Source organism: Anaerobacillus sp. QJM3NY_17 (assembly GCF_056173665.1).
In genome coordinates, this window is record NZ_CM149685.1 from 1,668,719 (window position 1) to 1,725,193 (window position 56,475).

Here is a 56,475-nt window from a genome sequence, read left to right on the forward strand (position 1 = left end):
GTGTAAAAGAGAGCGTTTCATATCCGGTTGCCAGTTCTTCCAAAGGTGACCGCCTTCGAATTCATCATAGAAATAATCAAAATCTTTTTCCTTTATAATTTTATTTAATTTACGGTTCGGATTAATGAAATTTTTTGTTTTCCCATCTGTTGTAGGTACTTCTGTTTCTTCTGTTCCGATAATATGGTATAGAGATAGCAACTCAGGCTCGGCAAAGTCCTCTACCTTATTCATGATTGCCTCATCTACATATGGTGAATGAAGGATAGCCCTACCAAACGTTCTTGGATAGTCAAGAGAAGCGCGCAAAGCGACTGTAGCTGCTAAAGAGTCCCCAATTAATCCTCTTCCATAACCAAGATGGTAGGTAGCATACTGTTCATCTAAATAAGGAACAAGTTCATTCGCAAGAAAACGAAGATAATCATCTGACTGCTCTCCGTCTGGGTGATATTTTCTCCAGCGATCTTCCACACTTTTATAGGGAATCCCTACAATAATGAGCTCTTCAATTTCGTCATCTTCAATTAGTTCATCGGCTGTGCGGCCAAGTCTTCCTAATTTAAAGTAATCGCTCCCATCATTAGCGATAAGAAAAGAGTATTTGTATAGTGGTGAATAATTATATGGTAAATAAACTTGGAAAGGAATTTCTTCATTTAAATAGTGACTGTAGATGCTTTCATCTTTGTATGTACCTCGATTCATTGCAGTGCCTCCCGTAAAATTGTTGAAATAGTTTGATTGTTTGACAATGTAAAAAACATTAGTGATATAATGATTCTAACACATAATTATTTATCGTTTACAGAGAGGGGTCTTATTATGAAGAAGCGCATCCATAGTAGAGAAACAGAAGCAGCAGCAAAAGCCCTAATAAAAGAACGTGGCGTTACAATCGAGGATATTGCAGAAATTGTTTACGAAATGCAATCCCCATATGTAGATGACCTTTCCATGGAGGACTGTGTCGAAAGTGTTGAGGCTGTTCTCACAAAACGAGAAATCCAGCATGCGGTTCTTGTTGGAATTGAACTAGATAAGCTAGCGGAACAAGGGAAGCTTTCTGAACCACTTCAATCCATTGTGGAGACGGATGAAGGGTTATTTGGTGTTGATGAAACAATCGCACTTGGCGCCGTATTCGGCTACGGTAGTATTGCGGTTACGACATTCGGTCACCTTGATAAACAAAAATTTGGTATCATCGAAAAGCTTGATACAAAAGTAGGGGAAAGTGTTCACACCTTCCTTGATGATCTCATCGCCAGCATTGCGGCAAATGCATCTAGTCGCCTTGCGCATCGTCTGCGTGATCGAGAAGAATCCCTTGATAAAGAAGAGCGTGAAAAGCGAGATAAAGAAGAACGAATCGGATAAATGAAAGGGCATCGTTTCGGTGCCCTTTTTTCTAATATTTTCCCATGAAAGGATTGACAGTTCTTTAGAACTTCATGTATATTTATAAATGTCTTAATTGATCCGTTAGCTCAGTTGGGAGAGCGCTACCTTGACAGGGTAGAGGTCGTTGGTTCGAGCCCAATACGGATCACCATACATAATACATTCCAAGCGGCACCTCAACTTCATTGAGGTGCCACTTTTTTTGCATTGGATCAAGAAGTAAACGGAGGAGTGAGATCGGACATCCTTAAAATTCTGGTAAATGATCGAAATTATTTTCTTTCGTACCATCAGGCTCACTTCGAATAATTTCTCTACCATACTTTTGAAATACATCTACCCCCGAAAGTTGACCATTCTTTGCAGCGTCTAAAGCCTGGACATAATCTAGCTCTTCTCCCGTGTTTGTTTTAAAAGCAATTAAATCTCCATCCTCATTTTTGCGGACAGCCGTAATATGGGTGGAATTTGCCTCTGGTGGAGTATGATATGCCTCACTATTTTTAACATACTCTTCATAAGCTTGTTCAAAACGATCCATTTATGTCACTCCTTGTTAGTCTTTTGAAATTTCGAGTAATTTTGGTATTTCGAGTTGCCATTTGTTTGTGATCGGATCTTGTCGTGCAGCGAAATCAATCGTTGTTGTAATAACACCAGCATCTTTTATATAAATTTCGACTCTGGTTTTGACTTGTTGTTCAGCTTGATCTGTTTTGATCACTTTCCATTTTGTAAACGACAAGCGAGAGAGGTCGATTAATTCGTTCTCAGATAAAGGTGTAGAAACAATTCTTCTTAATAAAGAAGCATCTGTGTTATTGATCGCCAGCATGAGAACATCAACGAGCTGTTCAGGGGTCCGCTTCATTAAATAGCGATCTAACTGTCCTCCTGCTTTTAGAATCATTAAGTGATGCGCGGGATCTGGTGTAGGGGTGCGATGAGTCGTGCTATTTAAGAAGTGAAGGCAAAAGTGTCCGTTAAATCCATTATCTAATGCGCCAGCTCCATGAGGCATTCCATTCATGGAAGCAGCAATCATTTTCCCTTCGTATAGCACAATGACAGCCCTTCGTTTCCAACTCCATTCTTGATAAATCGCTTTTAAAACCTTTGTGTCCTTACTCGTTAACGGTTGTATATCTGCGTGCTTACTACCAGCTCTCCGTTGAACTTGAAATGAATTCCCGCTTTCAATATCAATCATTGTAAAAATCGATTTCCGAGGGAGGAGCTCATTTGCTTTTTCCCATGGCAGAAGTTTGATTTCACTATCGATAGGGAGAAGGTGATCAAAAGGTTCGGCAGCTATAGCGCGTGTAGGAATGACTAGCGTACATAATAAAATTAAATAAGTGAATAAACGCTTCATTAGCTCCCCCCCTTGTGTATAGTCATCATAGTTATTTTGCTCAAGCGATTCTGATGTATGCTATTTTATTAATCCCTAAAATGAAGCATACTACGATCGAGTTCAGAAGGGGGAATGGTAAAGGTGCACTTATTTCTAACTTTGGCCATAGCGTTTTCATCGATTTCAAACCATCACATAACGATTCACCAAAAAGGAGCACAGACTTATCAGATTAAGAAAGAAGAGTTATTTTCAAAAGACCTTGGTTATCCTTTTTATGAAGCAGATCGGGTGGAGGAATTAATGGATGAAGTAGATGTAGCTATCTCAAAGTCTCCAGTAAATGCCTACATTGATAACCAAGGAGCTATTGTCGATGGAGTCAATGGATACAAGTTACATCGAGGCGCTTTTCGAGAGAATTTGCTTCATAGTCTATACCTCAATAGTTCAACTTGGATTCAACCAGATCTCACCATTCTTTACCCAAAAGTAAACGCAGAGCTTTTATCATCCATTAGAAAAAAACAAGTGGGAGGGTTTGTTACTTATTTTAGGAAAGGGAATCTGGAGCGAACGAAGAATATTATGTTAGCGGCTGAGGCGATTAACAATGCTGTAATATTCCCAGGAGAAACGTTTTCTTTCAATCGAACAGTTGGAAAAAGAACAAAAGAGAAGGGCTATTTACCAGCTCCAGTCATTGTAAAAGGAGAGTTATCTGAAGGAATTGGTGGGGGGATATGTCAAGTGTCATCTACTCTTTTTAATGCAGTAGATCAAGCGGGCGTCCATATTTTAGAACGCTATTCCCATAGTAGAAGTGTTCCATATGTGAGACCTGGTAGAGATGCTACCGTGAGCTGGTACGGACCAGACTTTTCCTTTCGAAATGAATTTAATCAGCCGATCCTAATAAGGGCAAAAGTGATTGAAGGTTCAGTGGTCATTCATGTCTATTCATCTGAAGATATGTGAGTGGCTGAGTTTTACACGATAAAGGAAAAGGTTATTTAAATCATCCAGTAAAATGATGAGTCTAGGAGTTAAATACTATGCTCAATGCCCCGAGATGGTATAATGAGACTATTACACATAAAAGGAGACCGCGTATGGAATATAAAAAAACGAATCAGCAAACATTTTCCATGCTTGAAGTCGGCTCTGAACTGGAAAAGAATGATCTTCACCTCGAATTGATTGAAAAAAGTCGAAAGCTTGATCACATTTTTAATCATTCTAGAGATGGCATGACGCTTTCAGATCAAGAGGGAAACTTGATTGAACTCAACCAAGCATGCTGTGATATTTTTGAAATTGATATGGAATCGATTCAATCTATGAAGCTTGGACATCATGTTGCACCTCAGGGGCTTGAAACTTTGGAAGAAATGAGAAAGAATTTGATTGAAAAGGGATATGTAGTGGAGAAGCTTCCTGTTCTCCTTGAGAATGGCAAACGGAAATCCGTTGAATTATCGATAACGTATAAAGCTTATCGAGATTACAATTTATCAATTATTCGCGATGTTACCGAAGAGCAGGTATTGTTTGACCAGTTGATGGAAAGCAAAGATAAATTTACGAACATTTTTGAAAATGCGCTAGATGGTATTTTAATTTGGGACAAAGATCGGATGATTGTAGACGCGAATCCTGCTGCTTGTCAAATCTTTAAGGTCAGTTTAAATGAAATGAAAACGTATAATTTATTTGATTTTCTTGAAGGCGTCGATATTAAGATGGGGAAATCGTTTCAAAAAACGTTAGAAGAACAAGGTGAAATTAGAGGCGATCTTCAATTCACAATGCTCGGCGGAGAAAAGAAACAGCTTGAGTTTACAACGAAGAAAAGCGGATATGGAGATTTGTATTTAACCATATACCGTGATATTACAGAGAGAAAACAAATGTTCTCAGAACTAAAGCGAAGTGAAGAGCGGTTTCGTCAATTGTTTGAAAGAGCTCTAGATGGTATGGGTATCCTAAATGATAAAGGGATTATTGTAAAAGTTAATGGGGCATTTTGCGACCTATTTCAATTACAAGAGAACGAGGTCGTTGATAAGCATTATTCTTCATTAGAAAAAGAATGTGATATTGTGTGGGATCATCCTGCTGAATTAGGGAGAAGCGGCGAAGGAAAAATAATGAACGATCAAACAGGTGTCGTTCAAACATTTAGTTTTACATTAAGCTACCACATCTATCCTCAGCATCATCTTGTCATTATTCGAGATGTGACTCAGATTAAGAATGCGGAAGAACATCTACGTAAGACGGAAACAAGCCACGTTCTTGGTGATCTTGCGGCAGGGGTAGCACATGAAATTAGAAACCCGCTATCAACAGTGAAAGGTTTTCTTCAAATGCTTGATGGAAATGAAGCGGTTAATCAAGAACTTCTTAAAGTAGTTGGGGTTGAAATGGAACAGCTAGAGGAGACGATAAATGAATTTCTTCTTCTATCAAAAAGAGAGTTTGTTTCGTACGAAACGGTTCACATGAATCATCTAATGAGAGATTTAATTGAGCGCCTATCTAAAAAGGCTGCTGAGTATAGTATTGATATAATTGAAGTTTATAGTCATACGGATATTCAGTGCGTTTGTATCAGCTCACACATTAAGCAGGTCATTACGAACATTATGAATAATGCCATTGAAGCCATGCCACATGGCGGTCAACTTAGAATCAGTCTTTTGGAAAATAGAGAAAAAGAAGTAATTGTGGAAGTGGAAGATCAAGGCGTGGGAATACCCAAGCATCTGATTAATCGACTGGGTGAACCTTACTATCAAACTTCAGAAAAAGGAACTGGGCTAGGATTAATGGTAAGCTATAAAGTGATTAAGGAACACGGCGGTTGCATTGATGTTACTAGCCAAGAGGGCAAAGGAACTGTTTTTCGAATTAGTTTACCTTCAAGTCAAAAGTTAGGTAGTAATCAAGAGAATCAAGAAGTAAAGAGCGGGAGGGACAAAATTGATTGAAGTGCAGCAAATTCATCATGTTAGTTTGGCGGTAACAGACCTTGAACGGGCAAAAAAGTTTTATAAAGATATATTATGCTTGAAAGAAATGAAGCGCCCCAATTTTGATTTTCCAGGCGCCTGGTTTCAAATCGGTCAACAACAGCTTCATTTAATTGTGTATCCTGATGCTAATACGCTTCGCGGTTCAACCTCATTATCATCCAGGGAAGGGCATTTCGCTTTTCGTGTTACTAGTTATGATAATACGTTGAAGTGGCTGCGTGAAAAAAAGATAGAGGTTTATGAGAATCCAACGAGTAAAAGTGGTTTTGCCCAAATTTTTGTTTCTGATCCTGATGGCAATCTGATTGAATTGAATACAGAACAATAACAAAAGGACGCCTTCCAATTAGAAGGCGTCCTTTTGTTATTGTTTCGATGAGAATTCGTTGTGTTCTCTTTGTGGATTGGCGCTTTTTTGTGCTTCTTTCACAACTTTTTTGGCTTTCTCGGCACGGCGCTGATCTTCTTTAGCCTTTTCTTCAATTTGTTTAATATCTTTTCGAGAGTGATCCATGATAATGCTCCTCCTTATACTCTGCTTTTTGATAATAAGTGCTTGTTTGATGAAAAAGATGTTTTTCGTAACATAACCTAGTTAGAATAAAGAATCAAGTATTATCTGTTTATTCTAACATTTTAGTGCATTTACCATCATAAAATGGAAAGAACCGTTTAGGGGGGATTTGATGGTAGCTGTACTATTATCATTAGCCGCTTTATTTCTTGGACTTGCTTTATTTATGATAGTTGTGTGGAATGCTATTAAGACAGATTCTTCTAAGTCTGATCTTGAAATGTTCTGGAAAAAGTATGAAGAGATCATTCGTAAAGAAGATGTGCTTTAGCCCTTTTTAATGGGCTTTTTTTTATGCTGAATTATTGTTGGACATGCGTCTTAACAGGAAAATTGAAAAGATTTTCGTGTTTTCAATACATTAATTTAGGGTATTTTAGAAGAGAATTGAGGTGGAATCAAATGGGGATTCGTACAAAACTTAGAAGAAATCGAACTCAAAAAAAAGGAATGCCCCCAGGCTCGCTTGTTTATATAGGAGATGAGCAAACGGAGGAAGTCACTGTTTCAGCTATCGCATTTGACTCTCATGGAATGGAAGAGTTTGAAGATGTTTCGATAGATAAAATAAAGACATTGATTGACTCTGATCAAGTAGCTTGGATTAATGTAAATGGAGTACATAATGTTCAGTTGGTAGATCAGATTAGTAAAAAATTAGGACTTCATCCTTTAACGACAGAGGATATTTTAAATACGGATCATCGACCGAAAATAGACTTTTTTGAAGATCACTTACTTTCGATTGTAAAGATGCTTGATTTATCACCTGAAAGTACTGATCTTGACATCGAACAGGTGAGTTTTATATTAATGGAGAACACAGTCGTCACTTTTCAGGAAAAGCGCGGTGACTTATTTGATCCAGTTCGTTTACAACTTCAGGAAAGCAAAGGGAGAATTCGAAAGAGTGGGGCGGATTTTCTTTACTATTCCCTACTTGATGTAATCTTTGATCAATACTTGATCATTATGGATGAAATGGATGATCGTATAGCTGAGTTAGAAGGAATGATTATGGAAGATCCTGATAATCATTCATTACAAGATATTAATCAATATAAGAATACAATTCTGCAGCTTAAGAAAACGGTTTGGCCAGTTAGAGAAGTCGTGAACAAATTAATTAATCGGAAAGTCCCTTATATAAAAGAGGACATTTCCTTTTATTTGCAGGATATTCACGATCATATTGTCCAAGCAAATGATATGGTGGAGACTTCTCGAGGCCAACTTTACGGTTTACTGGATGTGTACTATTCCAGCTTAAGTATGAAAATGAACGAGATTATGAAAGTACTAACGATTGTTTCAACAATCTTTATTCCGTTAACATTCATAGCAGGAATTTATGGCATGAATTTCAAAAACATGCCGGAGCTAAGCTGGGAATGGAGTTATCCAGCCGTATGGATTGTCATGATTATCATAACTGGTTTAATGCTCGTTTATTTCAAACGTAAAAACTGGTTTTAGGAGGTTATTTGATGCAAAAAGTCGTTGTAGTAACAGGTGCTGGACATGGAATCGGTAGGGGAGTTGCGATTGCTTATGCCGATAAAGGCTATCGCGTTGTTCTTGCCGATGTGAATGAAGAAGGTTGCAAAGAAACAGCAGAATTAATGCATGGAGGTTATGGTGACATTATCTTAACAGATGTAAGTAAACCAGAATCCATTAAACAGCTTTTTCATAAAGTTGAAGAGAAGTATGGGCAACTAGATATCTTAATCAATAATGCTGGCCTAACAGCATTTAAACATATGGATGAACTAGGTGTAGAAGAGTGGGATAACGTCATCAACACCAATTTACGAAGCGTATTCCTTGGGTCTCGTGCCGCTGCTCATCTTATGAGAAGAAATAACGGTGGCTCAATCGTTAACATTGCATCAACGAGAGCGACGATGTCAGAACCGAACAGTGAAGCATATGCTGCTACTAAGGGAGGAATCGTAGCGCTTTCTCATGCGCTAGCAGTGTCCCTTGCAGATGATCATATTACTGTCAATTCAATTAGCCCGGGTTGGATTGAAGTAGAAGACTATGATGCCTTACGTGACGTGGATCATGAGCAGCATCTATCCAAAAGAGTTGGAAAGCCATCAGATATTGGACGTGCCTGTCTCTTCCTAACGAATGAAGAAAATGATTTTGTCACAGGTGAGAATTTAGTCGTTGATGGAGGTATGACTCGTAAAATGATTTATGAACATTAATCAATAGTTAACGGACAATCCCCATTCATGTTACTATAATAACAGACCTTCATTAGAGAAAAATTACAGGGCGAATCATGCTTGAGGGGACGTTTTAAATGGCAAAACATATGGAATTACCTAATTTGTATGAAACAGGAATTCAAGATCTTGTGATTTCAGCAGAAAAAGTAGCACATGTTCAGCTGACGAATCCTTTGGAGCACGCGATGCTTATTTTGATTAAATCAGGCTATTCGTCTATCCCAGTATTAGATACTGAATATCGTCTAAAGGGATTAATTAGTCAGCCGCTCATCCTTGATTCGATTCTAGGCATCGAGCGAATTGAATTCGAGAAATTAAGTGAATTAGTTGTTGAAGAAGTTATGAATACAGAAATACCTTGTATTAATGAAAAGGACGGTTTTTTCAAAGGGTTAAAGCTAGCAATTGATCATCCGTTTCTTTGTGTAGTCGATGATGAGAATATTTTTAAAGGCATTCTAACAAGAAGAGCGCTTCTTAAGTTTGTTAATCGTTATTTGCATGAGTCATCAGTTAGACAGTCTTAAGCATTTATCCCGGTACTATTACCGGGATTTTTACATATGGGGATGAATAAAATGAAATCGCTAACAAATCAAATCACATCAAGTATCCAAAACAAGGAAACCAATCGACCATTCGTACTTGGAGCCATTATTATTGGAATGTTCATGGCAGCGATCGAAGGAACAATCGTTTCAACAGCGATGCCTGGTATTGTGAGCGATCTTGGTGGATTCTCGACGTTTAGCTGGGTTTTCTCAGCCTATTTATTAATGTCTGCAATTACGGTCCTTATCTTTGGTAAACTTTCAGATCTCTTTGGTAGGAAACCGATCTATTCGATCGGTATTGTCATTTTTTTAATAGGATCTTTATTATGTGGATTTGCGGAGTCGATGGAAGCGCTTATCCTTTTCAGGCTTATTCAAGGAATTGGAGCAGGGGCCGTACAACCAATAGCACTTACAATTGTGGGTGATATGTATTCGATGGAGGAGCGGGCAAAGATTCAAGGGTATCTTGCTAGCGTGTGGGGAATATCGGCTATCGCAGGCCCGGCTCTAGGCGGTATTTTTGTTCAGTACATTGATTGGTCATGGGTTTTCTGGATGAACATTCCTCTCGGAGTTCTATCGTTAGTTGGCGTTGTTCTCTTGCTTCATGAATCGATTGATAAAGAACGGAAATCGATTGATTACTCTGGTGCCATCCTTTTGCTTGTATCGATCAGTGCATTGATGGTCGTCTTGATTGAAGGAGGCGTTCACTGGAAGTGGACTTCCTTACCTATCCTCACCCTTCTAAGTACATCATTCGTAGCTATGGCGATCTTTTTTAGAGTCGAACTTAAAGCGAAAGAGCCGCTAATGCCTCTTGGTATATGGCGCGATCCGGTTATCGCCATATCGAATTCAGTAACGTTTACGACGGGCATGATTTTGATTGGTGTTTCTAGCTTTCTTCCGACATTTGTTCAGGGAGTAATGGAGAAATCTCCTATTGTAGCAGGATTTACGCTTACGACGATGTCGATAGGATGGCCAATTGCGTCTACTATAGCAGGGAAACTCGTCATAAAAATCGGATTTAGGATTACATCAGTCGTTGGAGGAATTTCACTTATTAGCGGTTCGGTGATCTATCTGTTGATGACGCCAGCATTAGGACCAATCTTTGCAGGTTTTGGTTCATTTCTTATCGGTGTTGGCATGGGGTTAACGTCTACAACATTTATTGTAGCCATCCAAAGCTCAGTTTCTTGGAAACAGCGAGGAATTGCGACAGCTTCAAATATGTTCATGCGAACGCTTGGAAGTGCAGTCGGTGCTGCGCTACTTGGCGGTATTTTAAACAGCCGCCTTCAACAATATTTAACGAACCGCTCTTCGGGAGGAGATGTGAACCTTAATACAGCCAATCAATTACTTGATGAAACTAAGCGTAACAGCCTTGATCCATCTGTGCTTGATTTGTTGCAGAACGGACTCACAACCTCTTTAAAATGGGTGTATGGAGGAGTTGCAGTCATGGCACTCTTAAGCTTTCTGCTAGTACTCTTTATTCCAAAGCCTGATAAGAAACAAAACCCGGCTCGCTCATAAGCCGGGTTTTCCTATACGTGAAATGAATTCAATTCGGTTTTGAAAGGGATCATAAAAGCTAAAACGCTGATATCCTTCGATTGGTTTGTCTTTTTGTATTGGGATGTGGTGTTTTTCTAAATGTGCCTTTGCTTCTAGCAGATTATGAATTTCAAAGGCAGGATGTCTTTTCCCTGGCACAATAGTACTTTCGGTCCCAACATGTAATTCAATGTCTGCTGCTCTTAACCAGAAGCCTCCGTTTTTTCTTAAAACAGCTGGTTTTTCGATTTCTTCAAAGCCAAGTATCCCTATATAGAAATTCCTCGCAAGTTCCTCCTGGTCGTTTGGTATACAAATTTGAAGGTGGTGGAGACGAATATAATCGATAACCATGTTAATCACTCCTAAAATTGTGTATTAAATAAGCTGTAGCATACTTGTAGAATCAACAAAATGGTCATGGAGCGAAGCAACCAGTTTATTTGCACAAGAGAAAGTTTATTGGCCATTCGAACAGAAATTTGTGCTCCAGTGATAGAGCCAGCCGCAAGTGGGACCGCGATCGCCATGTTAAGGTGACCACTAAGTGAATAGACCATGACAGCCCCTGTACAACTTAAGAAGGTATTAAATCGTGTTAGACCTATCGAAGCAAGGTAGGAGATGCCGCTGTGACGAAATAAGTGCATTTGAAGAGTCGCCTGTCCAGGGCCGAACGTACCATCATACCATCCTATTAGACCAACGAACGGGAGTGCTTTGGTAGGAACGTTATGTGATAAATGAATTGATTCCTTCTTTTTCATAAATGATAAAGTTAAGGCAACAAGAAGCATTCCTCCGGCGAATAGTTGCAGCGCCTGTTGGGATAGTGACGAGGCAAACAATCCACCGAGGACCCCACCAGTTAAAGCGATAGGTCCTGTTTTCAGTGCTTCTTTCATGGAGAGTTCCTTCCTCTTTAATAAAACGAAAAAGCTAGAAAATGAACTAAGCATATTTGAAAACTTATTTGCTGAAATAATTGAATGAATGGGAAGACCGAGTAACATCATCGAGGGAAAGTTAATAAGTCCTCCGCTGCCAGACAAGGTTCCAACAAACGTGGCAATAAGACCAATGCCAAATAAGAAAAGCCATTCCATATGATCATCTCCATCGAAAATATCTCATGTCATAGTATAGTCTTCTTTAATCCATAATGAAATTAGATTATAATGATGAATTACAATAAGATTTACTTATGAGTAAATGGAGATTTATAAGAAAGGGGGCCTTTTAATGAGCTCAGAATATCAGGTTCTTTCGATCTTAGCGGAGGAAGCGAATATGCGAAGAGCGGCTGAGCGACTTTACGTATCTCAGCCGGCGTTAAGTCAACGCCTTCAATCGATTGAAAAGGCATGGGGGATACCGATTTTTCTTCGTTCGCAAAAAGGATTAACGATTACGCCCGCGGGTGAACGGATTATCGCTTTTGCTAATGATACGATTCGGAGAGAAGAAAAAGTATTTGAAGCATTGACAGCGCTAAGCTCGGAAGTGCATGGAACGCTGAAACTAGCGGTAGCATCTATCATCGGACAGTACTGGCTTCCAGCGGTGCTAAAGAAATTTGTTGAGCACTATCCCAGTGTCAAAATATCGCTAGTTACAGGATGGAGTAGTGACATATTACGGTACTTGTACGAAGATGATATTCATATTGGAATTATTCGAGGAAAGCCCGATTGGAGAGGGAGAAGTCAGTATTTGATTTCAGATGAGCTCTATTTGGTCGATACGTCCATTAAATCAATGGAAGAATTGCGAGAAACAGAAAAACCATTTATTCAATTTAAAAGTGACTCTACTTATTTTCAAGAAATACAGGAGTGGTGGCAAACCCAATCATTTGCGCCTCCAAAGAAAACAATTGTCGTTGATCAAATCGAAACGTGTAAACAAATGGCGTTAAATGGGATTGGCTACGCTATCTTACCTTCCATCAGCATTACAGAGAATGATAAAGAATATTTTCGGATTCCACTTAAAGATGGTGAAGGATTGCCATTAAAGCGTGATACCTGGTTATTAACAAATGATACCGCGATGCAATTGAAGCAGGTTCAGAAGTTTGTAGAATTATTAAGTGAATAGCCTGTAAGATTAGACTTCACGTGATCGATCATGTACGATAAAATGAGTAACATGCTGTGCTTGTATAAGCATGATGAACAAAGGAGGAAATACACCATGAAAATGATGGATGCAAACGAAATTATTAGCTTTATTCAAAACAGTGAGAAATCTACTCCTGTGAAAGTACATATTAAGGGGAACCTTGAGGGAATCGACTTTGGTAGCAACACGAAGTCATTCATTACAGGGAACACTGGTGTTCTTTTTGGTGAGTGGAAAGACATTAAGAAAGCACTTGAGTCTGAAGCTTCCAATATTGAAGATTATGTAGTAGAAAATGATCGTCGTAATTCAGCTATTCCAATGCTTGATCTTAAAGGAATTCAAGCGCGAATCGAGCCAGGTGCTGTTATTCGTGATCAAGTTGAAATTGGCAATAATGCTGTTATTATGATGGGTGCGATGATCAATATCGGATCTGTTGTAGGTGAAGGAACTATGATCGACATGAACGTAGTTCTTGGTGGACGTGCAACTGTCGGTAAGAACTGTCATATTGGGGCAGGTTCTGTTCTTGCAGGCGTTATTGAGCCACCTTCTGCTAGCCCGGTTGTCATCGAAGACGACGTTGTGATTGGTGCGAACGCAGTCGTTCTAGAAGGCGTTAAAGTAGGAAAAGGATCTGTTGTAGCCGCTGGTGCTATTGTGACTGAAGATGTTCCTGAGTACACACTAGTTGCAGGAACTCCGGCACGCGTTCTTAAGAAAATTGATGACCAAACTCGCTCGAAAACAGAAATCAAAAAAGAGCTTCGTCAGCTTCAAAACGATTAATTTTAATGGACATCAAAACCGTACGAAGAGACCTGCATCGCATTCCTGAAATTGGCTTTCAGGAAGTGAAAACGCATCGTTATCTTCTTCAGTTTATAGAAAAACTCCCACAGGACCGTCTCCAGGTGAAAACCTGGAGAACGGGTATCCTTGTATTTGTAAATGGAGAAAGTCCTTCAAAAACGATCGGATATCGGACAGATATCGATGGGTTACCAATCAAAGAAGAGACCGGGTATGATTTTCAGTCTGAGCATGAAGGGTTCATGCATGCTTGTGGACATGATCTTCATATGACGATTGCTCTTTCCGTTCTTGAGTACTATTCAACTCATTCCGTAAAAGACAATTTGCTGTTTGTCTTCCAACCTGCAGAAGAAGGTCCTGGCGGAGCTTTGCCAATGCTTGAAAGTGATGAGTTTAAAGCATGGAAGCCGGATCAAATGATTGCGTTGCATATTGCACCTGAGTACCCTGTAGGCACGATTGCCACACGCCCAGGATTGCTCTTTGCCAATACTTCTGAGTTATTCATTGATTTAGAAGGAAAGGGGGGTCATGCAGCGTATCCACACCATACACGTGATATGGTTGTTGCCGCTAGCCATCTCGTTACTCAGTTCCAATCTATTGTAGCGAGAAATGTAGATCCTCTTGACTCAGCTGTGGTAACTGTAGGGAAAATTGACGGAGGCACGAAGCAAAACATCATTGCAGAAAAGGCAAGGTTAGAAGGTACAATCCGTACTCTATCTGCTGATTCTATGTCCCAAGTCAAGCACCGTATTGAAGCTATCGTAAAAGGCATCGAGGCATCATTTGAATGTGTTGCTTCTATTGATTATGGCTCTAATTATTACCAGGTGACGAACAATGCCGAGCTGGTACAATCTTTTATGGAAGAAACGAGAAAACTTCAAGATGTCAACGTAGTGGAATGTCGAGAAGCGATGACTGGTGAGGATTTTGGGTATTTTCTAAAGGAGATTCCTGGATTTATGTTCTGGCTAGGAGTGAATTCTCCAGCCGGTCTGCATACATCTACACTCAAACCTGATGAGTCTGCGATTGAAACGGCGTATCTTGCGTTAACTTCTTATTTAAATAAGGTTGCAAACTAAGAAACTGATAACCCCCAGGCTAATGCCTGGGGGTTATTGTTTTTTTAGATTGACATAATAACTGAGTTTTTCTCTGATGAATGCTATACGTATAATTCATAAAACGTTGGTCAAAATAATAGAGTTAGAAATTACATATTCATAAGGAGCGAGGGAAATGAAACGAATTGCTGTAGAAGATACGCTATCTGATGTAGCTCAAGCTTTGCAAGCGAAAGGGTATGAGGTTGTATCCTTTAAACAAGAAAGTGATGCAAATGGTTGTGACTGTTGTGTTGTGTCTGGTCAAGATCAAAATGTGATGGGCATGCAAAATGCAAGCACGAACGGGGCAGTTATTAACGCAGATGGCATGACAGCTGATCAAGTATGTCAGCAGGTGGACAGTCGTTATCAATGAAAAAATGAACCTCTACCTAGGTAGAGGTTCATTTTCTTTAGCTATTGTTATTCTTTTTGACCCAATTTCCATTATCATTCTTTTCGTATTTTTCCTCCACAGCACTCCATGCTACTTTAAAAGCTGTTTTCTCAGAATCATATTGATCAGATGCGGAGTTGAACGCTTCTTTAAAGATATCCTGTGCGTGCGAAGGCAAGTTGTCTTTCACTTGATCTGGCAACTCGCTTTTAGAATTGTAAGGCAATATGATCACACTCCTTTGAAAGATCTGTGATATCTTTACCCAATGAAAGGAAGGGGCAAACGCTTATTGTTCTTTCTTTTCAATGAATACTTGATGAGGGAATGGGATTTCAATGCCATTTGCATCAAGAGCTTCTTTAATTTCTTTCCGTAGCTGACGCTCAACGCCCCATTGTTCCATGTTCTGAGTGCGGCATAGAACGCGAAGAACAACATCTGAAGAACCAAGACCTTGAACACCTAGAACATCTGGTCCTTCTACGACAGCTTCGTTTGTAGCCGCAACGTTGTCACACACTTTCTGAATCACACGGATCGCTTCATCAATATTGTCATCATAAGAAATACCAATATCTACAAGAGCACGCATATTACCACGTGAATGGTTGCTTAATGAGCTAATTTCGCGGTTTGGTACATAGTTCAATGTCCCATCAAACGACCGAATGTGAGTTGTGCGAAGCCCGACTTCTTCTACGATTCCTCCAAAGCCGCCAGCAGTTACGTAATCGCCAACGTCCATTTGTTTCTCTAGTAGGATAAAGAAGCCTGTCACCACATCACTTACGAGACCTTGGGCTCCAAAGCCGACAGCGAGGCCAATAATACCTGCACCAGCGATTAGCGCTTTAATATCAAAGCCAAAGGTTTCAAAGATGATCGCAACAACCATGAAGAGTAGAATATACGTATAAATACTTTTTGATAAATTTTTTAAAGTATTTGCTCTCCCTGGACTCATGTTCTGCTTCTCTGATACTTGAGTAAAGGTTCTTTCGATGAAACGATTTCCGATCGCTTTTACAATTGCATAAATGATTAGGATAGCAATTAACTTCAGGATAATTAAGCCAGTATCCATTAAGAAACCTTCCCAATTAATGTTGTCAACAAAGTTCAATAGACTTCCTCCTTTAATTCTCACTACATTATGTAGGATTAGCACTCGGTCAAATTATAGCGAAAATTGTCATGATAATTCAAGTGAAGTGTTAAGACGAGACGAATGAAATGATTTTCGCTATACTAAAGTTACCCTGTTTAGTGAGGGGTAAACGTGGGTACGATAGTGGAGGAAGGTCATTAACCCACATTAAATTAATTATTATTTAACATTGACTAAAAATAACTCGTGTACTATAATGTCATTTGTGGGCGAAAGCCGCAGGATATTTTCTAGGAGGGATTTACACATGGTAGAACGCATGGTAGGAAAACAAGCACCTCGCTTCGAAATGGAAGCAGTTATGACAAACAAAGAATTTGGCAAAGTAAGCCTTGAAGAAAATATGAAGAACGATAAATGGACAGTCCTTTTCTTTTATCCAATGGACTTCACATTCGTATGCCCAACTGAAATTACAGCACTAAGCGATCGTTTCGAAGAATTCGACGATCTTGATGCAGAAGTAATCGGAGTATCTACTGATACAATCCATACACACCTTGCATGGATTAACACAGACCGCAACGACAATGGTCTTGGTGATCTTAACTATGCACTTGCTGCAGATACAAACCATAAAGTTTCTAAAGAATACGGCGTATTTATTGAAGATGAAGGTGTTGCACTTCGCGGCCTATTCATCATCAATCCTGAAGGCGAACTTCAATACTCTGTTGTTAACCACAACAACATTGGCCGTGACGTAGACGAAACACTACGTGTACTTCAAGCACTACAAACTGGTGGACTTTGCCCGGCTAACTGGAAGCCAGGTCAAGAAACACTTAAATAAGATAGAAAACAACCTACCCCAGAGAGCATTGCTCTCTGGGGTTTTTGTATGACTTATAATAGCTAATCACTCGAATGTTACCTTCGATTTTAAGTTGTCTGCTTGAAAAAAATTGCTGCAAGAACTGTTCAGCTGGATAATTGTAAATATCTTCTCGATCTAAGGAGCATTCCCCTATTTAAATAATTCCGAATTTTAGGCCTAATAGGTGGTTATTTATTTCGAATTCCGATATATTATGTATATTGTCACTATTTTTTTAATGACTATTTACTGGCTGAAGGTGGTGTTGGAATGGAAACGTTTAAAAGATTGAAAGATTTTTATTGGCCATACAAAAAGCTTTTTCTATGGTCCGTATTTTCCCTTATTTTTGTCACGGGTATCACAGTCCTTTATCCTATGCTTCTTCAATTTACAATTGATGATGTCATTCTAAAGCAAGAATACAAATGGGTACCATATCTTGCATTTGGTTTCATAGGAATCATGATCGTAAAAGGGACTGCTACGTTTTTCCAACAATATCTAGGGGACTTGTTTGGAGTAACAGCAGTGTATCGACTTCGAGAGGAGCTTTACAAAAAACTTCAATATTTACCTTTTCGTTATTATGATAACGCGAAAACAGGGGATTTAATGTCACGCTTAACGGCTGACGTAGAAGGGTTCCGGTTTTTCTTATCATTTGGATTCGCACAAGTGATCAACTTTGTTCTTATCGTAAGCTTTAGTTTAATCGTGATGTTTGGATACTCTATTCCGCTTGCGTTAGTTACGCTTGGAATGCTCCCATTTCTCGCGATTGTGGTTTATCGATTCGATAAGAGAGTTCACCCAGCGTTTAGAGGAATTCGTAAATCAATGGCGCGGTTGAATACGAAAGTACAAGAGAATATTAGTGGCATTAATACGGTAAAGTCATTATCAAGAGAAGATTTTGAAATCAATAAGTTTGTTGACAGCAATACGGACTATCGTGATAACTACTTAACAACATCATACATTTGGGCTAAATTTTTCCCGCTCATGGAGTTTATCGGGAATTTATGCGTTGTTTTCTTGCTTTCATATGGGGGATATCTTGTGTTTCAAAACCAGCTTAAACCTGGTGAGTTAGTGGCTTTCTTTAGTCTTGTTTGGTATATTATCTGGCCAATCATGAACCTTGGATTCGTCATCAACACGTTTTCTCAATCCAAAGCATCAGGAGAACGTTTACTTGAGATTCTAGATGAGCCTGAAGATATTTATGATCGAGATGGTGCGTTGGATGTTGAACGTCTTGAAGGGAACGTGTCATTTGAGAATGTCACACACAAATATGCTTCTGATGATGACGAAGCACTTAAGAATATTTCGTTTAATGCTCCAAAAGGCACAACGATTGGCTTACTTGGGGCTACGGGAGCAGGTAAAACAACGATTACCCAATTGATTGCAAGATTTTATGAACCTAACGAAGGCGAAGTAGTAATCGATGGACGGAATATTAAAGAGTATACAGTGAAATCGCTTCGGAAAAATATTGGTGTGGTCCTTCAGGAGACGTTTTTGTTCTCGTCTACAATACGAGATAATATTGCTTATGGTGATCCCGATATCTCTTTTGAAGCCATACAGGATGCGGCAAAAAGAGCGCAGGCGCATGATTTCATCATGGAAATGAAAGAGGGATATGATACGGTACTAGGCGAACGTGGAATGGGGCTATCTGGTGGCCAAAAGCAGCGTATTGCTATTGCTCGTGCCATCCTAACAGATCCTAGTATTCTCATCCTTGACGATGCTACAAGCGCAGTTGATATGCAAACGGAAGTGAAAATCCAAAAAGCATTTGAAGAGGTTATGAAAGGAAGAACAACGTTCATTATTGCACATAGAATTTCTTCTTTGAAACATGCAGATGAAATAATCGTGTTAAATGAAGGTGAGGTTGTAGAACGAGGAAAACATCAAGAGCTCATTGATCAAAACGGCTACTACCGAAATATTTATGATATACAATATCAAGATCGTAAAGAGATCATGGCCAGACAAACTGGTTGAAATGGGGTGAAGGATTGAAACAAAATCGTAGAGAAAGGTTCCATTACTCTCAAGATACGGCAATTGAAAAACAATTCAATTGGAAACAAATGTCGCGCTTGCTTGAATACATGGAGCCTTACAAGAAGAGTTTGTTGCCAAAAGCAATCATTTCAATGTTATTAGCAACGGCTGTTAGATTGATCGTACCGATTTTTATTGGGGTATTACTATTTGACCATGCGATCAAAAATCGTGATCAAACATTGCTTATTCAATTAATTATTGGCATAGCTGGATTGTATTTGATTTCTTGGATTGCCAACTCATATCGAATAAAATGGACGAATGAGCTTGGACAATACATTATTTACGACATTAGACAAGGGTTGTTTAAACATATTCAGCGCTTGTCGCATGGATTTTTTGATAAACGATCGGCAGGTTCTATTCTTGTCAGGGTAATTAATGATGTGAACTCCATGCAGGAGTTATTTACGAATGGGGTTATTAATCTCCTCATGGATATTGTTCTATTGTTAGGAATCATTGTCATCATGTTTGTCTTAAGTCCTCAGTTAACACTAGCTATTATGATTATTTTACCGCTCATGTTTCTCATTTCTACGAGCTTGCGAAAACGTATTCGTCGTTCCTGGCAACAAGTTCGTATTAAGCAAGCCAAGCTGAATTCCCATTTGAATGAAAGTATTCAAGGAATTCGAGTGACTCAATCGTATACGCAGGAAAAAGGAAATATGGAATTTTTTCAGGGCGTTAATCATGAAAACTATGCTAGTTGGAAAGACGCGACTCAAAAGAGTGCGATTTTCAGACCTTTTGTTGAAATGTCCAATGCCATTGGTACAGCAATATTAATTTGGTTCGGGGTTTATCTTATTCAAAATGGGATGGACTACGGAGTATTTGTTACATTTGCTTTCTACTTAGGGATGTTCTGGGAACCAATCTCTCGACTTGGTCAAGTGTATAATCAGCTTCTCGTTGCGATGGCTTCGTCTGAGAGAATCTTCGAATTTCTTGATGAACAGCCGAATGTACCAGAAAAGGAAAATGCGAAAGAGCTTAAGGAAATGAAAGGCGAAATCACATTTGAAAATGTTGAATTCTCATATGATGAAAGCCGCAAAGCTCTGCATGAAATGAGCTTAACAATGAAAGCTGGTGACACCGTTGCGCTTGTGGGTCATACTGGATCAGGGAAGTCAACAATCGCTAATCTGATAAGCCGTTTCTATGATCCTACAAGTGGAACAGTTCGGATTGATGGAACGGACCTTAAAGACGTTAAACTCGATAGCTTACGTGAGAAAGTCAGCGTCGTTTTGCAAGATACGTTCATTTTTTCAGGTACAATTATTGAAAACATTCGATTTGGACGTCCGGACGCTAGCGATGAAGAAGTGAAGGAAGCAGCTAAAGCAGTAGGAGCTGATCCTTTTATTCAGCGCTTGAGTGATGGCTATGAAACAGAGGTAGAAGAAAGAGGTAACGTCCTATCAGTAGGTGAAAGACAACTATTATCGTTTGCGAGAGCACTTCTTGCGGACCCTCGAATATTGATTTTAGATGAGGCAACTGCAAGTATAGATACAGAGACAGAGCTGAAAATACAGAAGGCACTAAATGTTGTTTTGGAAGGCAGGACGGCAATCATGATCGCTCACAGGCTTTCAACGATTCGTGAGGCAGATAATATTATTGTTCTCGACCACGGACGCATATTAGAACAAGGAAATCATACTGAGCTTATGCGAAAAGGTGGAACGTATTATGAGCTTGTTAAATCACAATTCAATATGATGGACGCTGTATAGAAAGAAGCCAAGTAGGCTTCTTTTTTTTGTCCATTAATATGAATCAGACATTTCAATGGAGGTAAAACGAAAAAAATACAGAAGTTAATCTAAATGTGAACAGAATATTAACAAGAAAAAAAGTTTCGGAATTATACAGTTTGTGATACTTGTCACAATCTCATGAATGAGCCATAATAAAAGTGTAATTCAGAGGTACAATCGTTTCTATTGTGAATGATAAGGGAAGTTGAGTAACAGATGATAAGAAATTGGTACAAAGGGGATGAACAATTTGGAACTAGATTCAGCGACTCTAAGTCGCCTATTAACAAGTCTAACGTTAGGATTTCATATTATTTTTGCTACGTTAGGTGTTGGTGTCCCATTATTAATTAGCCTTGCTGAATGGATAGGGATTAAACGGAACGATCCTTATTACACATTGCTAGCGCGCCGCTGGGCTAGAGGATTCGTTGTTACCGTTGCTGTTGGTGTTGTAACTGGTACAGCAATAGGGCTCCAACTATCACTTTTATGGCCGAATTTCATGCAGTTAGCAGGGCAGGTCATTAGTTTACCGTTATTCCTTGAAACGTTCGCTTTCTTCTTTGAAGCAATTTTTCTTGGAATTTATCTTTATACGTGGGATCGATTCAAAAAACCGATCTATCACTGGTTTATATCAATTCCGGTTGTAATTGGCTCTACACTGTCTGCTTTCTTTATTTCCACTGTAAATGCTTTTATGAACTCTCCGCAGGGGTTTGATATAGTTGATGGTGTATTAACAAATATTGAACCACTCGCAGCGATGTTCAACCCAGCAACACCAACGAAAGTAGGCCATGTGGTCATGTCGGCATACCTTACTTCTGCTATTGTACTAGCTGCCATAACAGCATTTAAAATGCTTAAGGGTAAGCGTAGTACTTATTATAGGAAAGCTCTAAAGCTTACAATGACCGCAGGATTTATCTTTGCGATTGGGACGGCCGTGATTGGTGACTTTTCTGGTAAATTTTTAGCTGAATATCAACCAAGTAAGCTTGCAGCCGCAGAATGGCACTTTGAAACATCTGAAAATGCAGATCTTGTCGTGGGCGGATTTCTCGATAAAGAAACGGATGAAGTCAAATATGGGTTAGTATTACCAAACTTTTTAAGTATCCTTGCTCATGGTAATCCAAATGCGGAAGTAATGGGACTTGATCAAGTACCTGAAGATGAAGTGCCACCGCTATTTATTCATTACCTTTTTGACGGGATGGTCGGAATCGGAATGTTTCTCGCTGCTTTAACCTTTTTCTACGTGATTGCGCTAAGATTAAAACGATTTAACACGGAAAACAAATGGTTTTTACGGTTAATTGTTTTGGCGGGACCACTCTCAGTCCTTGCGATTGAATTTGGATGGATTTTCTCAGAAGTAGGCCGCCAGCCATGGATCTTATGGGATATTCTCAGAACAGGACAAGCTGCAACAACTGCGGATAGCGTCGGATGGATGTTTATCTTATTCCTTCTTCTTTACATTGTTCTTGGAACGCTTACTGTTACTGTTCTTAAGAAAATGTTCAATACTAATCCAGCTGAGAATGAACTTGAGGAAATCGCTAAATTGAAATAATTGCTTCGATTGAGAGGGGTGAAAATATGGACATTCAATTAGTAGGAATAACGGTACTATGGGTTTTTCTATATGGGTATTTGATCACAGCCTCGATAGATTTCGGGGCAGGATTCTTTGCCTATTATGGAGAACTCTCAGGAAAAGATCATATTATTAATAAAATTATTAGTCGTTATTTATCCCCGGTGTGGGAAGTGACGAATGTGTTCTTTGTTTTCTTTTTTGTTGGCCTAGTAGGCTTTTTCCCTGATACTGCCTATTATTATGGAACAGCTTTGCTTGTTCCAGGTAGTATCGCGATCATACTACTTGCCATTCGAGGCTCATTCTATGCCTTTGGAAATTACGGCGCAAAGAAAAGCAGAGTCTATACTTTTTTATATGGAGTGACAGGATTACTAATTCCAGCTTCTCTGTCCACAGCGTTAACTTTATCAGAAGGTGGATTTATTGAAGAGGTGAACGGTGAAGTTAAGTTTTTGGCAGGGGAATTATTTTCAAGCTTTTACTCCTGGTCAGTCGTGCTCTTAGCGATCGTATCGGTTCTATTTATTAGCGCCGCCTTTCTAACTTATTATGCTAGTCGAGCGAATGATCAACCTGCGCTTGAGCTTTTAAGAAAATATGCACTGTTCTGGAGCGCTCCAACCATTTTATCTAGTATTCTTGTGTTCGTAGCTCTTCAGCAGCATAATCCAGTTCACTTTGAGCGAATTCTTGATTATGCCTGGTTCTTTATCGCATCTCTTTTTTGTTTCCTTGTTGCAACATATCTCATTTTCAATCGGAAAAGATATGGTACGGCTTTTATCTTTGTTATGTTGCAATTTTTCTTCGCGTTCTTTGGATACGGTATATCACATCTACCGTGGATTTTGTATGACTATATTACAATCTATTCAGGATATACGAATGAAACGACGGGGATCTACCTAGTCTTCGCTTTTATTGCAGGACTCTTTCTCCTAGTTCCTTCTTTAATATTGCTGATGAGACTCTTTTTATTTGATGCAGAGTATGTCAAAGGGAATAAGAATAATAAGTCTTAGAGAGAATATTGACACTGATGATAAGAGTGGTAGGATAGTATTGATAGTGCGTCAGCATATTTGCTGGCGCGCGTTTCTTTCTGAATGAGTAGGAGGAGTGTGCGTTGAAAAAGCAGTTTGCCGTAATTGGACTCGGCCGTTTTGGAGGAAGCATTTGTAAGTCACTAAGTCAGCAGGGGATGGAAGTCCTCGCAATTGATATGGATGAAGATAAAGTGAATGAATTTTCTTCAGTGGCTACACATGCTGTGATCGCAGATTCAACAGATGAGAGTGTTCTAAAGAACCTCGGTATTCGAAACTTTGATCACGTTATCGTAGCGATCGGGGATAACATTCAATCAAGTATTTTAACAACTTTAATTCTAAAAGAGCTTGGCGTTAGCAAAATTACGGTTAAAGCACAAAATGATTATCACGAGAAGGTTTTGAATAAGATCGGTGCTGATAAGATTGTCCACCCGGAACGTGATATGGGTGTCCGAATTGCACACAGTATGGTCTCAAATAGCGTTTTAGACTATTTAGAGCTATCTGATGAACACAGCATTGTTGAGCTTATTGCTAACTCTAGAATGGATAATAAGACGATTATTGAACTTGATATTCGAGCGAAGTATGGTGCCAATATTGTCGCCATTAAAAAAGGTGATGAGATTATTGTATCTCCTCAAGCTGATCAGAAGATCTCCAAAGGAGACATTCTTATTGTAATAGGATCAGATCAGGACATTAATCGCCTTGAACGCCAAATTTTGAACCGAGATTAGTGAATAACAAAAAAGAGCCTGTCGCTTTTCGCGACAGGCTCTTTTGTATAATTAAATTTCCATAATGATCGGAAGGATCATAGGGCGACGTTTCGTTTTCTCGTATAGGAATGGTGCAAGAGTATCTGTAATTTCATTTTTAATTTCAGACCACTGACTTGTACGCTTTTCCATGACACCATTAAGATGTTTCGATAATAGCTCTTGAGCATCATTAATCAAATCACCAGATTCTCTCATATAAACAAATCCTCGTGAAATGATATCTGGACCTGAAAGAATCTTAAACTCTTTCATGTTAATGGAGACAACGACAATAACTAGACCTTCTTCAGAGAGAATTTTACGGTCTCTAAGAACAATGTTTCCAATATCCCCGATCCCTTTACCATCTACATAAACAGATCCAGATGGAATCTTACCGCTAATTGAAGCTTCATTCTCACTTAGAGCAAGTACTTCACCATTATCCATAATAAAGGAATGGTCTTGTGGAATTCCGCAATCCTGAGCAAGCTTCGTATGCATCTTCAGCATGCGATATTCACCGTGAATTGGCATAAAGAATTTTGGCTTAATGAGACGAAGCATAAGCTTCTGCTCATCTTGACCACCGTGACCAGATGTATGAATGTCACTTAGTTTATGATGAATCACGTCAGCGCCTGCACGAGAAAGCTGGTTAATGATTCTTGATACACTTACCTGGTTACCAGGGATAGGTGAAGAAGAGAAGACAACTGTATCTCCAGGAATGATTTGAATTTGACGATGCGTTGCATTCGCAATTCGAGATAGAGCAGCCATTGGCTCACCCTGACTTCCTGTACAAAGAATTGTTACTTTGTTCTCAGGTAGTCGATTAATTTGATTGGCATCAATGAACGTATCTTTAGGCGCATTAATATAGCCAAGTTCCTGTCCAATTGTAATGTTGGACTCCATACTACGACCAAATACAGCTACTTTACGTCCATTTTCGACAGCTGCTTCAACCACTTGCTGTAGGCGGTGAATATTGGATGCGAATGTTGCGAAAATAACGCGTCCGTCTACTTTTCTAAAGATATCTTGAATGGTTTCACCAACGCGACGCTCGGACATTGTGAATCCAGGTACTTCACTGTTTGTACTGTCAGAAAGAAGGGCTAGAACGCCTTCTTTACCAATCTCAGCCATCTTTGTTAAGTTAGCTGGTTCACCGACTGGTGTAAAATCAAACTTAAAGTCTCCTGTATGAACAATATTACCTGGAGGTGTCTTAACAACAACCCCAAAGGAATCCGGAATACTGTGTGTTGTTCTAAAGAACATAACAGAAGTCTTTCTAAATTTAATAATATCTTCTTCTGTAATTTCATTTAGGGATGCTCCACGTAGAAGGCCATGCTCTTCAAGCTTATTTCTAATAAATCCTAAAGCGAGCTTTCCTCCATAAATAGGAACATTAATTTCACGAAGTAAGTAGGGGATGCCGCCTATATGATCTTCGTGACCGTGCGTAATAAAAAGACCTTTAATCTTATCCTGGTTTTTTACGAGATAAGAATAATCAGGAATAACGTAGTCAATTCCTAATAATTCTTCCTCAGGGAACTTAATTCCCGCATCAACAAGAATAATTTCGTCTTGAAACTGAATACCGTACATGTTTTTACCGATTTCTCCGAGTCCACCTAAAGCGAAAACGGCGGTTTGATGATTTTTAACAAATTTCATAGTCTATACATTCTCCAATTCAAAGTGCTCTGATTTTTGCTCAAACTCTAAGAAGTCATCTTCCACGGTTTGAATAAATTCGATATTGATATCGCGTTCCTTAAGCTTGTAGCGAACTTCCCGTTCAGAAGTAGCCTCTACGTAAAGGCTCATTGTTCGCTCTCTTACAGGAACCTCCTTTTTAGTGCCTTGATAAAATACCTTATAAATCATTCTAAATCTCTCCTTAACTCAGACAATTTGTGTGCATCTTCGTTTATTATATAGGAAATTGGTTTCTTTTTCATGTTTCTAACCACATTTCCATAAGAAATAGGAGAATTTGCATGAATTTATGTGCAAATTAGGTTAATCAATGGAATATTTCGGTTGTGGAAATAGCACATTTCTCCAGGTTTTAATCAGTTTACGTTTCATTTTACGATACATTATGCTCATCCTTCCTTTTTTTGATAACTAAGCCTAGTATTTATCAACGATGGTTGAATTAATTTGGGAAAAGGTGGATGTCATAACCGAAGACACTTGGTGCCATTTAATGTAACATAAGATAGTGGTATAGCATAAGGGATGATTAGCTTTACGTAAAGCTATAAATATATAGGGCTATTTATACAAAAGTACACATACAAAGGAGGTACCAATGAGACTTTATGCCGCACTTATTTCACTTAGCTTAATATGGGGCATGTCATTCATGTTCATAAAATTAATAGTACCTGTTGTAGGGCCATGGGGAGTAGTGTTTTTTAGATGTTTGCTAGGCGCACTGGCTTTATTCATGTACTTACTGATTAGAAGACGTCTTAAACAAGTGAGGAAGGACCTACCCTGGGTAAGCCTTATCACCATTGGGATAATGAATGCGCTCATTCCCTGGGGAATGATTGCATTAAGCGAAGAGCGAATTACAAGCAGTCTCGCTGCTACACTTAATGCAACGACACCCCTTTTTACAAGCGTGATTGGTGCGCTTTTCTTCGGAAGAATTCTATATCAAAAGCAATGGTCGGGAATCATCGTAGGGTTTATTGGAATTCTCTTTCTCATTGACCTGGATGTTCAAGAATTAGTTCAGGGAGATGTATGGGGGATCTTACCTATGCTCATTGCAACAGGGTGCTATGGCTTTGCTTCTCAATACACGAAAAAGAATTTGAAAGATGTGCCTGTTGATGTTTTGTCATTTATAACCCTTACGATTGGCGCAGTGGGCGGGGGATTATTAATGGTCCTGTTTGGAGACGGGGGCATCGAGTTTACCTTCCTGCTTCAACGTGATATTCTAATATCGCTTATTGGACTAGGTGTGTTTGGCTCAGGTCTCGCTTATTTACTTTTCTATTATATGATTCAGAAGGGGAGTGCAGAGTTTGCCACTCTTGTGACATATCTTGTGCCAGTGACAGCTTTGATTTGGGGTAGTGTTTATTTAAATGAGGTGATTACGTTCCCTATGATTATCGGACTGCTTTGTATTTTTACTGGCGTCTACATGTCGGGTAGGAAAGCAAATCGCGAGGTAAAGTCTATAAAGAAGTCAGCTTGATTACCTGTATAGTTTGGCTAGTGTTTATAGAAAAATTAGTGAAGATAGGTGAAAATAATGCACAATGAGAAAATTGTATTTTTTGATATCGATGGGACCCTTCTTGATCATAATAAACAAATCCCATCTTCAACACGAGAGTCATTAAAAGCTTTAACGGAAAAAGGTGTCCATGTAGCGATTGCTACCGGAAGAGCTCCTTTTATGTTTGCAGATTTAAGAGAGGACCTTGGGATAGATACGTTTATTAGTTTTAATGGTCAGTATGTGAAACATCAAGAAAAGGTTGTTTTAACGAACCCTCTTAGTCGTGACGAAATCACTGTACTTGAAGAAGAAGCAAGGAAAAATGGTCATCCAATGGTCTTTCTCGATCATGAAGCAATGATGAGTAATCACGATGAGCACCCACATATTATAAAGAGTATGGATGATCTTAAGATGCACTATCCTGGATATGATCCTTCTTATTATCATTCAAGAGATATTTACCAGGCGCTATTGTTCTGCGAGAGTAAAGAAGAGGATGGATATCGCGATGCATATGGTAACCTCGATTTTATCCGCTGGCATGATTATTCAATGGATGTGATCCCTCCTGGTGGTTCAAAGGCAAGAGGAATTGAAGCTATGATCGACCATCTCGGTTTTAAACGTGAAAATACGTATGCTTTTGGAGATGCGTTGAACGATTTAGAAATGTTGAGATTTGCAGGAACGGGTATAGCGATGGGAAATGGATATGATGAAGTAAAGGCAGTGGCTGATATAGTGACTGACCCAGTTGACCAAAACGGTATTCGAAAAGGTCTTAAAAAAGTTGGACTACTATAATAGAAAAGGATCGCAATAATTGCGATCCTTTTTTTAATGCTTCTTAAATTAGTTTCCTAATGGAGAAAGTTCACTTGCCTCTTCATTATTAATTCGATCATAAAACATAACCCCATCAAGATGGTCGATTTCATGTTGGACAACAATGGCAGGTAGCCCTTTCAATCTTAGCTTAAGAGGATTTCCTTCAGCGTCCACACCTTTTACGGTAATGCGTGCATAACGCGGTACTGCACCAGGTACTTCACGATCCACAGATAAGCACCCTTCGCCACCATCTAAATAGGTTTTTTCAACTGAATGGCTTAAGATTTTAGGATTCATAATTCCATAGCTGTATAAAGTGCCTCTGTGATCAGACACATGGACAGCAATCATCCGTTTACTAATGCCAATTTGTGGTGCTGCAATACCAATACCTGAGCGCAGTTCATATTCAAGTGCAGTTTCAGGATCCTGACTATTCTTAAGAAACTCAAGCATTTCTCTTAAAGTTTGTTTATCGTCTTCTGATGCAGGAAGATCAACCTCTTTCGCTTCTTTCTCAAGAACTGGATCTCCTTCTCTGCGAATATCTTTCATAGTTAACATATCATCATTCACTCCTATTCAAGAACGGTCATTCTAATATTAAGTATATTCAACTTTATGGAGGGAATAAAGAAATTGCTCTGACTCAAGCAAACTTTTTGGAAAAGTGGTTTTCCTTATTTCATCACCATTAAAATCTTACAATAGTGATAGTTTAGCACAACCCAACATAACTGAAAATCCTTTTAAATTGCATGTCTTACTAACCTTATATAATAAAGATGATGAGCTTAAAAGGAAAGTATAGATGAGCAAGGCTCTAAAATAAAAGTCTAGAACGATTAGTCTATGAATGGGAATGCAATCTGATTATTTTTGGAGGTTATAAAAATGGAGTATTCTATTGAGAACTGTCTTGTGGTATAGTAATCAGTGATGTAAAATCAATTGGTATGAATTGGATATGTGGGGGGACTTTTTTTGCTACGTAAATATCGTTTGGGAATTATTTCTCTTTTTTTCTGTTTTCTTTTAATTGGTTTAGCGGGTTGTCAATTCGGTGGTAGTACAGAAGAAAAAATGTATGATCATTTAGAAGAAGCGGTCGCACTTGAAGATCAGTTTCGGGAACAACAAGAACCGTTAGCTAAAGCAGAAAAAAAGGAACAAGAAATTTATGATGACATTGTTGCACTAAGTATGGATGAGTTCGATGAAGTCGAAAAGCTTTCAAAGCAAGCAGAAGAAAATACGGATAAAAGACTTGAGTACTTAAAAAAGGAAAAAGAAAGTATAGATGAAGCTTACAAAGAATTTGAAGAAATTAAAGATCTAACAGAAGATCTTGAAGATGATGCTGCTAAAAAGGACGCTAAGGCTCTTATTGAGACGATGGATAAGCGATATGAAGCTTATGAAAAGCTCAATAAAGAATATGAAGAAGCAGTGAAACAAGACAAGAAGCTCTACAGTTCACTTCAAGATAAAGAACTTACATTAGAACAGCTTCAGGAACAAATTAAGGTTGTAAATGATCAGTACAGTAAAGTGTCTGAGCATAAGGAAAAGTTCAATAAATATACAACTGAGTTTAATGAAGCGAAAAAAGCGTTTTATCAATCAGCAGAATTAGACGTAAACTATTCAGAATAACCAAAGAACCGCTCAAGTTGAGCGGTTCTTTTTAGATCGTTTTCTTCCATTTTAGCCCGATTTTGATAAAGCGGGTGATAGTCCACCACCAAAGAAAAAAGGTAAAGTGTTAACAAAATGAACGACTTCAAATATGGTGTTCCTAATTATTTACACTAGTACAGTGTGGGATTATGTAATGTAACAGTTTGGTTTTCATCTTTTAACACGCAATAATTAAATCAATTAATTGACTTGAAACTTACTGTATTGTAAACTTAAAAACGAACTTACTCATGAAGAGAAGCACTTCCTTAATCTTACTGATACAGACTATTATTCGCAGTAATACATAGCGCTAGGGATTATTTCTTCAGGATTAAGGGTATGACATTGAGTGTTGTCTTAAGTAATCCAATTTAATGAATGCTATTTGTCATTTAATAACGTTGAAATGGACATGCTAGTTATGTCTGTAAACTGAACGACCCACTCACAATTGCACTATTGCAATTCAATAATCTATCTCTTTATGAATGAAAGGATGAGGTGAAAGGTATGGGAACAAAAACCATCGAAAACATCGAAGGCCAATTCGAAATGTTCCAGATTCTAAATGAAAATGGCGAAATCGTGAACAAAGAAGCAATGCCTGAACTATCAGATGAGCAGCTTCAAGAACTAATGCACCGCATGGTGTACACACGTATTCTTGATCAGCGTTCAATTTCTTTGAACCGTCAAGGACGTCTTGGCTTCTACGCACCAACTGCAGGACAGGAAGCTTCACAACTAGGAAGTCAGTTTGCACTTGATAAAGAGGACTGGATTCTTCCAGGTTACCGTGATGTTCCACAGATCATCTGGCACGGTCTTCCATTATATAAAGCATTCTTATTCTCTCGTGGTCACTTTGTAGGGAACCAGGCTGATGGCCTGAACGTGTTGAGCCCACAAATCATCATCGGTGCTCAAATTACACAAACTGCTGGTGTTGCACTTGGACTTAAGAAAAAAGGCAAGAAAAACGTAGCGATCACTTACACTGGTGACGGTGGTGCTTCACAAGGTGACTTCTATGAAGGAATGAACTTTGCAGGTGCATATGCTGCTCCAGCTATCTTTGTTGTGCAAAACAACCGCTTTGCAATCTCTGTTCCAGTTGAAAAGCAATCTGCAGCGAAAACAATCGCTCAAAAAGCAGTTGCAGCTGGTATCCAGGGTGTTCAAGTAGACGGTATGGACGTTCTTGCTGTTTATAAAGCAGTTACTGACGCTCGTGAGCGCGCAATTAATGGCGAAGGTCCAACTCTAATCGAGACAATGACTTACCGCTATGGTCCACATACAATGGCTGGTGACGATCCAACTCGTTACCGTTCTGAAGATCTAGATAGCGAGTGGGAAAAGAAAGATCCAATCGTTCGTTTCCGCAAGTATCTTGAGAGCAAAAACCTTTGGTCTGAAGAAAAAGAAAACGAAGTAGTCGATAAAGCGAAGGAAGAAATCAAAGCTGCTATTAAAAAAGCGGATGGCACTCCTAAGCAAAAAGTAACGGATCTTATTTCTAACATGTACGAAGAGCTTCCACAGAACCTTCGTGAACAATACGAACAATATAGTGCAAAGGAGTCGAAGTAAGCTATGGCGCAAATGACAATGATTCAAGCAATCACTGATGCGATGCGTACGGAGTTGAAAAATGACGAGAACGTACTCGTATTCGGTGAGGACGTAGGTCAAAACGGCGGCGTTTTCCGTGCGACAGAAGGACTTCAAAAGGAATTTGGCGAAGATCGCGTATTCGATACTCCGCTTGCTGAATCAGGTATCGGTGGTATGTCTATCGGACTTGCACTTACTGGATTCCGTCCAGTCCCAGAAGTTCAGTTCTTTGGATTTGTATACGAAGTAATGGATGCTATTTCCGGTCAAATGGCTCGTCTTCGTTATCGTTCAGGCGGCTCTTTCCACGCGCCGATTACTGTTCGCTCACCATTTGGTGGCGGCGTTAAAACACCAGAACTTCACGCGGATAGCCTTGAAGGTCTAATGGCGCAACAGCCAGGACTAAAAGTTGTTATCCCTTCAAACCCTTATGATGCAAAAGGACTTCTTATCTCTGCGATTCGTGATAACGATCCAGTTATTTTCCTTGAGCACATGAAGCTTTATCGTTCTTTCCGTCAGGAAGTTCCTGAAGAAGAATACACAATTGAAATTGGTAAAGCTGAAGTAAAACGTGAAGGTACTGACATCACAATCGTAACTTACGGTGCGATGGTTCAGGCTTCTCTTAAAGCTGCTGAAGAGCTTGAAAAGAACGACATTAGTGCAGAAGTAATCGACCTTCGTACGGTTAGCCCGCTCGATATCGATACAATTATTGCCTCTGTTGAAAAAACAAACCGTGCAATTGTTGTTCAAGAAGCACAAAAGCAAGCAGGAATTGCAGCTAACGTTGTAGCAGAAATCAACGACCGCGCAATCCTAAGTCTTGAAGCACCAGTTCTTCGCGTAGCTGCACCTGATACTGTATTTGCATTCTCAGCTGCTGAAGATGTATGGCTTCCTGATCACACTGACATCATCGAAAAAGCTACACAAGTAGTTAATTTCTAATTAACATTTTATAAAAAACATGAAGTGAAGCCGCACTATGCGCTTCGCTTCAGATCTTATATGAGCAAAATTTTTCTACAATTAGGAGGCGAAGTCCCGTGGCATTTCAATTTAAGATGCCGGATATCGGTGAAGGTATCCATGAAGGCGAAATCGTAAAATGGTTTGTTAAATCCGGAGATGAAGTAAAAGAAGACGATATTCTTGCAGAAGTACAAAACGACAAAGCTGTTGTTGAAATCCCTTCTCCAGTAGACGGAACAGTTAAAGAAGTTCACGCTGAAGAAGGTGCAACTGTTATTGTTGGAGATGTAGTCATCACTTTCGACGCAGAAGGTTATGAAGATGCAGAAGAAGAACCAACAGCTGAACAGCCACAAGCTGAAGAAGAAGCTCCTAAAGCAGAAGCTAAATCAGAAGCGAAAGAAGACAGCGCTGGATCAAAACCACTTCCTGAAGCTGAAGAAGAAACAGATCCTACTAAGCGAGTTATCGCTATGCCAGCAGTACGTAAGTATGCTCGTGAAAACGGCGTAAGCATCTCCAAAGTATCTGGTTCTGGTAAGAATGGTCGCGTTGTGAAAGAAGATATCGACACTCACTTGAATGGTGGAGGCGAAGCAGCTTCTGAAGCTCCAGCAGCGACAGAAGAAAAAGCTGAAGCGAAGCAAGAAGCTTCTACTACATCAGCACAGCCACAAGCATCTGCACAACCAGAAACTCGTGAGAAGATGAAAGGTATGCGTAAAGCAATTGCAAAAGCAATGGTTAACTCGAAGCATACTGCTCCACACGTAACTCACATGGATGAAATTGTTGTAACAGATCTTGTTGCTCACCGTAAGAAGTTCAAACAATACGCTGCAGACAAAGATGTGAAGCTAACTTACCTTCCATACGTTGTAAAAGCACTTGTTTCTGCACTTCGCGAATTCCCAATGTTGAATGCATCTATTGATGATTCTACTGACGAAATCGTACACAAGCATTACTACAACATCGGTATCGCTGCTAACACTGACGCTGGACTAGTTGTTCCAGTTGTGAAAGAAGCAGACCGTAAGCCACTTCTTAATGTTTCATCTGAAATTAATGAGTTGGCTAAAAAAGCTCGCGATGGTAAACTATCAGGGGACGATATGAAAGGTAGCACATGTACTATTTCTAACCTGGGTTCTGCTGGTGGTCAATGGTTTACACCAATCATCAATAACCCGGATGCTGCTATTCTTGGTATTGGTCGTATTGAGGAGAAGCCAGTTGTTATCGACGGAGAAATCGTTGCTGCACCTGTTCTTGCTCTATCGATCAGCTACGACCACAGACTTATTGATGGCGTAACAGCACAACTTGCTCTTAACCACATCAAGCGTCTGTTGAACGATCCACAACTCTTAATGATGGAGGCGTAATAATATGGTAGTAGGAGATTTTCCAATCGAATTAGACACACTTATAGTAGGAGCTGGACCAGGTGGATATGTTGCTGCAATCCGTGCAGCACAGCTTGGTCAGAAAGTTGCCATTGCTGACAAAGGAACTCTAGGCGGAGTTTGCTTAAACGTCGGCTGTATTCCTTCAAAAGCAATGATTAATGCATCTCATAAATATGAGTCTGCAAAGCATTCCGATGATATCGGAATCACTGCTGAGAACGTGAGCGTTGACATGAAGAAAGTTCAGGAGTGGAAGTCTTCTGTTGTTGACAAGCTTACTGGCGGCGTAGCAGGACTTATGAAATCAAATAAAGTTGATGTTGTTAGCGGTGAAGTTTATTTCGTCGATAAGAACACAGTTCGTATCATGGACGAAAAGAACTCTCAAACGTATACATTCAACAACTGCATCATCGCAACAGGGTCTCGCCCAATCGAACTTCCAAGCTTCAAATGGAGCAAGCGCGTTATTTCTTCAACTGGTGCACTTGCACTTGACGAAGTTCCTAAGAAAATGGTTGTTATCGGCGGAGGATACATCGGAATCGAACTTGGTACTGTGTACGCAAACTTCGGTACTGAAGTAACAATCCTTGAAGGTACGAAGCAAATTCTACCTGGATTCGAAAAACAAATGAGCTCTCTTGTTTCTCGTCGTCTTAAGAAGAAAGGTAATGTAGAAATCATTACTCAAGCTCTTGCACAAGGCGTTGAAGAAACAGAAGACGGCGTAACAGTAACAGCAGAAATCAAAGGTGAAACGCAGACGTTTGACGCTGATTATGTACTAGTTACAGTTGGTCGTAAGCCTAATACAAATGAAATCGGTCTTGAAGAACTTGGCGTTGAAATGACGGACAAAGGTCTTGTGAAGATTGACAAGCAGTGTCGTACAAACTTCGATAACATCTATGCTATTGGTGATATCGTAGAAGGTCCTGCACTTGCTCATAAAGCTTCTTACGAAGGTAAAGTAGCTGCAGAAGCGATCAGTGGTGAAAACTCTGTGATTGACTATCTTGCAATCCCAGCGGTTGTTTTCTCTGACCCAGAACTCGCTTCAGTTGGTTACACTGAACAAGAAGCAAAAGATCAAGGATTCGATGTGAAAGCATCTAAATTCCCATTCGGTGCTAATGGCCGTGCATTGTCTCTAAACGACAGTGAAGGATTTATGAAGCTTATCACTCGTAAAGAAGATGGCCTAGTGATCGGCGCTCAAATTGCTGGTCCTAACGCTTCTGATATGATTGCTGAGCTTGGTCTTGCAATCGAAGCTGGTATGACAGCTGAAGACATTGCGCTTACAATTCATGCTCACCCAACACTTGGAGAAATTACTATGGAAGCTGCTGAAGTAGCTCTAGGTACTCCAATTCACATTGGTTAATAATTAATTGAAAAACTCCAGAGACTCTTGTCTCTGGAGTTTTTATATGGAGAATGAGCAGTCCCGCTCATGATAATTTTATGATTCATTTAAGTGGATTCAATTGCTTTTATTAGTTAATAGAGGTTGGAAATGCACCACATTCATAAATATAACCGAATGGATTAGGTATGTTCAGTTTTCTTTCTTTATTGGAAACTAAATATAGAAATGAAGCGATTAGGAGATGTACTTGCACATACATTTGAGAATAGGACACTTGTATCACGCGGAGGTGCCGTTCCATGTATGGAAAAGTTATTTGCATTCAGCTTTTGATCTGGTTTGGTTTTTTTTAACTTATTTATTATTCTCCTCGAGATCATATTCGATTTAAGATTTTATTATTTTTAGTTTTTCTTTATCTTATTTGTACGATTTCTGTTCAAATGGTTAGAAGAGGAAGAGAGCTTATCTATTTGATTTCTTTTTCTTCTACTCTGGCATTCATCATTATCTATCTATACCATTTAATTTGATGGACGTAACTATTTAAAATTTAAGCTGACTAATGAATGTTATCGATAACCTTCATTCATATAATAGATAGAAGGTAAATGAAAAAGCGTCCTACCAAGAGGGTAGGACGCTTTTAGTGTTTTATGATTTTGGATCATCTTTCTTAGGTGGTCTAGGAGGTATTTTCTCTTGTTTAAAGGCTTTAACGAGAGAAATGATCATTCCTATTATAATAATAGCAAACGGGAATGCAGCGATGATAGAAGCCGTTTGAAGAGCTCCTAATCCTCCAGACCAAAGCAGAACTGCAGCAGCAGATGATTGAATCACACCCCAAGTTAATTTCACTTTGGTGGAAGGATTCATGCTTCCGTTCGTCGTTTGCATTCCAAGGACGAATGTTGCTGAGTCAGCTGAAGTAATAAAGAATGTGCTGATTAATAAAATGGCAATAATCGACATGGTTGTTCCAAGTGGATATTGCTCAAGTACAGCGAATAGCGCAACTTCCATACCCTGGTTATTGATAATGTCGTAAATACCTGTTCCTGCCATATCAAGTGAAATAGCTGACCCTCCAAATACGGAGAACCATAATCCACCAAAGATTGTCGGAACTAAAAGGACACCAAGAACAAATTCTCTGATCGTTCGACCTTTTGATACTCGAGCAATAAATGTTCCAACGAATGGCGCCCAGGCAATCCACCATGCCCAATAGAAGATTGTCCAGCTCTGGATCCAAGACGACCCTTCAAAAGGTCTCATACGGAGACTCATACTTGGTAGGTTTTGAATATAAGATCCAAGTGTAGATGTGAAGAGGTCCATAATAAAGTTTGTAGGTCCTGCGAATAACAGGAAGAACATGAGCAAGATCGCTAGGACAATGTTTGTATTACTTAAGTACTTAATCCCTCTTGAAATCCCCGTTGAAGCAGAGATCATATAGAGGACAGTTACAATAAGAATAATGATTAACTGTGTTGTAAACGAATTTTCAATGCCAGTTAAATAGGAAATTCCTCCGCCTATTTGAGAAGCACCAAAGCCAAGGGACGTCGCGACACCAAATACAGTCGCAATGACAGCAATAACGTCGATTAGTTTACCAATTGGTCCATTTACACGTTCTCCAAGAATCGGATAGAAAATCGCGCTGATTAAGCCTGGCGCACCTTTTCTAAATTTAAAGAAGGCAAGTGCGAGAGCAACGACTGTGTAAATTCCCCACGGGTGAAGTCCCCAGTGGAAGAAGCTGTATTGAAAGGCTAATCGCGCTGCTTCATCTGACTGACCAGCTGCCCCGGCTGGAGGATCATAGTAGTGGAACATCGGCTCTGCTACACCCCAGAATACAAGTCCAATTCCCATTCCGGCTGAGAAAAGCATAGCAAACCATGTAATTAGGTTATATTCAGGTACATCGGTTTCTTTACCAAGTCGAAGTCTTCCATACTTCGAAAAGATAAGATAAATCGCAAAGATAAGAAAGCCTGACGCTGCTAATAAATAAAACCATCCAAACTTCACTTGAAGAAAGCTTTGAAGTGAGCTTGTAGTCGAATCTAATGACTCAGGAGAAATCGTACCCCAAGAAATAAAGATTAGAGACAGAAGTACAGAGATAACAAAGACTGCTGTAAGCTTATTCAAATTTCATCATCACCTTTCTAAAATAATTCCAAAAAATAGCACTGTCATCTGAAAGCACTTTTATACACAGGAAATAAAATGTATGTGTACTCAATGTTACCTGTCGATACCAAAACTATGCAGGTAAGCGCCCTATTCCCTTTTATTAACAGGCTTCAGGACAAGTCAAGCAAAAGACACGTTGTCTAGTATATTTGTTGTTTTAAACGTTGTAAAGGGAAAAACCATGTCAGAAAGGAAGTCGGAATAGTTGAAAAATAGATGGGTAGATAGTTGGTTATTTGTGACAATTTCCTCTTTATACTGTTCATGAATTCGTATATGATGAAATGAGACTAGATAAGGGGAGAGAGAAATGACAAACACATTGAAATGGATGACATTAGCGCTTTTGCTTTTTGTAGCTGCGTGTTCAACAAATGCTGGTTCACAAGAAAATTCAGAAGCATCAACGAATGAAGCAAATAATAGTGAAGCTTCAAATGAACAAGAAACAAACGAAGAAACAAATAAGGAAGAAACAGATTCAGACGCGGCAGGTAATGCTGAGTCAGAGGATCAGAAAGAAGAAGAAGCTACTGCAGAAGAAGTAAAGCCTGAATATCGACTTAACGAAGCTTTTTGGGGCTTTGAACCGATAAATGATGCACCTGCTGAAGCGGTTCTACTTACAATTGACGATGCTCCAGATACGAATGCCGTAGAAATGGCAAAAACGTTAAAAGAACTAGATGCTCCTGCCATTTTCTTTATTAACGGTCATTTTATTGATACAGATGAAGAAAAAGCAAGGTTAAAAGAAATTTATGATATGGGCTTTGAAATAGGAAACCATACGATGACGCACGCTGATCTCAAAACATTATCAGAAGAAGAGCAAAAAGAAGAGATATTGAAGGTAAATGAAATGATAGAAGAAGTAATTGGAGAAAAGCCGAAGTACTTTAGAGCACCTTTTGGATCTAATACTGACTTTTCGAAGTCATTTGCCGAAGAAGAAGGCATGCTCGTAATGAATTGGACATATGGCTATGATTGGGTAAAGGAATATCAAAGTGAAGCTGCAATCAAAGACATTATGGTAAATTCACCGCTACTTCAAAATGGGGCAAACTTACTTATGCATGACCGTGATTGGACAGCTGCTGCATTAGGAGATATTGTGAAAGGATTAAGAGATAAAGATTATAACTTAATTGATCCGGAAGAAATTGAACCTTTACAAAAATAAACAGCCATTTGGCTGTTTATTTTTTTGCGTAATACATTGTTCTACCGTTGAAGAGAGTAAGATCGGCCTGTAATTTATTTGCAAGAAATTTACATAATTCATTCGCTTTCGCTTTATCACCGTGAGTGGATTGATCTGGTAGAACAATCTGAAGTTTGCTGTCTACTAAACCGATGATAATCATCCGATAATCACTTTGTTTTCCTTTTAAATAAAACCAAATGTCTCCATCCACTTGTTCAATCAAAGTATAGGGGAAAGCAGACTCACTATAGGACCAAGAAAGTTGCTCTCCGGTTTTGGATGTTATGTCCATGTAGTAGGAAAGTAAGCTTTTAATATGATCAAGTGATAGTTCATCTTCCGTTTTTGGTTTTAAGTAAGCACTTTGAGGCATGATCATTCCTCCCATCGTCATATAATAAAGTGTACAGTGTAAATTGTATTCTGACAATTGGTCGTTCATCCACACATATTGGACACAAAAAGAATATAATGTGATATACAATATAGTGTTGACAAAACAATTGTGACACACTATTATGAAGTTAAGCGAAACGGAAGCGTTTTCAAAACTAACTTAAGGGGTGTTGAGAATGGGTATTATCATTTGCCAAACTTGCGAAAAAACAATTGATCACGTACATGAAGAGAAGGTAAGTACACTTTATAGCAGATGCCCGGAATGCAATAAAAAAGATAAAAAATAACGTATATAGCAAAGAAAGAGGCGGCCAATTGGCCGCCTCTTATTTAATGGCTTTATATTCTTTAATGACCCGAATGTGAACTAATTCGTCGTCCTCAGGCCCCTGAACCGGTAGTCCAGCTTCAATGTTTTCTTCGATATATGTTAAGTTTTCTTCTGTAATGATTTCACCTGGGATGAAGATTGGAATTCCGGGTGGATAAACCATCACAAATTCTGCAATGACACGACCTGCCGATTCTTTAAATGGAATCACCTCTGTTTCAGAATAAAAAGCATCTCGAGGTGAAACAGCTAGAATCGGGATATCTGGAGCGTGAACATCAAACTTTTTAGTGATTGAACCTTCTGTCTCTTTGAAGGCGTCTACCATGTCTTTTAGAGCATGAACAAGAGCGGTGGTTGTTTCCTCGGTATCGCCAGGAGTTACAATACATAATAGGTTATACAAATCAGAGAGCTCTACTTCAAGGTTCGCTTCTTTTCGAAGCCAAACTTCAGCTTCATAACCAGTAATTCCAAGGTCATGAACAGAAATGATTAATTTCGTTGGATCATAATCGTAAGTAGCGTTCGTTCCAAGGATTTCTTGCCCAACACAATATAGAGGAGAAATATCATTTATTTGCTTTCGCGCTTCTTCTGCAAGTTGTATGGAGCGTTCAATTAAATCATATCCATCCATGACCAATCTTTTTCTTGCAACGTCAAGAGAAGCAAGAAGGATATACGAAGTGGAAGTAGTTGTTAGCATGCTAATAATGGTTTGGACGCGTTTTGCAGAAACAAGCCCTTCTTTTACATTAAGGACGGAACTTTGTGTCATTGATCCCCCTAATTTATGCACACTTGTAGCTGCCATATCTGCACCTGCTTGCATAGCTGAAACGGGCAGTCGCTCGTGGAAGTGAATGTGAACACCGTGAGCTTCATCAACTAATACAGGAACGTCATACTCATGAGAAATCGTGACAATCTCTTCAAGATTAGCAGATATACCAAAATAGGTGGGGTTAATGACAAGGACACCTTTTGCGTCAGGGTGCTGTTCTAATGCTTTCTTAACGGCTATAGGAGTAATGCCGTGGGAGATGCCAAGCTTAGGGTCAATTTCCGGATGAATAAATACAGGTGTTGCGCCGGAGAAAATAATTGCAGACATAACAGACTTATGAACATTTCTCGGGACAATAATTTTATCTCCTGGTGAACATACAGTCATGACCATTGTCATGATTGCACCGCTTGTACCTTGAATAGAGAAAAAGGTTGCGTCAGCGCCAAAAGCTTCAGCAGCTAGATCCTGTGCTTGCTTAATCATACCGTGTGGATGATGGAGGTCATCAAGTGGTTGAATGTTAATTAAATCAATTGACAGGGCGTTTTCGCCTATGAAAGAACGAAATTCAGGATCTATGCCAGAGCCTTTTTTGTGGCCGGGTATATGAAATTGAATAGGGTTTTTGTTAGCGTGGTTTACTAAACCAGTGAACAATGGTGTTTCGTGTTGTTGCAAATCCAGCACCTCTTTATTTATACTTTGGTTAAATGAATAACGTTGTAGATCGTCTGCTCTTTTATATCGAATGAGCCGAAAATCTTGAAATCAGTAATATAGCTTATACGTTACTAGATAAAGCCTTCCACAGTAGTTTGTGGAAAGCGGGTTTGGTCTAAGTGAACTTTTTGTATAGCCAGATATGACGCTTAAAAGAAGAACATTAGTTATAGGACTTCTTTCTTCCTTAAACAAACTGAGTATAATCACATGAGGGATAATTTGCAAGTTTTATTTTAAACCCATGCTTATCGATCAACTATATAAGGAAGCATCGTTCCTAGAAGAGAAAAGAGGAGATCACTTCTAACTCTCGAAATGGGTTATCATAAGGAGAGGATTCATTATGAAGTGGAATACGCGAATTACTCAGTTATTAGGTATTGAAAGACCAATCGTTCAAGGGGGTCTCGCCTATCTTGCATATCACGAGTTAGCTGCTGCTGTTAGCAACGCAGGAGGATTAGGGCAGCTCACAGCTATGTCTATGGATTCAGCAACACAGCTTAAAGAAGAAATCGACCTTACTAAAAGTCTCACCGATAAGCCATTTGGAGTGAACTTTGCGATTGGTCAACATGGAAGACCCTTTGAGCATATGCTTGAAGCAGCCATTGACGAAGGAGTGGAGATCATTTCGGTTACCGGTGGAAACCCTAAGCCGGTATTTGATATGGTAAAAGGAACGAATGTGAAAGTTCTTGTTTTGACTGCTAGTAAAAGACAAGCAGTAAAAGCAGAAGAGTTAGGAGCTACTGCCGTAATGGTTGTCGGGCAAGAAGGTGGAGGACATCTTGGAAAGGATGATATTGGTACGATGGTACTCGTTCCTCAAGTAGTTGATGCTGTGTCTATTCCGGTTATTGCTTCAGGGGGAATAGGTGATGGACGAGCGCTAATGGCTTCTCTCGCACTTGGCGCTGAGGGAATTGAAATGGGTACACGATTTATTGCTACAAAAGAATGTACACACGCTCATGATCTATACAAGAGTCGTTTGCTTCAAGGATCAGAAACGGATACTATGATCATTAAGCGTAGTATTGGAGCACCTGCAAGAGTTATTAGGAATGTGTTTGCTCAAGAGATTTTACAAATTGAAGCAAATCAGGGAGGATATGATCTTCTTAAAGAATACATAAGCGGTAAAGCAAACAGGAAATTTATATATGATGGAAAAGAAGAAGAAGGCTTTGCTTGGGCAGGTCAGGTTATGGGAGCGATCAATGATGTTCCTTCAGTAGCGGAGTTATTTGATCGTATGGATAAAGAAGCAAACGAAATTCGATTAAAATGGTAAAGTGAGAAAGGAGATTGAAAATGGAAGTACAATACCCTATTTCAATTGATTGGAGTAAAGAAGAAGTCATCAAAGTTGTAGACTTTTTCCAATTAATTGAGCAAACATATGACACAGGGGTGCATAAGGGCGAATTGATTAGTAGCTATCATGCATTTAAAGATGTCGTTCCCTCTAAATCAGAGGAAAAGCAAATATTTAGACAGTTTGATAAAGAGACAGGATTTTCAACTTATCATGTTGTAAAAGAAGCAAGAGAAACAGAACGCGATAAAGTGAAAATGAATAAATAAAAACCAGGGGAGAATCCCCTGGTTTATTTTGTGGCTTGAAGTGAAAGTTGATAGATAGGCATTAAGGTCTCAAAAGTTTGTTTAACCTCTTTAATAAATTTCTCTCCATCATTCAATAACGGGTCGTCACTGGCAAAATGACGGCCAACTAGAAATTCGCCCTTTTTTACATCTCTAAAGCGGGTAAGTACTTTATCGAGATCACTATCCTTGATGGGGTGGCTTGCCTTTTTCTTAGTGTGGTCAGTAGAGATCCAATATGAAGTTGGAATATCTTTCTTTAGTTCATTTAAGTGATCTAAAAATAAGGAAGCCATTTGTGGCTTTCCTGGAAGCTCGTAAATGTATGCAAGCCATACAAAGACATGATCATCAAAAAGGCCGATTTGAAAGTGAGGGTGCATTTTGTACCCGCGTTTGTTATGCGAAAACGCCATCCATGTATCAACGGGAGGATTCTTCGTTCGTCTTGCATGACGAGCAATGTGAAGGTGCATCTCATTTCCAGCAAGAATCTCGAGATCGCTTTTAACTTCCTCGCTAATGGCAGCGAATTTTGGTTGAATCCGCTCTTGTATGGCTTCCATTCGAGCCTCAAGTCCATCAATTTCGAATGATTGAAAATCAGTTTGAGTAAATCCTTTAAAAGACATATTATCCTCCAATACGACAAAAAATTTATATTCTTATAGTAACATAGACCGAACATTTGCATATAAAATGACGATTGGTGTGTCATGTTAGGTTTGAAATGTGCGAAAAAGAGGAAAAATAGAAACAAATAAAGAGGTTGCATAGTCGACAGGTAAAGCATAAGATATATTAATCAAAGCAGAAATATCAGAATATTCCGTCTTATAGCCGGATCTGATGACTATGACTGCTTAATCGAATTTGAGAGGGGTGTAGGTTACCATGAAACAAGTGATTCAGTCATTGCAAAGAAACGAGGCAGAGAAGCGGATCCCGGTGCTGAGAATGGAAATTGACTATGAGCTGGCAACACTACACGATGCAATGACGGCTAGTGATCAGGATGAAATGAAGAGATGTAAAGTGAAGCTAGAGGAGCTTCGAAAAGAAATGGTCAGATTAGAAGCTTAATGAAGCGAACCTTGCAAAAAGGTTCGTTTTTTCTTCTTTTCCTGTCATAATAAGAGGTAGAAAGAAAATTAAGCCAAAAGGAGATCGAACCATGACACAGCACACAAACTGGGACAATGTATATGAAGATGCAATCAGATGGATACGAGAAGCGGGTCAAGAGATCATGGCTTCCTTCACAACTTCCTTTAAGATTGATACTAAAAGCAATCCAAACGATCTCGTAACGGACATTGATAAACAAACGGAGAAGTTTTTTATTGAAAAAATTAAGGAAGGTTATCCAAGTCATCGAATCATGGGCGAAGAAGGTTTTGGTGATAATATAGAACAGTTGAACGGCGTTATTTGGTTTTTAGATCCTATTGATGGAACGATGAATTTCGTTCATCAACAAACTAATTTCGCTATATCGATCGGAATATACGAAGATGGAGTAGGGAAACTGGCGTTTATTTATGATGTTACGAAGGACGAACTGTATCATTGTAAAAAAGGTTCAGGAGTTTATTTAAACGATGAGAAAATCAAACCATTGAAAACGACTAACCTTTCAGAGTCACTTCTAGCTATAAACGCGACCTGGGTAACAGAAAATCATCGAATAGATCCTCGCACGTTCTCACCACTTCTAAAAAAAATCCGGGGAACACGTTCTTATGGTAGTGCAGCTATTGAATTGGCGTACGTAGCCGCCGGTCGACTTGATGGGTATGTTTCCCTGCGACTTGCTCCGTGGGATTTTGCTGCTGGTAAAATGTTAATCGAGGAAGGCGGAGGGATATGTACAACAGTTGATAACAAAGAGATTGATTTACTTGATAAGAATACAATTTTTGCTGGTACTGAATTATTCCATACTGAGGTTCAAAAAGAATACATTCAGCCTGCGCTTGATCAAAATTATTACTTAAGAACCCCTTCTTCAAGATGAGATTGTTAGCAGCTCCTGAATCTCAAGAAAATATTGCTGAACTTCTTTTTGACTGGACGCAAGAAGACGAAACATGGCTTCTTACAGAATTTGGTCGAATCCCATTATTCGAAGATATGATTTCATACATACAAACATATGAAGGAATGGGCTGCGAGTTTAATGTATGGTTCTACGGCGATCTACCGGTAGCGATTACGGCCGTTCTTGACGATGCACCGTCTAATCAAAAACCATGGTTAGGGACAATTGTCGTTCATCCTATGAAGCGAAAGTCGGGTATTGGTTGTAGCGTTATTCGCACCTTATTAGGTGAAAAAAACGATGTTGTTTTTTCAGGTATTCCTTATGACCTGAACGAATGGAGTCTTTTTTTAGGTAAGTGTGGATTCGAGCAATACGGAATTGAAGAAGAGGGGAAAAAATATTTGATTTTGGTCCACCCAAATGGGTGAAAGGTAAATAGATAAAAGAGCTGTTCTATTTGAACAGCTCTTTTCATGTGATCTTATAGTTCTGCTTTACGTTTAATACGAAAGCCCATTCCCATAAAGAAACCTACTCCGATAAATGAAAGAAGCCCGCCGATCCAGCTTTGTTCAGCTATAGATACGCCGATTGCACACATGCTTGCAACCGCTAGAATGGCCATTAAGAGTAAAAGGAAATTATGCTTGTTCATGTAGAAAGCCCCCTTTATAGTACTAGTGTACAATAACCATGTTGCTGGTGAAAGAAGAGAAATTTCGCGTATAGCGATATCTGTGTTATAATGGTCTAGTTATTGAGTTTATCGTCAGAAATAAGGCGAGAATACGAGGAGAGAATAATTAATGGCAATAAGAGAAGATATTCGTAACATCGCAATCATTGCCCACGTTGACCACGGCAAAACGACGTTGGTAGACCAAATGCTACACCAGTCTGGAACGTTTCGTGATAACGAGCAAGTAAGCGAACGTGCGATGGATTCGAACGACCTTGAGAGAGAACGCGGGATCACGATCCTTGCTAAAAATACGGCAATTAACTATGAAGACAAACGAATCAACATCATGGATACACCTGGACATGCCGACTTCGGTGGTGAAGTTGAACGTATCATGAAAATGGTAGATGGCGTTCTTCTAGTTGTTGACGCTTATGAAGGCTGTATGCCACAGACACGTTTCGTGCTTAAGAAGGCTCTTGAGCAGAAGCTTACACCAATTGTAGTTCTTAACAAAATTGACCGTCCTGCAGCACGTCCTGAAGAAGTTGTGGATGAAGTCGTTGATTTATTTATTGATCTTGGCGCGGACGAAGATCAACTAGACTTCCCAGTGGTTTATGCTTCAGCAATCAACGGTACAGCTAGTCTTGATCCTGAAGTACAGGATGACGATATGAAAGTTCTTATGAACACAATTATTGATAACATTCCTGCACCTCTAGATAACAGTGACGAGCCTCTTCAATTCCAAATTACACTTCTTGATTACAACGACTATCTTGGAAGAATTGGAATTGGTCGTGTGTTCAGAGGAACAATGAAGGTTGGCCAACAGGTAGCCCTGATGAAGGTCGATGGAACAGTGAAGCAATTCAGAGTGACTAAGCTCTTTGGTTTCATTGGATTGAAGCGTACTGAGATCGAAGAAGCGAAAGCTGGCGACCTTGTAGCGGTATCTGGTATGGAAGAAATCAACGTAGGTGAAACAGTTTGTCCTTACGATCATCAGGAAGCACTTCCTATTCTTCGTATTGATGAGCCTACTCTTCAGATGACGTTCCTTGTAAACAATAGTCCTTTTGCTGGTAAAGAAGGTAAATACATTACAAGTCGTAAAATTGAAGAGCGTCTTAGAGCTCAGCTTGAAACTGACGTAAGTCTTCGCGTTGAAAATACAGATTCTCCAGATGCATGGGTTGTCTCAGGACGTGGTGAGCTGCACCTTTCAATCCTAATTGAGAACATGCGTCGTGAAGGATATGAGCTTCAAGTTTCAAAACCTGAAGTTATCGTTCGTGAAGTAGACGGCGTTGCAAGTGAGCCTGTTGAACGCGTTCAAATCGACGTACCTGAAGACTACACTGGTTCTGTAATGGAATCACTTGGTGAGCGTAAAGGTGAAATGGTTAACATGGTAAACAACGGTTCAGGCCAAGTTCGCCTTGAATTCATGGTTCCTGCCCGTGGTTTGATTGGTTACTCAACTGAGTTCCTAACACAAACACGCGGATATGGTATTATTAACCATACATTTGAAACGTATATGCCTCTTATTAGCGGTCGTGTAGGTGGACGTCGTGCTGGTGTTCTTGTTTCAATGGAAAAAGGAAAAGCATCAGAGTACGGTATTATGGGTGTTGAAGACCGCGGTACAATTTTCGTAGCTCCAGGTACTGAAGTTTACGAAGGAATGATCGTTGGGGAACACACTCGTGAGAATGACATCACGGTTAACATCGTTAAAGTGAAGCAGATGACGAATATGCGTTCTGCCAACAAAGACCAAACGGTTTCCATGAAGAAGCCTCGCGTTCTAACTCTTGAAGAAGCGCTTGAGTATTTGAACGATGATGAGTATTGCGAAGTAACACCGGATTCAATCCGTCTTCGTAAGAAAATCCTTGATAAGAACGAACGTGAAAAGAACGCTAAAAAGAAAAAAACAGCCCAATAAGGGTGTCTAATGCGATTCAAAAGGGGCATCCCTTTTGGATCGTTTTTTTATTGTTTAGCTATGTTTCCAGTTATGTATGGGGTTTTTAAAGAGCTATGTTAGGCTTTACTGTTGATTCTCGATTTTCGGCTCAATTGAGTGAAACCTTTAGTAACATAGCTTTTTTTAAAAAGAGAGAAGAAATCGTTTACTTTTATTTATGGTTTGTTTTATTATGCTTTTATACTGGGGGTGAATAAATGAATACGGAACCTACCATTGCATCGGAAGATTTATCATTTTTCGCTAAGTTGGTCGGCATTGAAGACAATATGACCCTGGGGTTTTATTTGCTATATGCGATCATCGTTATCCTTTGTATTGTTGTCTATCGTCTTGGCTTTGCCAAAAAACTTCCTCTACTAAAAAATGTCATCGTATACGCTGTTCTTGTTATTGGATGTTTTCCGCTAACCTTTTTTGGAATCGGTTTGCCGGTTGCTGAAGGATTAGTAGCTTCTGCTGTCGTATTAATTATTTATAAGGTGCGACTCAATCAAGCGAAGAAAAAAGAAGCGTAATGTCATAAGGTGGAGGGACACTTTGAATCTTCAGGATACGATGTATAATTGGCTTAGTATTAAAGTTGTCGCTGATCATCGTAAGGATGATCAGGCAGCGCAAGATACGTGCAGTTTTTTTATGGACATCTTAACAGAAGATCATAATGTTGCGGACTTATCTGTGGAAGTGACTGAGGAATACTACGTCGTTAATTATGTGAAGGATGGGGAAAGCGATTCGAAGAAATTTCCATCTGAATTAATTGAAGCGCTGTTATCCTCGATTGAAAATGAACCAAAGTATAACCAATGAATGAGAAAAAGACGTGCTGAAAGCACGTCTTTCTTAACACAAGGCTATTTCTCATTAAGGGCATAAACACCAAACAAAATCGCTGCATAGATTAAGTGCCCTATTGTCCAGTATCCAATCGCAACGAGGTCAAAGAGATCCGGAGTGGGCTTGATAGCAAGGTATGTTAAAGGAAAATAGAGAAAAACGGTTGGTAGAGTTAATACGTAAGCAAAGATCGCCTGATATACTTTCTTATTAGAGAAAAATCTTGAGCTCCCTAAACTGAAAACAACACCGATGATAAGGGAGATAATAAGATGAAAAACAAATTCAATAAGTTCTGGCCAGTTTATGCTCCCAATAATCGGTATGAAATCAATGTTTAGAAGGAGTGTATAAACGAGTTTGCCAGTAGTGAATTGAATAACCTTTAATATTAGTCCGAGGGCAATCCCAGAAATCGTTCCAGCCAGTAGACCAAGCTTTATTTTACCACTCATCGTTCGATTCATCCTGGTGGAATAATTTAAATTCCCCCGTATCTTTACGTTCTTTTGTTCGCGTCTCAATTCGTTCATTACATGTGTCACACATATAGGTATGGATCGGTCTGTTGCGTAGTTTTTTAGCAAGCGGACTCCCGCTATCGATTTTTTCGATTTTATCACATAATACACATTTTACTCGCATCTTTTACACCTCTCATTCCATGTTGCTAGTATAGCATGAATAACGGTATCCTTTGCAGTATAATGCGTTAGATAACAGGTAATAAAATGGAGGGAATATCATGCCAAATAAAGTCGACCAAACTTTAACGAATGATCTTTTAACGTTACTTAAGAGAGAACAATATGCGCTTCTTTCAACGATTGATTATGAAACAACAGGACCCAATATTAGTGCTATCTCCTGGTTATACGCTGTCAATCGTGAAACTATCGTATTCGCTGTGGATCAGAAATCGAGAATTGTGACAAATATTCAGACCAATGATCATGTTTCGATTACGCTAATTGGAAACGAAAGTACCTATGCGATTACCGGTAGAGCTTCATTAGCGGAGGAGAGGATGCAGGACGTTCCGCTGAAGCTTACGATGTTTACGCTTCAGATTAAAGAAGTGCGAGATGTGATGTTTTATGGTGCGAAAATGTCCGTTGAACCTGTCTATGAAAAAACGTATGATCCTGAAGCAGCTGCAAAATTAGATCGCTCCGTCATGGCTCAACTAAAAAAATCCACCGAAACAAACTAACCGACCCGTTGGGGTCGGTTAGTTTGTTTTATTAGATATCAGTAATAGCCGAAGAATTATTTATCTAAGTCTTGTTTCTCCTGCTGCTGTTTCAATTGTTTTTCTTCTTTTGTGGGTATTTGCTTATCATTTGAGCGAATGGGATCAGGTTCAGATTTGTTCGTTTTACTAGGCACTTCAGGCATTAGCCTTCCGACAATATCAGCAAGCTCTTCCATTACGCCTCCGATTGGATGCCCTCGTTTAATTTCAGTTGCCATTTGCTTCAATCGATAAGTAGTGTCGGCATCAGCTGTAATCACTGCATTAGCTCCATATGGATCCTTTTGAAGTGCTTCAGCTACTGTATATTTGATGGAGCTAACACGAGAACGATCGAGCTTTTGGTTTACATCAATACCGACTACTGCGTATTTTCCAGTAACAATAGCTGTAGCATCATTCACATCAGGTACTTGTTTAGCGATTGTAACAAGATTCTCAGCAATATCTGTAGCTGATAAGTTTTTATTCTCTGGTGTTTTTACGGACTGTTTGACATATTGAACTCGCTCCGTTTTTTCCTTATTTGTAGCAATAGGATCATCATTTGCCTGACAAGCAGTAAGTAGACAAATCACGATGAGACTCCATCGAATCTTAATCATTTCGATTACCTCCGTAATAAGCGATTTATAATAAATCCCTACAGTTTGTTAATTATTTTCTGAATAACCGTCTAACTTTATACACTAGTTCATAGATTATAGAAAACGTAGATAGTCCCAACTGTTTTTCGTACCTGTTAGAGCAACTTAAATTTGGTCAGGAGGCGAAGTGTTGGATAAGGTTTACGTCCTAGATACTAACGTGTTACTCCAAGATCCAAATGCGATTTATTCGTTTGAGACGAATGAAATTGTCATTCCAGCTGTGGTGTTAGAAGAAGTGGATTCAAAGAAAAGGTATATGGATGAAATAGGCAGGAACGCAAGGCAAGTATCACGCATGATTGATGGTTTTCGAGAACGCGGAAAGCTTCATGAGTCGATTCCTCTTGAAAACGGCGGGACGCTTCGAATTGAACTGAACCATCGATCTTTCCAATACTTACAGGATAAATTTGTTGAGAAAACAAACGACAACAGAATTCTGGCGGTCGCATTGAATTTGTTTTTAGAAGAAGGGAAATTAAAGTCTGGTCGAACAGTGATTCTTGTTAGTAAAGATGCTTTGGTTCGTGTTAAAGCGGATGCAATGGGCATACAAGCTGAGGATTTTTTAAGCGACAGAGTTGTCGAATTTAATCAGATTTATACAGGGTATGAAGAAAGGTATGTTGATTCAGAAGTACTCAATCAGTTTTTTGAGAAGCATTATATTGACGTCAAAATGTTAAAAGGAAGACCGCTTTATCCCAATCAATACATCATCTTAAAAGACCCGGTTCAAGCCTCGTCATCCGGAATTGGCAAAGTAGATAAGAACTGTAAAAAAGTTGAAAAGACAGCGATGGAAACGGAATATATGTGGGGAATAGGTCCGAGGAATGTACAGCAAAGAATGGCGCTAGATTTGCTTGTTCGTAGCGACATCCCACTTGTAACACTTGTAGGTAAAGCAGGAACAGGAAAAACCCTTTTAGCGATGGCGGCTGGATTAATGCAAACAGAAGATTTAAATCGCTACAAAAAACTTTTTATTGCGAGGCCGATTGTTCCAGTTGGAAAAGATATTGGATTTCTGCCAGGGGAGAAAGAAGAAAAGTTACGTCCGTGGATGCAGCCTATATTTGATAATCTAGAATACCTGTTTAATGTTAAAAAGACGGGGGAGCTTGAAAAGATCCTCTCGGGAATCGGTTCCATTCAAGTAGAAGCATTAACGTACATTCGTGGAAGAAGTTTACCTGATCAATATATTATAATAGATGAAGCACAAAATTTAACCAAGCATGAAGTGAAAACGATCTTAACAAGGGTTGGTGAGGGAAGTAAAATTGTTCTCCTCGGTGATCCACAGCAAATTGATCATCCTTATCTTGATGAATACACGAATGGACTCACTTATGTCGTCGAAAAATTTAAAGACCAGCCGCTTAGCGGACATGTTAAGCTCGAGAAAGGTGAACGTTCTCTGCTTGCCCGCATTGCAGCTGATCTACTCTAGATGACAGTTATACCTGTAACGTATTTAAATGGTTCCGAAGCGTTCGAGCCATTCCCGAAATAGAAATGGGTAGGGCCATCTTCTCTGAGCGGTTTTCCATCTTGGGAAAAGCGAAGAAAGCCGTTCATGGCTTCATCCATTGTCATACTCTGCTTAGAGCCATCTTTAAAATCTAGCTGAACCTTCTCGCTATCGTTAGTAGGATCAGCATTAGATAAAAATGGTTTGAGTGGGATAACGAAACTTCCTGTTAGAATGCGTTCTTTCTCAAACCTTTTGATACTTTTGTTAACAGGAGGTTTAATTCCTGTAAGTTCTCTTTCAAAGCGTTCAGCCTGAGTACGGATGTAATCGTTCTCATTCTTTTCGCTTGAACCATCAAATTTCAAAAATTCCTCTAATTCAATCTTACGATCATCAAATATCCATACGCTTGCGTCTAAAGTAATGGAATAATTGACTTTCCCCTTAATAGGTAGAATCGTCTCCATCTTGTACACCCCACAATCAAAATCTTTTGCAAACCAAGTATACCGGTTATGCTTGCATTTGTCACATTTGGGGAACAGTATGGTGAGAGTCAATTTGTTCCGAGCGGGAGGATTTAAGATGAGATGTCGTACAGAAGAAGAATTAGTGGAACTAGTTAGGAAAAGCAAGCCATTTACGAAAGATGGAAAAGTGGCAGATTATATTCCAGCCCTTGCAAAATCCGATCCAGATAAGCTAGCAATTGCAATCTACTCCAAGGAAGACGGATGTTTATCAGCCGGAGATGTAGGCGAAACGTTTACCCTTCAAAGTATCTCTAAAGTTCTAACACTAGCCTTAGCAATCATGGACTCAGGAGAGGAGCGTGTTTTCTCAAGGGTAGGAATGGAGCCTACGGGAGATCCATTTAATTCAATTGCCAAACTTGAGACGATGGTACCCTCAAAACCACTCAATCCAATGATTAATGCGGGTGCTTTAGTTGTTACAAATATGATTCATGGTAGTTCAGTAGAGGAAAAAGTTGGACGCATATTGCAATTAATTCATGACATGACGAATAACACTAGCATTGGAATTAATACTGAAGTAGCTGATTCGGAATATGAATCGGCGAATTTAAACCGAGCATTAAGTTATTTCATGAAGCAGCACGGCATTATTGATGATAATGTTGAAATGCTTCTTGAAGCTTATACAAAACAGTGTGCAATCGAAGTAAACTGTAAAGATCTTGCTAGAATAGGGATGGTTCTAGCCAATGAAGGAAAAGACCCTGAAACGGAAAGAAGGATTATTCCAAGATATATAGCGAGAATCGTGAAAACGTTTATGGTTACATGCGGCATGTACAATGCATCTGGTGAGTTTGCGATTAACGTGGCCATCCCTGCAAAAAGTGGTGTCTCAGGTGGGATTTTAAGTCTTGTTCCAAATGAAATGGGAATTGGTGTTTATAGTCCACCACTTGATGCAAAAGGAAATAGTATCGCTGGAAACAAACTTCTTGAGAATCTTTCTTCACAATATGGACTAAGTATTTTCTAAACACATCCGCGTTTACCCTGCTTTTTCTTGCAATTTTGTTGCATTCCTTTTATGATAATAGAAGGAATGGGAAAGGGAACGGAGGGATCAGATTTGTCAACTGGTATGGCAACAGGACATCGTGAAAAAGCATACGAGCTGTTAAAAGCCGATGCGCATAAGATCCTAAAACTTATCGAAGTTCAAATGGAGAATTTGACGATGCCTCAGTGTCCTCTGTATGAAGAGGTTCTTGATACGCAGATGTTTGGTTTATCTCGCGAAATTGACTTCGCGGTTCGTCTTGGATTAGTAAATGAAGAGGATGGCAAAGAATTGCTTGAATCACTTGAGCGTCAGCTTTCGGCTCTTCATGAAGCTAGTATGAGGAAATAATGAAAGCTCAAACTATCAATGATAGTTTGAGCTTTTTGTTTATTTTCAGTGTTCCTTTACATACAATATATTTTTGACTCATTCACTTTGCAGTTCCGCATTAAGTGATAGTAGCAAGTAGAAAATATGATAGAATACGAATAGGCCGTAAAAGAATTCAGAAGATTTTAGGAGTAGATATGAATGTATGATTTGCTCATGGTGATCCTTGTTATATCTCCCATCAGTTTATTACTTCATGAGGCGGGCCACACAGTGGCAGCCAATGTTTTTACGAAAGCTGGTGTGAAACTACACCTGGGCATAGGTCCAAGAATCTTTACATGGAGACACCCGAGAGGAGAAGTAGCCGTTAACGCTATTTATTTCGCTGGAGGAATGACCATCAGCTCACAACCTGATAAAGCCTATGGGAAACTCGCCATTGCCATAGCTGGTCCACTCATGAATCTTATCGTCGCCGCACTCGCTCTCATTCTGCCATTCCATCCCTCCATCATAGCCTGGGTTCTTTTCTTTAACCTCTGGCTAGGAATAACCAATCTGATCCCATTTAAAATTCTCGGGAAAGAATCAGACGGATGGACCATATTAAAAGTCCTTCTCAAAAAAACTTAATTTCAAAAGGACAGCAGGTTTCACCCAATTCCCATCGAAACCTATACATACTTCGAAAAGCGGAGCGGGCCCGTCTAAATCCGCAGGATGTTGGAGGCCATGAGAGTGAGACGGTTTATGTCTCATTCGAATGGGTGAAACAGCCGGAGGATTTGGCCCGCACAGCTGGACACCGAAAAGCGGAAGTGGGCGTTTAGGGTCGACAAGCGCTGGAGGCCCATAAAAAGAACACGGTCTTTGTGTTCATTTTATGGGGTGAAGCGATCGAGACCCTGCCCACTGCAGCTAGACACCGAAAAGCGGAGACGAGCGTTTAGAAACGGAGATATTGGAGCTCTTGAACTAGAACACAAGATGCGTGTTCTGATTGAAAGTTAAGCAATCTGGGGTCTGGCTACGGGAATCCTTCAACACCACCAATACTTTTTAGTTTCCAAAAGGCGAATAAATCAACAAGTGATTATGAAGTTAACAGTGAGCTGATGCAAACTTCTTAATAGAAAATAAATAGGTAGGATGACGTTTATGATTAAAAAATTATTTAAGCATTATGATTACTCTCTAATCATTAGTGTATTACTTTTGTGCGGGTTTGGGCTCGTTATGGTTTACAGTGCAAGTATGGTATGGGCTGTGATGCGACATGAAGCAAACAGTGCTTACTTCTTCAACAGACAAATCATCTGGTTAGCGGTATCACTCGTTATGTTCCTACTGGCGATGGTCTTTCCATATAAGGCTTATAGGAAATTTATCGTTCCTATACTAGGACTCTCTGTTTTGTCACTACTGCTCGTGAAATTGATCGGATCCACTACGAACAATGCACAAAGTTGGATTGAAATCGGCTCGTTTAGTTTTCAGCCTTCTGAATTCGTCAAACTAGGGTTAATCATTTACCTTGCGGCTATTTACTCCAAAAAACAAGCCTATATTTCTAACTTTGTAAGAGGGGCAATGCCTCCTTTAATGGTCATTGGATTGATTTTTGCGTTAGTTGCTTCACAGCCAGATCTTGGGACGGCAATGATTATCGCATTAACTTCAGGTATTGTCATTGTTTGTTCTGGAATGAAGTGGAGACACATTTTAGGGCTTATCGTCATTGGCGGGATTGTCTTCGCTCTTGCGTGGATGACGCTCTCACCTGAACAGGCATCAAGATTTACTGGAGCTTATGATCCATTTTCGGACCCAGAAGACAGTGGTTTCCATTTAATTAATTCTTATATCGCTATAGCATCAGGTGGAATTACGGGTCAGGGGTTTGGCCAGAGTATTCAAAAATACGGTTTTTTACCTGAACCACATACAGATTTCATTATGGCCATTGTGGCTGAAGAGTTAGGGTTACTCGGTGTTGTATTTGTAGTAGGTTTGTTAGGTTATATCGTATTTAAAGGTTTTGTTATAGGTATTCGCTGTAAGGATACATTTGGTAGCTTACTAGCTATAGGCATTGCTGGTATGATTGGTGTACAAACAGTCGTCAATCTTGGTGCTATAACAGGCTGGTTACCAGTAACAGGTGTCCCACTTCCGTTTATCAGTTACGGTGGATCTTCATTAATTTTGCTGATGATATCAATGGGGATACTAGTGAACGTTTCTGCTTTTGTGAATATAAGGAAAGAGCAGAAAGAAGGTTACGTTAAAAAAGATAATACGATTCAAATGGAGCTTTAGTTTAAGGAGGAAATTATATGCCAGCTATTTCAAAAATTTTAGTTGCTAACCGTGGTGAAATCGCCATTCGAATTTTCCGTGCTTGTACCGAACTGAATATTCGAACCGTAGCTATTTATTCTAAAGAAGATAGTGGATCGTACCATCGTTATAAAGCAGATGAAGCTTACCTTGTCGGAGAGGATAAAAAGCCGATTGATGCCTATTTAGATATTGAGGGGATTATCGAGATAGCGAAGGCGAACGACATTGATGCTATTCACCCTGGTTACGGCTTCCTTTCTGAGAATCTTCAGTTTGCTAAACGTTGTCAGGAGGAAGGTCTTATTTTCATAGGACCTGAACTTGACCATTTACGAATGTTCGGAGATAAGGTAGAGGCTAGAAAA

The 56,475-nt window shown here is 39.4% G+C and carries 63 protein-coding genes and 1 tRNA gene (2 of these 64 only partly in view); 44 read left to right on the plus strand and 20 right to left on the minus strand.

The features are described 5' to 3' along the window. On the minus strand, positions 1-708 hold the 5' portion of the coding sequence (locus tag AC0VYV_RS08955) for an alpha/beta hydrolase (RefSeq protein WP_475367204.1). 15 nt of this gene lie to the left of the window's left edge; the window shows 708 of its 723 coding nt (coding positions 1-708); the start codon lies at positions 706-708; its stop codon lies off the left edge, out of view. 117 nt (positions 709-825) lie between these two features. Between AC0VYV_RS08955 and AC0VYV_RS08960 the strand changes: the two genes are divergently transcribed. Next, the gene (locus AC0VYV_RS08960; protein ID WP_194221240.1) at positions 826-1,380 is read left to right on the plus strand and encodes a phosphatidylglycerophosphatase A family protein; all 555 of its coding nucleotides are present in this window, start codon (positions 826-828) and stop codon (positions 1,378-1,380) included. A gap of 99 nt (positions 1,381-1,479) precedes the next feature. Beyond that, positions 1,480-1,555, plus strand: a tRNA-Val gene (locus tag AC0VYV_RS08965). A 96-nt stretch (positions 1,556-1,651) separates the two neighbouring features. On the opposite strand, the gene AC0VYV_RS08970 is transcribed toward AC0VYV_RS08965, so the two are convergent. After that, positions 1,652-1,945 carry a DUF3892 domain-containing protein gene (locus AC0VYV_RS08970; RefSeq protein ID WP_430241993.1) on the minus strand — a complete coding sequence of 98 codons (294 nt, stop codon included), beginning with the start codon at positions 1,943-1,945 and terminating at the stop codon, positions 1,652-1,654. A 15-nt stretch (positions 1,946-1,960) separates the two neighbouring features. Beyond that, positions 1,961-2,779 carry a hypothetical protein gene (locus tag AC0VYV_RS08975; RefSeq protein WP_475374765.1) on the minus strand — a complete coding sequence of 273 codons (819 nt, stop codon included), beginning with the start codon at positions 2,777-2,779 and terminating at the stop codon, positions 1,961-1,963. Between the two features lie 123 nt (positions 2,780-2,902). Between AC0VYV_RS08975 and AC0VYV_RS08980 the strand changes: the two genes are divergently transcribed. From AC0VYV_RS08980 to AC0VYV_RS08990, 3 genes are all read left to right on the plus strand, one after another. Continuing rightward, complete coding sequence (locus AC0VYV_RS08980) at positions 2,903-3,739, plus strand: VanW family protein (protein ID WP_283152319.1); 837 nt, start codon at positions 2,903-2,905, stop codon at positions 3,737-3,739. Positions 3,740-3,873: 134 nt separating this feature from the next. Continuing rightward, the gene (locus AC0VYV_RS08985) at positions 3,874-5,754 is read left to right on the plus strand and encodes a PAS domain S-box protein (RefSeq protein ID WP_475374766.1); all 1,881 of its coding nucleotides are present in this window, start codon (positions 3,874-3,876) and stop codon (positions 5,752-5,754) included. A gap of 1 nt (position 5,755) precedes the next feature. Then, positions 5,756-6,127, plus strand: a complete 372-nt coding sequence (locus tag AC0VYV_RS08990) for a VOC family protein (protein ID WP_430242411.1) — start codon at positions 5,756-5,758, stop codon at positions 6,125-6,127. A 36-nt stretch (positions 6,128-6,163) separates the two neighbouring features. On the opposite strand, the gene AC0VYV_RS08995 is transcribed toward AC0VYV_RS08990, so the two are convergent. Further along, complete coding sequence (locus tag AC0VYV_RS08995) at positions 6,164-6,313, minus strand: hypothetical protein (RefSeq protein WP_226612666.1); 150 nt, start codon at positions 6,311-6,313, stop codon at positions 6,164-6,166. 172 nt (positions 6,314-6,485) lie between these two features. Between AC0VYV_RS08995 and AC0VYV_RS09000 the strand changes: the two genes are divergently transcribed. The 5 genes from AC0VYV_RS09000 to AC0VYV_RS09020 all read left to right on the plus strand — a co-directional run bounded on the left by AC0VYV_RS09000 (position 6,486) and on the right by AC0VYV_RS09020 (position 10,724). Continuing rightward, a complete protein-coding gene (locus AC0VYV_RS09000) occupies positions 6,486-6,644 on the plus strand; it encodes a hypothetical protein (RefSeq protein WP_430241985.1) in 159 nt (52 codons plus the stop codon). A gap of 131 nt (positions 6,645-6,775) precedes the next feature. Further along, positions 6,776-7,849, plus strand: coding sequence for a magnesium/cobalt transporter CorA (corA, locus tag AC0VYV_RS09005; protein ID WP_226612668.1), 1,074 nt, complete (start codon positions 6,776-6,778; stop codon positions 7,847-7,849). Between the two features lie 11 nt (positions 7,850-7,860). Then, positions 7,861-8,592, plus strand: coding sequence for an SDR family NAD(P)-dependent oxidoreductase (locus AC0VYV_RS09010; RefSeq protein WP_475368881.1), 732 nt, complete (start codon positions 7,861-7,863; stop codon positions 8,590-8,592). A 98-nt stretch (positions 8,593-8,690) separates the two neighbouring features. Next, a complete protein-coding gene (cbpB, locus tag AC0VYV_RS09015) occupies positions 8,691-9,146 on the plus strand; it encodes a cyclic-di-AMP-binding protein CbpB (RefSeq protein WP_430241979.1) in 456 nt (151 codons plus the stop codon). 51 nt (positions 9,147-9,197) lie between these two features. Next, a complete protein-coding gene (locus AC0VYV_RS09020) occupies positions 9,198-10,724 on the plus strand; it encodes an MDR family MFS transporter (protein ID WP_475374767.1) in 1,527 nt (508 codons plus the stop codon). Here the strand turns inward: AC0VYV_RS09020 and AC0VYV_RS09025 are convergent. After that, entirely contained in the window at positions 10,719-11,099 is a 381-nt protein-coding gene (locus tag AC0VYV_RS09025; RefSeq protein WP_475374768.1) for a VOC family protein, read from the minus strand. The two genes, AC0VYV_RS09020 and AC0VYV_RS09025, sit on opposite strands and share 6 nt — an antisense overlap. A gap of 11 nt (positions 11,100-11,110) precedes the next feature. Continuing rightward, positions 11,111-11,851: a sulfite exporter TauE/SafE family protein gene (locus tag AC0VYV_RS09030; RefSeq protein WP_430241972.1), complete on the minus strand. Its 741-nt coding sequence runs from the start codon at positions 11,849-11,851 to the stop codon at positions 11,111-11,113. 136 nt (positions 11,852-11,987) lie between these two features. On the opposite strand from AC0VYV_RS09030, the gene AC0VYV_RS09035 reads away from it, so the two are divergent. From AC0VYV_RS09035 to AC0VYV_RS09050, 4 genes are all read left to right on the plus strand, one after another. Beyond that, positions 11,988-12,845, plus strand: coding sequence for a LysR family transcriptional regulator (locus tag AC0VYV_RS09035; RefSeq protein ID WP_430241969.1), 858 nt, complete (start codon positions 11,988-11,990; stop codon positions 12,843-12,845). Between the two features lie 96 nt (positions 12,846-12,941). Next, a complete protein-coding gene (gene dapD, locus AC0VYV_RS09040) occupies positions 12,942-13,661 on the plus strand; it encodes a 2,3,4,5-tetrahydropyridine-2,6-dicarboxylate N-acetyltransferase (RefSeq protein WP_194221255.1) in 720 nt (239 codons plus the stop codon). A gap of 5 nt (positions 13,662-13,666) precedes the next feature. Beyond that, on the plus strand, positions 13,667-14,782 hold the full coding sequence (locus tag AC0VYV_RS09045; RefSeq protein ID WP_430241966.1) for an N-acetyldiaminopimelate deacetylase: 1,116 nt from the start codon (positions 13,667-13,669) through the stop codon (positions 14,780-14,782). Between the two features lie 157 nt (positions 14,783-14,939). Continuing rightward, positions 14,940-15,182, plus strand: a complete 243-nt coding sequence (locus tag AC0VYV_RS09050) for a YkuS family protein (RefSeq protein WP_430241964.1) — start codon at positions 14,940-14,942, stop codon at positions 15,180-15,182. Positions 15,183-15,219: 37 nt separating this feature from the next. Here AC0VYV_RS09050 and AC0VYV_RS09055 read toward each other — a convergent pair whose 3' ends face one another. Both AC0VYV_RS09055 and AC0VYV_RS09060 read right to left on the minus strand, forming a co-directional pair. After that, positions 15,220-15,429: a ChaB family protein gene (locus tag AC0VYV_RS09055; protein WP_194221258.1), complete on the minus strand. Its 210-nt coding sequence runs from the start codon at positions 15,427-15,429 to the stop codon at positions 15,220-15,222. A 63-nt stretch (positions 15,430-15,492) separates the two neighbouring features. Beyond that, positions 15,493-16,290, minus strand: coding sequence for a mechanosensitive ion channel family protein (locus tag AC0VYV_RS09060; protein WP_370314489.1), 798 nt, complete (start codon positions 16,288-16,290; stop codon positions 15,493-15,495). Between the two features lie 331 nt (positions 16,291-16,621). Here AC0VYV_RS09060 and AC0VYV_RS09065 point away from each other — a divergent pair, with 331 nt between their 5' ends. From AC0VYV_RS09065 to AC0VYV_RS09090, 6 genes are all read left to right on the plus strand, one after another. Beyond that, entirely contained in the window at positions 16,622-17,167 is a 546-nt protein-coding gene (locus AC0VYV_RS09065) for a peroxiredoxin (protein WP_098443217.1), read from the plus strand. A gap of 294 nt (positions 17,168-17,461) precedes the next feature. Next, the gene (locus tag AC0VYV_RS09070) at positions 17,462-19,216 is read left to right on the plus strand and encodes an ABC transporter ATP-binding protein (protein ID WP_430241961.1); all 1,755 of its coding nucleotides are present in this window, start codon (positions 17,462-17,464) and stop codon (positions 19,214-19,216) included. Between the two features lie 14 nt (positions 19,217-19,230). Continuing rightward, positions 19,231-21,033: an ABC transporter ATP-binding protein gene (locus tag AC0VYV_RS09075; RefSeq protein WP_430241959.1), complete on the plus strand. Its 1,803-nt coding sequence runs from the start codon at positions 19,231-19,233 to the stop codon at positions 21,031-21,033. A 274-nt stretch (positions 21,034-21,307) separates the two neighbouring features. Then, positions 21,308-22,642: a cytochrome ubiquinol oxidase subunit I gene (locus tag AC0VYV_RS09080; protein WP_194221261.1), complete on the plus strand. Its 1,335-nt coding sequence runs from the start codon at positions 21,308-21,310 to the stop codon at positions 22,640-22,642. 26 nt (positions 22,643-22,668) lie between these two features. Further along, complete coding sequence (locus AC0VYV_RS09085) at positions 22,669-23,694, plus strand: cytochrome d ubiquinol oxidase subunit II (RefSeq protein WP_194221262.1); 1,026 nt, start codon at positions 22,669-22,671, stop codon at positions 23,692-23,694. A gap of 104 nt (positions 23,695-23,798) precedes the next feature. After that, positions 23,799-24,464, plus strand: coding sequence for a potassium channel family protein (locus AC0VYV_RS09090; RefSeq protein WP_194221263.1), 666 nt, complete (start codon positions 23,799-23,801; stop codon positions 24,462-24,464). A 51-nt stretch (positions 24,465-24,515) separates the two neighbouring features. On the opposite strand, the gene rnjA is transcribed toward AC0VYV_RS09090, so the two are convergent. Together rnjA and AC0VYV_RS09100 are read right to left on the minus strand one after the other, a co-directional pair. Further along, a complete protein-coding gene (rnjA, locus tag AC0VYV_RS09095; RefSeq protein WP_194221264.1) occupies positions 24,516-26,183 on the minus strand; it encodes a ribonuclease J1 in 1,668 nt (555 codons plus the stop codon). Between the two features lie 3 nt (positions 26,184-26,186). After that, a complete protein-coding gene (locus AC0VYV_RS09100) occupies positions 26,187-26,396 on the minus strand; it encodes a DNA-dependent RNA polymerase subunit epsilon (protein ID WP_194221265.1) in 210 nt (69 codons plus the stop codon). A 430-nt stretch (positions 26,397-26,826) separates the two neighbouring features. Between AC0VYV_RS09100 and AC0VYV_RS09105 the strand changes: the two genes are divergently transcribed. Both AC0VYV_RS09105 and AC0VYV_RS09110 read left to right on the plus strand, forming a co-directional pair. Continuing rightward, positions 26,827-27,732, plus strand: coding sequence for a DMT family transporter (locus tag AC0VYV_RS09105; RefSeq protein WP_430247061.1), 906 nt, complete (start codon positions 26,827-26,829; stop codon positions 27,730-27,732). A 57-nt stretch (positions 27,733-27,789) separates the two neighbouring features. Then, a complete protein-coding gene (locus AC0VYV_RS09110) occupies positions 27,790-28,566 on the plus strand; it encodes a Cof-type HAD-IIB family hydrolase (RefSeq protein ID WP_475374769.1) in 777 nt (258 codons plus the stop codon). Between the two features lie 48 nt (positions 28,567-28,614). Here AC0VYV_RS09110 and def read toward each other — a convergent pair whose 3' ends face one another. Continuing rightward, positions 28,615-29,157, minus strand: coding sequence for a peptide deformylase (gene def / locus AC0VYV_RS09115; RefSeq protein ID WP_430247063.1), 543 nt, complete (start codon positions 29,155-29,157; stop codon positions 28,615-28,617). A 420-nt stretch (positions 29,158-29,577) separates the two neighbouring features. Between def and AC0VYV_RS09120 the strand changes: the two genes are divergently transcribed. The 5 genes from AC0VYV_RS09120 (at position 29,578) to lpdA (ending at position 35,676) form a co-directional block, all read left to right on the plus strand. Next, a complete protein-coding gene (locus tag AC0VYV_RS09120; protein ID WP_475367213.1) occupies positions 29,578-30,249 on the plus strand; it encodes a YkyA family protein in 672 nt (223 codons plus the stop codon). A gap of 537 nt (positions 30,250-30,786) precedes the next feature. Beyond that, positions 30,787-31,869 (plus strand): pyruvate dehydrogenase (acetyl-transferring) E1 component subunit alpha, encoded by a 1,083-nt coding sequence (gene pdhA / locus AC0VYV_RS09125; RefSeq protein ID WP_475367214.1) that lies wholly within the window; start codon positions 30,787-30,789, stop codon positions 31,867-31,869. A gap of 3 nt (positions 31,870-31,872) precedes the next feature. Further along, complete coding sequence (locus AC0VYV_RS09130) at positions 31,873-32,850, plus strand: alpha-ketoacid dehydrogenase subunit beta (protein WP_159782242.1); 978 nt, start codon at positions 31,873-31,875, stop codon at positions 32,848-32,850. A gap of 98 nt (positions 32,851-32,948) precedes the next feature. Beyond that, on the plus strand, positions 32,949-34,262 hold the full coding sequence (locus tag AC0VYV_RS09135; RefSeq protein ID WP_475374770.1) for a dihydrolipoamide acetyltransferase family protein: 1,314 nt from the start codon (positions 32,949-32,951) through the stop codon (positions 34,260-34,262). Between the two features lie 4 nt (positions 34,263-34,266). Further along, the gene (lpdA, locus tag AC0VYV_RS09140; RefSeq protein WP_430247066.1) at positions 34,267-35,676 is read left to right on the plus strand and encodes a dihydrolipoyl dehydrogenase; all 1,410 of its coding nucleotides are present in this window, start codon (positions 34,267-34,269) and stop codon (positions 35,674-35,676) included. Between the two features lie 639 nt (positions 35,677-36,315). Here the strand turns inward: lpdA and AC0VYV_RS09145 are convergent. Continuing rightward, positions 36,316-37,830 carry a glycine betaine uptake BCCT transporter gene (locus AC0VYV_RS09145; RefSeq protein WP_475374771.1) on the minus strand — a complete coding sequence of 505 codons (1,515 nt, stop codon included), beginning with the start codon at positions 37,828-37,830 and terminating at the stop codon, positions 36,316-36,318. Between the two features lie 355 nt (positions 37,831-38,185). Here AC0VYV_RS09145 and AC0VYV_RS09150 point away from each other — a divergent pair, with 355 nt between their 5' ends. Then, on the plus strand, positions 38,186-39,061 hold the full coding sequence (locus AC0VYV_RS09150) for a polysaccharide deacetylase family protein (protein ID WP_475374772.1): 876 nt from the start codon (positions 38,186-38,188) through the stop codon (positions 39,059-39,061). Between the two features lie 16 nt (positions 39,062-39,077). On the opposite strand, the gene AC0VYV_RS09155 is transcribed toward AC0VYV_RS09150, so the two are convergent. After that, positions 39,078-39,458 (minus strand): DUF1885 family protein, encoded by a 381-nt coding sequence (locus tag AC0VYV_RS09155; protein ID WP_430247069.1) that lies wholly within the window; start codon positions 39,456-39,458, stop codon positions 39,078-39,080. 199 nt (positions 39,459-39,657) lie between these two features. Between AC0VYV_RS09155 and AC0VYV_RS09160 the strand changes: the two genes are divergently transcribed. Beyond that, positions 39,658-39,771 (plus strand): GapA-binding peptide SR1P, encoded by a 114-nt coding sequence (locus tag AC0VYV_RS09160; protein WP_098443236.1) that lies wholly within the window; start codon positions 39,658-39,660, stop codon positions 39,769-39,771. A gap of 39 nt (positions 39,772-39,810) precedes the next feature. Here the strand turns inward: AC0VYV_RS09160 and AC0VYV_RS09165 are convergent, their stop codons facing one another. Beyond that, on the minus strand, positions 39,811-41,286 hold the full coding sequence (locus AC0VYV_RS09165; RefSeq protein WP_371017486.1) for an aminotransferase class I/II-fold pyridoxal phosphate-dependent enzyme: 1,476 nt from the start codon (positions 41,284-41,286) through the stop codon (positions 39,811-39,813). A gap of 388 nt (positions 41,287-41,674) precedes the next feature. On the opposite strand from AC0VYV_RS09165, the gene AC0VYV_RS09170 reads away from it, so the two are divergent. Further along, positions 41,675-42,628: an NAD(P)H-dependent flavin oxidoreductase gene (locus tag AC0VYV_RS09170; protein WP_475374773.1), complete on the plus strand. Its 954-nt coding sequence runs from the start codon at positions 41,675-41,677 to the stop codon at positions 42,626-42,628. 20 nt (positions 42,629-42,648) lie between these two features. Next, positions 42,649-42,921 (plus strand): UPF0223 family protein, encoded by a 273-nt coding sequence (locus AC0VYV_RS09175; protein WP_475374774.1) that lies wholly within the window; start codon positions 42,649-42,651, stop codon positions 42,919-42,921. Positions 42,922-42,944: 23 nt separating this feature from the next. Here the strand turns inward: AC0VYV_RS09175 and AC0VYV_RS09180 are convergent, their stop codons facing one another. Continuing rightward, positions 42,945-43,574, minus strand: a complete 630-nt coding sequence (locus AC0VYV_RS09180; RefSeq protein ID WP_430247073.1) for a YktB family protein — start codon at positions 43,572-43,574, stop codon at positions 42,945-42,947. Positions 43,575-43,836: 262 nt separating this feature from the next. On the opposite strand from AC0VYV_RS09180, the gene AC0VYV_RS09185 reads away from it, so the two are divergent. The 3 genes from AC0VYV_RS09185 (at position 43,837) to AC0VYV_RS09195 (ending at position 45,414) form a co-directional block, all read left to right on the plus strand. Further along, entirely contained in the window at positions 43,837-44,025 is a 189-nt protein-coding gene (locus tag AC0VYV_RS09185) for a hypothetical protein (protein ID WP_194221280.1), read from the plus strand. Positions 44,026-44,116: 91 nt separating this feature from the next. Then, the gene (locus AC0VYV_RS09190) at positions 44,117-44,959 is read left to right on the plus strand and encodes an inositol monophosphatase family protein (RefSeq protein WP_430247074.1); all 843 of its coding nucleotides are present in this window, start codon (positions 44,117-44,119) and stop codon (positions 44,957-44,959) included. Beyond that, the gene (locus AC0VYV_RS09195) at positions 44,956-45,414 is read left to right on the plus strand and encodes a GNAT family N-acetyltransferase (protein WP_475374775.1); all 459 of its coding nucleotides are present in this window, start codon (positions 44,956-44,958) and stop codon (positions 45,412-45,414) included. Before AC0VYV_RS09190 ends, AC0VYV_RS09195 begins: the two co-directional genes overlap by 4 nt. 53 nt (positions 45,415-45,467) lie before the next feature. On the opposite strand, the gene AC0VYV_RS09200 is transcribed toward AC0VYV_RS09195, so the two are convergent. After that, positions 45,468-45,641 (minus strand): DUF5325 family protein, encoded by a 174-nt coding sequence (locus AC0VYV_RS09200; protein ID WP_194221283.1) that lies wholly within the window; start codon positions 45,639-45,641, stop codon positions 45,468-45,470. A gap of 151 nt (positions 45,642-45,792) precedes the next feature. On the opposite strand from AC0VYV_RS09200, the gene typA reads away from it, so the two are divergent. The 3 genes from typA (at position 45,793) to AC0VYV_RS09215 (ending at position 48,480) form a co-directional block, all read left to right on the plus strand. After that, a complete protein-coding gene (typA, locus tag AC0VYV_RS09205; RefSeq protein WP_194221284.1) occupies positions 45,793-47,625 on the plus strand; it encodes a translational GTPase TypA in 1,833 nt (610 codons plus the stop codon). A 239-nt stretch (positions 47,626-47,864) separates the two neighbouring features. Beyond that, positions 47,865-48,185, plus strand: a complete 321-nt coding sequence (locus AC0VYV_RS09210; protein WP_194221285.1) for a YlaH-like family protein — start codon at positions 47,865-47,867, stop codon at positions 48,183-48,185. A 22-nt stretch (positions 48,186-48,207) separates the two neighbouring features. Further along, the gene (locus AC0VYV_RS09215; protein ID WP_430247077.1) at positions 48,208-48,480 is read left to right on the plus strand and encodes a hypothetical protein; all 273 of its coding nucleotides are present in this window, start codon (positions 48,208-48,210) and stop codon (positions 48,478-48,480) included. Positions 48,481-48,524: 44 nt separating this feature from the next. Here AC0VYV_RS09215 and AC0VYV_RS09220 read toward each other — a convergent pair whose 3' ends face one another. Together AC0VYV_RS09220 and AC0VYV_RS09225 are read right to left on the minus strand one after the other, a co-directional pair. Next, positions 48,525-48,962, minus strand: coding sequence for a hypothetical protein (locus AC0VYV_RS09220; RefSeq protein ID WP_430247078.1), 438 nt, complete (start codon positions 48,960-48,962; stop codon positions 48,525-48,527). Then, on the minus strand, positions 48,952-49,152 hold the full coding sequence (locus tag AC0VYV_RS09225; RefSeq protein ID WP_194221287.1) for a YlaI family protein: 201 nt from the start codon (positions 49,150-49,152) through the stop codon (positions 48,952-48,954). Before AC0VYV_RS09225 ends, AC0VYV_RS09220 begins: the two co-directional genes overlap by 11 nt. Positions 49,153-49,252: 100 nt before the next feature. Between AC0VYV_RS09225 and AC0VYV_RS09230 the strand changes: the two genes are divergently transcribed. Continuing rightward, positions 49,253-49,720, plus strand: coding sequence for a pyridoxamine 5'-phosphate oxidase family protein (locus tag AC0VYV_RS09230; RefSeq protein ID WP_475373701.1), 468 nt, complete (start codon positions 49,253-49,255; stop codon positions 49,718-49,720). Positions 49,721-49,776: 56 nt separating this feature from the next. Here AC0VYV_RS09230 and AC0VYV_RS09235 read toward each other — a convergent pair whose 3' ends face one another. Continuing rightward, complete coding sequence (locus tag AC0VYV_RS09235) at positions 49,777-50,367, minus strand: YhcN/YlaJ family sporulation lipoprotein (RefSeq protein WP_475373702.1); 591 nt, start codon at positions 50,365-50,367, stop codon at positions 49,777-49,779. 172 nt (positions 50,368-50,539) lie between these two features. Here AC0VYV_RS09235 and AC0VYV_RS09240 point away from each other — a divergent pair, with 172 nt between their 5' ends. Beyond that, positions 50,540-51,868: a PhoH family protein gene (locus tag AC0VYV_RS09240; RefSeq protein WP_430247081.1), complete on the plus strand. Its 1,329-nt coding sequence runs from the start codon at positions 50,540-50,542 to the stop codon at positions 51,866-51,868. On the opposite strand, the gene AC0VYV_RS09245 is transcribed toward AC0VYV_RS09240, so the two are convergent. Next, a complete protein-coding gene (locus AC0VYV_RS09245; RefSeq protein ID WP_475367223.1) occupies positions 51,865-52,359 on the minus strand; it encodes a peptidyl-prolyl cis-trans isomerase in 495 nt (164 codons plus the stop codon). The genes AC0VYV_RS09240 and AC0VYV_RS09245 overlap by 4 nt on opposite strands. A gap of 118 nt (positions 52,360-52,477) precedes the next feature. On the opposite strand from AC0VYV_RS09245, the gene glsA reads away from it, so the two are divergent. From glsA to pyc, 5 genes are all read left to right on the plus strand, one after another. Further along, complete coding sequence (gene glsA, locus AC0VYV_RS09250) at positions 52,478-53,407, plus strand: glutaminase A (protein ID WP_475374776.1); 930 nt, start codon at positions 52,478-52,480, stop codon at positions 53,405-53,407. A gap of 105 nt (positions 53,408-53,512) precedes the next feature. Continuing rightward, positions 53,513-53,782, plus strand: coding sequence for an Fpa/YlaN family protein (locus AC0VYV_RS09255; RefSeq protein ID WP_098445722.1), 270 nt, complete (start codon positions 53,513-53,515; stop codon positions 53,780-53,782). A 183-nt stretch (positions 53,783-53,965) separates the two neighbouring features. Further along, a complete protein-coding gene (locus tag AC0VYV_RS09260) occupies positions 53,966-54,400 on the plus strand; it encodes a site-2 protease family protein (RefSeq protein WP_475367224.1) in 435 nt (144 codons plus the stop codon). Between the two features lie 525 nt (positions 54,401-54,925). Beyond that, positions 54,926-56,086, plus strand: coding sequence for a putative lipid II flippase FtsW (gene ftsW, locus AC0VYV_RS09265; protein ID WP_430247085.1), 1,161 nt, complete (start codon positions 54,926-54,928; stop codon positions 56,084-56,086). A 17-nt stretch (positions 56,087-56,103) separates the two neighbouring features. Further along, positions 56,104-56,475, plus strand: the 5' end (the start) of a protein-coding gene (gene pyc, locus AC0VYV_RS09270) for a pyruvate carboxylase (protein ID WP_430247086.1). It continues 3,069 nt past the right edge of the window; only the first 372 of its 3,441 coding nucleotides appear in the window; it begins with the start codon at positions 56,104-56,106; its stop codon lies off the right edge, out of view.

Excerpts from the sequence above, each read along its gene's own strand:
- AC0VYV_RS08960 (WP_194221240.1), top strand. The coding sequence starts at position 826 with ATGAAGAAGCGCATCCATAGTAGAGAAACAGAAGCAGCAGCAAAAGCC.
- AC0VYV_RS08970 (WP_430241993.1), bottom strand. The coding sequence starts at position 1,945 with ATGGATCGTTTTGAACAAGCTTATGAAGAGTATGTTAAAAATAGTGAG.
- AC0VYV_RS08975 (WP_475374765.1), bottom strand. The coding sequence starts at position 2,779 with ATGAAGCGTTTATTCACTTATTTAATTTTATTATGTACGCTAGTCATT.
- AC0VYV_RS08985 (WP_475374766.1), top strand. The coding sequence starts at position 3,874 with ATGGAATATAAAAAAACGAATCAGCAAACATTTTCCATGCTTGAAGTC.
- AC0VYV_RS08995 (WP_226612666.1), bottom strand. The coding sequence starts at position 6,313 with ATGGATCACTCTCGAAAAGATATTAAACAAATTGAAGAAAAGGCTAAA.
- AC0VYV_RS09000 (WP_430241985.1), top strand. The coding sequence starts at position 6,486 with ATGGTAGCTGTACTATTATCATTAGCCGCTTTATTTCTTGGACTTGCT.
- corA (WP_226612668.1), top strand. The coding sequence starts at position 6,776 with ATGGGGATTCGTACAAAACTTAGAAGAAATCGAACTCAAAAAAAAGGA.
- AC0VYV_RS09010 (WP_475368881.1), top strand. The coding sequence starts at position 7,861 with ATGCAAAAAGTCGTTGTAGTAACAGGTGCTGGACATGGAATCGGTAGG.
- cbpB (WP_430241979.1), top strand. The coding sequence starts at position 8,691 with ATGGCAAAACATATGGAATTACCTAATTTGTATGAAACAGGAATTCAA.
- AC0VYV_RS09020 (WP_475374767.1), top strand. The coding sequence starts at position 9,198 with ATGAAATCGCTAACAAATCAAATCACATCAAGTATCCAAAACAAGGAA.
- AC0VYV_RS09025 (WP_475374768.1), bottom strand. The coding sequence starts at position 11,099 with ATGGTTATCGATTATATTCGTCTCCACCACCTTCAAATTTGTATACCA.
- AC0VYV_RS09030 (WP_430241972.1), bottom strand. The coding sequence starts at position 11,851 with ATGGAATGGCTTTTCTTATTTGGCATTGGTCTTATTGCCACGTTTGTT.
- AC0VYV_RS09035 (WP_430241969.1), top strand. The coding sequence starts at position 11,988 with ATGAGCTCAGAATATCAGGTTCTTTCGATCTTAGCGGAGGAAGCGAAT.
- dapD (WP_194221255.1), top strand. The coding sequence starts at position 12,942 with ATGAAAATGATGGATGCAAACGAAATTATTAGCTTTATTCAAAACAGT.
- AC0VYV_RS09045 (WP_430241966.1), top strand. The coding sequence starts at position 13,667 with ATGGACATCAAAACCGTACGAAGAGACCTGCATCGCATTCCTGAAATT.
- AC0VYV_RS09050 (WP_430241964.1), top strand. The coding sequence starts at position 14,940 with ATGAAACGAATTGCTGTAGAAGATACGCTATCTGATGTAGCTCAAGCT.
- AC0VYV_RS09060 (WP_370314489.1), bottom strand. The coding sequence starts at position 16,290 with ATGGATACTGGCTTAATTATCCTGAAGTTAATTGCTATCCTAATCATT.
- AC0VYV_RS09065 (WP_098443217.1), top strand. The coding sequence starts at position 16,622 with ATGGTAGAACGCATGGTAGGAAAACAAGCACCTCGCTTCGAAATGGAA.
- AC0VYV_RS09070 (WP_430241961.1), top strand. The coding sequence starts at position 17,462 with ATGGAAACGTTTAAAAGATTGAAAGATTTTTATTGGCCATACAAAAAG.
- AC0VYV_RS09085 (WP_194221262.1), top strand. The coding sequence starts at position 22,669 with ATGGACATTCAATTAGTAGGAATAACGGTACTATGGGTTTTTCTATAT.
- rnjA (WP_194221264.1), bottom strand. The coding sequence starts at position 26,183 with ATGAAATTTGTTAAAAATCATCAAACCGCCGTTTTCGCTTTAGGTGGA.
- AC0VYV_RS09100 (WP_194221265.1), bottom strand. The coding sequence starts at position 26,396 with ATGATTTATAAGGTATTTTATCAAGGCACTAAAAAGGAGGTTCCTGTA.
- AC0VYV_RS09105 (WP_430247061.1), top strand. The coding sequence starts at position 26,827 with ATGAGACTTTATGCCGCACTTATTTCACTTAGCTTAATATGGGGCATG.
- AC0VYV_RS09110 (WP_475374769.1), top strand. The coding sequence starts at position 27,790 with ATGCACAATGAGAAAATTGTATTTTTTGATATCGATGGGACCCTTCTT.
- def (WP_430247063.1), bottom strand. The coding sequence starts at position 29,157 with ATGTTAACTATGAAAGATATTCGCAGAGAAGGAGATCCAGTTCTTGAG.
- pdhA (WP_475367214.1), top strand. The coding sequence starts at position 30,787 with ATGGGAACAAAAACCATCGAAAACATCGAAGGCCAATTCGAAATGTTC.
- AC0VYV_RS09130 (WP_159782242.1), top strand. The coding sequence starts at position 31,873 with ATGGCGCAAATGACAATGATTCAAGCAATCACTGATGCGATGCGTACG.
- lpdA (WP_430247066.1), top strand. The coding sequence starts at position 34,267 with ATGGTAGTAGGAGATTTTCCAATCGAATTAGACACACTTATAGTAGGA.
- AC0VYV_RS09150 (WP_475374772.1), top strand. The coding sequence starts at position 38,186 with ATGACAAACACATTGAAATGGATGACATTAGCGCTTTTGCTTTTTGTA.
- AC0VYV_RS09155 (WP_430247069.1), bottom strand. The coding sequence starts at position 39,458 with ATGCCTCAAAGTGCTTACTTAAAACCAAAAACGGAAGATGAACTATCA.
- AC0VYV_RS09160 (WP_098443236.1), top strand. The coding sequence starts at position 39,658 with ATGGGTATTATCATTTGCCAAACTTGCGAAAAAACAATTGATCACGTA.
- AC0VYV_RS09170 (WP_475374773.1), top strand. The coding sequence starts at position 41,675 with ATGAAGTGGAATACGCGAATTACTCAGTTATTAGGTATTGAAAGACCA.
- AC0VYV_RS09175 (WP_475374774.1), top strand. The coding sequence starts at position 42,649 with ATGGAAGTACAATACCCTATTTCAATTGATTGGAGTAAAGAAGAAGTC.
- AC0VYV_RS09180 (WP_430247073.1), bottom strand. The coding sequence starts at position 43,574 with ATGTCTTTTAAAGGATTTACTCAAACTGATTTTCAATCATTCGAAATT.
- AC0VYV_RS09185 (WP_194221280.1), top strand. The coding sequence starts at position 43,837 with ATGAAACAAGTGATTCAGTCATTGCAAAGAAACGAGGCAGAGAAGCGG.
- AC0VYV_RS09190 (WP_430247074.1), top strand. The coding sequence starts at position 44,117 with ATGACACAGCACACAAACTGGGACAATGTATATGAAGATGCAATCAGA.
- AC0VYV_RS09195 (WP_475374775.1), top strand. The coding sequence starts at position 44,956 with ATGAGATTGTTAGCAGCTCCTGAATCTCAAGAAAATATTGCTGAACTT.
- AC0VYV_RS09200 (WP_194221283.1), bottom strand. The coding sequence starts at position 45,641 with ATGAACAAGCATAATTTCCTTTTACTCTTAATGGCCATTCTAGCGGTT.
- typA (WP_194221284.1), top strand. The coding sequence starts at position 45,793 with ATGGCAATAAGAGAAGATATTCGTAACATCGCAATCATTGCCCACGTT.
- AC0VYV_RS09210 (WP_194221285.1), top strand. The coding sequence starts at position 47,865 with ATGAATACGGAACCTACCATTGCATCGGAAGATTTATCATTTTTCGCT.
- AC0VYV_RS09220 (WP_430247078.1), bottom strand. The coding sequence starts at position 48,962 with ATGAGTGGTAAAATAAAGCTTGGTCTACTGGCTGGAACGATTTCTGGG.
- AC0VYV_RS09225 (WP_194221287.1), bottom strand. The coding sequence starts at position 49,152 with ATGCGAGTAAAATGTGTATTATGTGATAAAATCGAAAAAATCGATAGC.
- AC0VYV_RS09230 (WP_475373701.1), top strand. The coding sequence starts at position 49,253 with ATGCCAAATAAAGTCGACCAAACTTTAACGAATGATCTTTTAACGTTA.
- AC0VYV_RS09235 (WP_475373702.1), bottom strand. The coding sequence starts at position 50,367 with ATGATTAAGATTCGATGGAGTCTCATCGTGATTTGTCTACTTACTGCT.
- AC0VYV_RS09245 (WP_475367223.1), bottom strand. The coding sequence starts at position 52,359 with ATGGAGACGATTCTACCTATTAAGGGGAAAGTCAATTATTCCATTACT.
- glsA (WP_475374776.1), top strand. The coding sequence starts at position 52,478 with ATGAGATGTCGTACAGAAGAAGAATTAGTGGAACTAGTTAGGAAAAGC.
- AC0VYV_RS09255 (WP_098445722.1), top strand. The coding sequence starts at position 53,513 with ATGGCAACAGGACATCGTGAAAAAGCATACGAGCTGTTAAAAGCCGAT.
- AC0VYV_RS09260 (WP_475367224.1), top strand. The coding sequence starts at position 53,966 with ATGTATGATTTGCTCATGGTGATCCTTGTTATATCTCCCATCAGTTTA.
- ftsW (WP_430247085.1), top strand. The coding sequence starts at position 54,926 with ATGATTAAAAAATTATTTAAGCATTATGATTACTCTCTAATCATTAGT.